Source organism: Caulobacter sp. P1_D6 (assembly GCF_056406095.1).
Genome location: NZ_JBFUAW010000054.1, coordinates 1 through 43410, shown reverse-complemented (window position 1 = coordinate 43410; position 43410 = coordinate 1). Strand labels below are relative to the sequence as shown.

General features: G+C 69.5%; 46 protein-coding genes. 11 read left to right on the top strand and 35 right to left on the bottom strand.

What is annotated here, in order from left to right:
* Window positions 1-113 precede the first annotated feature (113 nt).
* Window positions 114-293, bottom strand: coding sequence for a YegP family protein (locus AC1DYP_RS23025; protein WP_477033160.1), 180 nt, complete (start codon window positions 291-293; stop codon window positions 114-116).
* Between the two features lie 140 nt (window positions 294-433).
* Here AC1DYP_RS23025 and AC1DYP_RS23020 point away from each other — a divergent pair, with 140 nt between their 5' ends.
* Window positions 434-1000 (top strand): DUF1003 domain-containing protein, encoded by a 567-nt coding sequence (locus AC1DYP_RS23020; RefSeq protein WP_477033159.1) that lies wholly within the window; start codon window positions 434-436, stop codon window positions 998-1000.
* 50 nt (window positions 1001-1050) lie between these two features.
* Here the strand turns inward: AC1DYP_RS23020 and AC1DYP_RS23015 are convergent, their stop codons facing one another.
* Complete coding sequence (locus tag AC1DYP_RS23015) at window positions 1051-1719, bottom strand: outer membrane protein (RefSeq protein ID WP_477048295.1); 669 nt, start codon at window positions 1717-1719, stop codon at window positions 1051-1053.
* A gap of 75 nt (window positions 1720-1794) precedes the next feature.
* Window positions 1795-2808 carry a GlxA family transcriptional regulator gene (locus AC1DYP_RS23010; protein ID WP_477048294.1) on the bottom strand — a complete coding sequence of 338 codons (1014 nt, stop codon included), beginning with the start codon at window positions 2806-2808 and terminating at the stop codon, window positions 1795-1797.
* A 103-nt stretch (window positions 2809-2911) separates the two neighbouring features.
* Here AC1DYP_RS23010 and AC1DYP_RS23005 point away from each other — a divergent pair, with 103 nt between their 5' ends.
* Window positions 2912-3610: a DJ-1/PfpI family protein gene (locus AC1DYP_RS23005; protein WP_477048293.1), complete on the top strand. Its 699-nt coding sequence runs from the start codon at window positions 2912-2914 to the stop codon at window positions 3608-3610.
* 237 nt (window positions 3611-3847) lie between these two features.
* Window positions 3848-4300: a DUF2147 domain-containing protein gene (locus AC1DYP_RS23000; protein ID WP_477048292.1), complete on the top strand. Its 453-nt coding sequence runs from the start codon at window positions 3848-3850 to the stop codon at window positions 4298-4300.
* A gap of 205 nt (window positions 4301-4505) precedes the next feature.
* On the opposite strand, the gene AC1DYP_RS22995 is transcribed toward AC1DYP_RS23000, so the two are convergent.
* A complete protein-coding gene (locus tag AC1DYP_RS22995) occupies window positions 4506-5240 on the bottom strand; it encodes a glutathione S-transferase (RefSeq protein WP_477048291.1) in 735 nt (244 codons plus the stop codon).
* A 230-nt stretch (window positions 5241-5470) separates the two neighbouring features.
* Window positions 5471-6244 (bottom strand): 4,5-DOPA-extradiol-dioxygenase, encoded by a 774-nt coding sequence (gene ygiD, locus AC1DYP_RS22990; RefSeq protein ID WP_477048290.1) that lies wholly within the window; start codon window positions 6242-6244, stop codon window positions 5471-5473.
* Between the two features lie 317 nt (window positions 6245-6561).
* Here ygiD and AC1DYP_RS22985 point away from each other — a divergent pair, with 317 nt between their 5' ends.
* Entirely contained in the window at window positions 6562-7728 is a 1167-nt protein-coding gene (locus tag AC1DYP_RS22985; RefSeq protein WP_477048289.1) for an acyltransferase family protein, read from the top strand.
* Between the two features lie 209 nt (window positions 7729-7937).
* On the opposite strand, the gene AC1DYP_RS22980 is transcribed toward AC1DYP_RS22985, so the two are convergent.
* The 11 genes from AC1DYP_RS22980 to AC1DYP_RS22930 form a co-directional block, all read right to left on the bottom strand.
* Entirely contained in the window at window positions 7938-8402 is a 465-nt protein-coding gene (locus AC1DYP_RS22980) for a hypothetical protein (protein WP_477048288.1), read from the bottom strand.
* A 20-nt stretch (window positions 8403-8422) separates the two neighbouring features.
* Window positions 8423-9016, bottom strand: a complete 594-nt coding sequence (locus tag AC1DYP_RS22975; RefSeq protein WP_477048287.1) for a response regulator — start codon at window positions 9014-9016, stop codon at window positions 8423-8425.
* A gap of 133 nt (window positions 9017-9149) precedes the next feature.
* Window positions 9150-9827, bottom strand: a complete 678-nt coding sequence (locus AC1DYP_RS22970) for a DUF4328 domain-containing protein (RefSeq protein ID WP_477048286.1) — start codon at window positions 9825-9827, stop codon at window positions 9150-9152.
* 100 nt (window positions 9828-9927) lie between these two features.
* On the bottom strand, window positions 9928-10728 hold the full coding sequence (nadC, locus tag AC1DYP_RS22965; RefSeq protein ID WP_477048298.1) for a carboxylating nicotinate-nucleotide diphosphorylase: 801 nt from the start codon (window positions 10726-10728) through the stop codon (window positions 9928-9930).
* A gap of 53 nt (window positions 10729-10781) precedes the next feature.
* Window positions 10782-11378, bottom strand: coding sequence for a Uma2 family endonuclease (locus AC1DYP_RS22960; RefSeq protein WP_477048285.1), 597 nt, complete (start codon window positions 11376-11378; stop codon window positions 10782-10784).
* A gap of 29 nt (window positions 11379-11407) precedes the next feature.
* Entirely contained in the window at window positions 11408-12940 is a 1533-nt protein-coding gene (locus AC1DYP_RS22955) for an L-aspartate oxidase (protein ID WP_477048284.1), read from the bottom strand.
* Between the two features lie 75 nt (window positions 12941-13015).
* Complete coding sequence (nadA, locus tag AC1DYP_RS22950) at window positions 13016-14101, bottom strand: quinolinate synthase NadA (protein WP_477048283.1); 1086 nt, start codon at window positions 14099-14101, stop codon at window positions 13016-13018.
* Window positions 14102-14335: 234 nt separating this feature from the next.
* Entirely contained in the window at window positions 14336-14662 is a 327-nt protein-coding gene (locus AC1DYP_RS22945; RefSeq protein WP_477033143.1) for a hypothetical protein, read from the bottom strand.
* A 73-nt stretch (window positions 14663-14735) separates the two neighbouring features.
* Window positions 14736-15683 (bottom strand): alpha/beta fold hydrolase, encoded by a 948-nt coding sequence (locus tag AC1DYP_RS22940; RefSeq protein WP_477048282.1) that lies wholly within the window; start codon window positions 15681-15683, stop codon window positions 14736-14738.
* A 25-nt stretch (window positions 15684-15708) separates the two neighbouring features.
* Window positions 15709-16176, bottom strand: a complete 468-nt coding sequence (locus AC1DYP_RS22935) for a DUF6130 family protein (RefSeq protein WP_477048281.1) — start codon at window positions 16174-16176, stop codon at window positions 15709-15711.
* 68 nt (window positions 16177-16244) lie between these two features.
* Complete coding sequence (locus AC1DYP_RS22930; RefSeq protein ID WP_477048280.1) at window positions 16245-16916, bottom strand: VOC family protein; 672 nt, start codon at window positions 16914-16916, stop codon at window positions 16245-16247.
* A gap of 155 nt (window positions 16917-17071) precedes the next feature.
* Between AC1DYP_RS22930 and AC1DYP_RS22925 the strand changes: the two genes are divergently transcribed.
* The gene (locus AC1DYP_RS22925; RefSeq protein WP_477048279.1) at window positions 17072-17551 is read left to right on the top strand and encodes a MarR family winged helix-turn-helix transcriptional regulator; all 480 of its coding nucleotides are present in this window, start codon (window positions 17072-17074) and stop codon (window positions 17549-17551) included.
* A gap of 98 nt (window positions 17552-17649) precedes the next feature.
* On the opposite strand, the gene AC1DYP_RS22920 is transcribed toward AC1DYP_RS22925, so the two are convergent.
* Complete coding sequence (locus AC1DYP_RS22920) at window positions 17650-19977, bottom strand: hybrid sensor histidine kinase/response regulator (RefSeq protein WP_477048278.1); 2328 nt, start codon at window positions 19975-19977, stop codon at window positions 17650-17652.
* A gap of 180 nt (window positions 19978-20157) precedes the next feature.
* Here AC1DYP_RS22920 and AC1DYP_RS22915 point away from each other — a divergent pair, with 180 nt between their 5' ends.
* Together AC1DYP_RS22915 and AC1DYP_RS22910 are read left to right on the top strand one after the other, a co-directional pair.
* Window positions 20158-20637: a Dps family protein gene (locus AC1DYP_RS22915; protein WP_477048277.1), complete on the top strand. Its 480-nt coding sequence runs from the start codon at window positions 20158-20160 to the stop codon at window positions 20635-20637.
* A gap of 16 nt (window positions 20638-20653) precedes the next feature.
* Window positions 20654-21871 (top strand): cell wall hydrolase, encoded by a 1218-nt coding sequence (locus tag AC1DYP_RS22910; protein ID WP_477048276.1) that lies wholly within the window; start codon window positions 20654-20656, stop codon window positions 21869-21871.
* 165 nt (window positions 21872-22036) lie between these two features.
* Here the strand turns inward: AC1DYP_RS22910 and trxB are convergent, their stop codons facing one another.
* Window positions 22037-23044, bottom strand: a complete 1008-nt coding sequence (trxB, locus tag AC1DYP_RS22905) for a thioredoxin-disulfide reductase (protein ID WP_477048275.1) — start codon at window positions 23042-23044, stop codon at window positions 22037-22039.
* Window positions 23045-23120: 76 nt separating this feature from the next.
* Here trxB and AC1DYP_RS22900 point away from each other — a divergent pair, with 76 nt between their 5' ends.
* Together AC1DYP_RS22900 and pseI are read left to right on the top strand one after the other, a co-directional pair.
* Window positions 23121-23318, top strand: a complete 198-nt coding sequence (locus AC1DYP_RS22900) for a hypothetical protein (protein ID WP_477048274.1) — start codon at window positions 23121-23123, stop codon at window positions 23316-23318.
* 271 nt (window positions 23319-23589) lie between these two features.
* Window positions 23590-24642 (top strand): pseudaminic acid synthase, encoded by a 1053-nt coding sequence (pseI, locus tag AC1DYP_RS22895; RefSeq protein WP_477048273.1) that lies wholly within the window; start codon window positions 23590-23592, stop codon window positions 24640-24642.
* Window positions 24643-24785: 143 nt separating this feature from the next.
* Here the strand turns inward: pseI and AC1DYP_RS22890 are convergent, their stop codons facing one another.
* From AC1DYP_RS22890 to AC1DYP_RS22830, 13 genes are all read right to left on the bottom strand, one after another.
* Complete coding sequence (locus AC1DYP_RS22890) at window positions 24786-25817, bottom strand: hypothetical protein (protein WP_477048272.1); 1032 nt, start codon at window positions 25815-25817, stop codon at window positions 24786-24788.
* A 253-nt stretch (window positions 25818-26070) separates the two neighbouring features.
* Window positions 26071-27063 (bottom strand): LacI family DNA-binding transcriptional regulator, encoded by a 993-nt coding sequence (locus AC1DYP_RS22885; RefSeq protein WP_477048271.1) that lies wholly within the window; start codon window positions 27061-27063, stop codon window positions 26071-26073.
* 92 nt (window positions 27064-27155) lie between these two features.
* Complete coding sequence (locus AC1DYP_RS22880; protein ID WP_477048270.1) at window positions 27156-29525, bottom strand: TonB-dependent receptor; 2370 nt, start codon at window positions 29523-29525, stop codon at window positions 27156-27158.
* A gap of 274 nt (window positions 29526-29799) precedes the next feature.
* Window positions 29800-30315: a hemerythrin domain-containing protein gene (locus tag AC1DYP_RS22875; RefSeq protein ID WP_477048269.1), complete on the bottom strand. Its 516-nt coding sequence runs from the start codon at window positions 30313-30315 to the stop codon at window positions 29800-29802.
* A 129-nt stretch (window positions 30316-30444) separates the two neighbouring features.
* Window positions 30445-31572, bottom strand: coding sequence for an extracellular catalytic domain type 1 short-chain-length polyhydroxyalkanoate depolymerase (locus AC1DYP_RS22870; protein ID WP_477048297.1), 1128 nt, complete (start codon window positions 31570-31572; stop codon window positions 30445-30447).
* Window positions 31573-31702: 130 nt separating this feature from the next.
* Window positions 31703-32557 (bottom strand): SDR family NAD(P)-dependent oxidoreductase, encoded by an 855-nt coding sequence (locus tag AC1DYP_RS22865; protein WP_477048268.1) that lies wholly within the window; start codon window positions 32555-32557, stop codon window positions 31703-31705.
* A 47-nt stretch (window positions 32558-32604) separates the two neighbouring features.
* A complete protein-coding gene (pseG, locus tag AC1DYP_RS22860; RefSeq protein WP_477048267.1) occupies window positions 32605-33675 on the bottom strand; it encodes a UDP-2,4-diacetamido-2,4,6-trideoxy-beta-L-altropyranose hydrolase in 1071 nt (356 codons plus the stop codon).
* Complete coding sequence (locus tag AC1DYP_RS22855; protein WP_477048266.1) at window positions 33672-34388, bottom strand: cytidylyltransferase domain-containing protein; 717 nt, start codon at window positions 34386-34388, stop codon at window positions 33672-33674. Before AC1DYP_RS22855 ends, pseG begins: the two co-directional genes overlap by 4 nt.
* A gap of 24 nt (window positions 34389-34412) precedes the next feature.
* Window positions 34413-35174 carry a hypothetical protein gene (locus tag AC1DYP_RS22850; RefSeq protein WP_477048265.1) on the bottom strand — a complete coding sequence of 254 codons (762 nt, stop codon included), beginning with the start codon at window positions 35172-35174 and terminating at the stop codon, window positions 34413-34415.
* A 224-nt stretch (window positions 35175-35398) separates the two neighbouring features.
* Window positions 35399-35629, bottom strand: coding sequence for a hypothetical protein (locus AC1DYP_RS22845; RefSeq protein ID WP_477033124.1), 231 nt, complete (start codon window positions 35627-35629; stop codon window positions 35399-35401).
* Between the two features lie 53 nt (window positions 35630-35682).
* Complete coding sequence (locus tag AC1DYP_RS22840) at window positions 35683-36663, bottom strand: mitochondrial fission ELM1 family protein (protein WP_477048296.1); 981 nt, start codon at window positions 36661-36663, stop codon at window positions 35683-35685.
* Window positions 36664-37090: 427 nt separating this feature from the next.
* On the bottom strand, window positions 37091-37564 hold the full coding sequence (gene greA / locus AC1DYP_RS22835) for a transcription elongation factor GreA (RefSeq protein ID WP_477033123.1): 474 nt from the start codon (window positions 37562-37564) through the stop codon (window positions 37091-37093).
* Between the two features lie 200 nt (window positions 37565-37764).
* Window positions 37765-38445, bottom strand: a complete 681-nt coding sequence (locus tag AC1DYP_RS22830) for a glutathione S-transferase family protein (protein ID WP_477033122.1) — start codon at window positions 38443-38445, stop codon at window positions 37765-37767.
* Between the two features lie 185 nt (window positions 38446-38630).
* Here AC1DYP_RS22830 and AC1DYP_RS22825 point away from each other — a divergent pair, with 185 nt between their 5' ends.
* Window positions 38631-38966, top strand: a complete 336-nt coding sequence (locus AC1DYP_RS22825) for a DUF3060 domain-containing protein (RefSeq protein ID WP_477048264.1) — start codon at window positions 38631-38633, stop codon at window positions 38964-38966.
* Window positions 38967-39011: 45 nt separating this feature from the next.
* Here AC1DYP_RS22825 and poxB read toward each other — a convergent pair whose 3' ends face one another.
* The 3 genes from poxB to AC1DYP_RS22810 all read right to left on the bottom strand — a co-directional run bounded on the left by poxB (window position 39012) and on the right by AC1DYP_RS22810 (window position 41557).
* Entirely contained in the window at window positions 39012-40733 is a 1722-nt protein-coding gene (poxB, locus tag AC1DYP_RS22820; protein WP_477048263.1) for a ubiquinone-dependent pyruvate dehydrogenase, read from the bottom strand.
* A gap of 72 nt (window positions 40734-40805) precedes the next feature.
* Window positions 40806-41108, bottom strand: a complete 303-nt coding sequence (locus tag AC1DYP_RS22815; protein ID WP_477048262.1) for a DUF1294 domain-containing protein — start codon at window positions 41106-41108, stop codon at window positions 40806-40808.
* Entirely contained in the window at window positions 41105-41557 is a 453-nt protein-coding gene (locus AC1DYP_RS22810; protein WP_477048261.1) for a hypothetical protein, read from the bottom strand. Before AC1DYP_RS22810 ends, AC1DYP_RS22815 begins: the two co-directional genes overlap by 4 nt.
* Window positions 41558-41843: 286 nt before the next feature.
* Here AC1DYP_RS22810 and AC1DYP_RS22805 point away from each other — a divergent pair, with 286 nt between their 5' ends.
* Window positions 41844-42950, top strand: coding sequence for an endonuclease/exonuclease/phosphatase family protein (locus AC1DYP_RS22805; RefSeq protein ID WP_477048260.1), 1107 nt, complete (start codon window positions 41844-41846; stop codon window positions 42948-42950).
* Window positions 42951-43026: 76 nt separating this feature from the next.
* On the opposite strand, the gene AC1DYP_RS22800 is transcribed toward AC1DYP_RS22805, so the two are convergent.
* Window positions 43027-43410 (bottom strand): hypothetical protein (locus AC1DYP_RS22800; protein ID WP_477048259.1); only part of this gene is annotated, 384 nt, incomplete at its 5' end.

The following is a 43410-nucleotide window of genomic DNA, read 5'->3' as shown; positions in this document are numbered from 1 at the left end:
TCCTCCGGCCCTCCGGGCCACCTCCCCCAGAGGGGGAGGATCTGGTCCGTGCCGATGCTCCCCCTTTGGGGGAGCTGTCGCGAAGCGACTGAGGGGGCCGCGCTGGCGCGGACCTAGTCCGTCTGGTCGTCGGTCTCGGCGTCGGGACCGTTCTTCTTGATCGACTCGATGGCGTTCTTGGCCGCCGATTTCGAGGCGTAGCCCTCGGTCCAGAAGATGGTCTCGCCGTTGTAGGTGAAGTAGGCGACGAACTCGCCGCCCTTGTTCTTCTTGATCAGAAACTTGTGGGCCATGGGGATCGCTCCTTGTGCTCTTACTGTGTCGTCAAGCCGACGCGGGCACCGTCGACCCGGGCGGGACGGGCGTCAATCGCGCGCCGCTTGCGTCCGGCCCTCAGGCGCATCTTTTACAATTCCTTCTTTCGGAGCCGCCCATGACCCCGGACCAACGCCTCGACCAGTTGTCGCGCGACCTGCTGGCCACGCCCTATGGCGGGCTGACGGAGGTGCAGAAGAGCGTCATCGACCTGATCGCCGCCGAGGCCCCCACGGGCCTGAACAAGGCGCTGCTGGCCGACGACCGCACCTACTGGGACCGGCTGGCCGACAAGGTGGCGGCGGTCGGCGGCTCGTGGGCGTTCATCGGCGGCTTTTCGCTGTGCCTGGCGCTGTGGATCGGGCTGAACGTGGGGCTGAAGCCCCTGCACCTGTCGTTCGACCCCTATCCGTTCATCTTCCTCAACCTGATCCTGTCGACCGTGGCCGCGATCCAGGCGCCGGTGATCATGATGAGCCAGAACCGCCAGGCCACGAAGGACCGGCTGAACGCCGAGCACGACTATGTCGTCAACCTGCGGGCCGAGCTGGAGATCATGCGGCTGCACGACAAGCTGGACGCCCTGCGCGAGCAGGAGGTCGTCGAGATCCTGCGCTGCAACACCGAGGCGTTGGAGATCCTGAAGGCCCAGGTGGCGCGGATGGCGGAAGAGCGCGGCGCGTAACGAAAAAGGGCGCGCCGGCTGACCGGCGCGCCCCTCGTCTTGTCGAAGCCTTAGAACGCGAAGCGCGCGCCGACCAGGGCGCCGGGGCCGGTCATGCTGAGCTTCTCTTCCCGCTCGCCCGACGGGCTGGTGGTCTTGATCTTGATCGAGCCGGTGTACTGGTAGCGGCCCTCGACGAACAGCGAGATGCGCGGCGCGACGGCGAAGCTGGCGCCGGCGATGCCTTGCAGGGTCAGGGCGTCGCCCTTGTCGTCGATCAGGTCGTCGCTGAACTTCACCTGGGCCACGCCGATGCCGGCGCCCAGATAGGGCTTCACCGGACCGGCGACCGGGAAGTCGTAATAGCCGTTGATGTCGACGCTGAGGGTCTCGACCTTGCCGTCGGTGACGCCGATCTTCGCGCCGTTCAGGGTGACGACGGTGTCGCTGTCCTGGCTGCGGTAGCCCAGGGCGATCTCGGCGCGCCAGTTGCCGCCGACCGTCGAGCCCCAGGCGATCGCGCCTTGAGCGCCGGCGTCGACGTCGCTGTCGGCCTTGTAGCCGCCGGCGAAGCCGTAGTCGTAGTCGGTCTTGCCGATGAAGCCGCCGGAAACCGAGATGTACTGGCTGACGCCAGGCGCGGCGGCGGCGGCCGGAGCGGGCGCCGGGCCGGCGGTTTGCGCGACGGCGGCGCCGGCCATGGCCAGGGCGGCCACGGCGGTGGTGATGAGCAGACGCATAGGTATTTCCCCCGAAATAGGTACTCGTCCGTGATCGGACTGCGCCCGGGTAGAGGGGTTCACCGGTGTCGTAAATCAGAGGTTGTTCAAGCTTGACCGTTTGTGACGACCTATGGCGCCGATGCAACAATCGGTTGCGGGGGGCGGTTGCGAGGCGCGGGCGGCGCGTCTCAGGGCTTGCGGCGGCTGGCCGAAGGCGCGGACGAAAGCCCGGCGCATGCGCTCCTGGTCGCCGAAGCCGGTCTCCAGGGCGACGTCCTCGACCTGCAGGGGCTGGCTGTCGAGCAGGGCGCGCGCCGCCTCCACCCGCAGGCGCTCGACCGCCTTGGCCGGGGTGGCGCCGGTCTCGGCGGCGAACAGCCGGGCGAAGTTGCGCGGGCTCATCGCCGCCTGCTGCGCCAGCTGGTCGACGGTCAGGGGCAGGGCCAGGTTCTCGCGGGCCCAGGCCAGCAGGCCGTCGAAGCGTCCGCCCTTCATCTCCAGCAGGGCCGAGAACTGCGACTGGCCGCCGGGGCGGCGGTGATAGACCACCAGTTGCTGGGCGGTGCGGCGGGCGACCTCCTCGCCCAGGTCCGCGCCGATCATCGCCAGGGCCATGTCGATGCCGGCGGTGATGCCGGCCGAGCTCCACAGCGATCCGTCCTGGACGAAGATCCGGTCGGGCTCCAGCCGAACGGCCGGATAGCGGCGCTGGAAATCCTGCGAGCGCTGCCAGTGCGTCGTCGCCCGGCGACCGTCCAGCAGGCCGGCGGCGGCCAGGACATAGGTCCCCGAACAGACGCTGGCCGTGCGGCGCGCGGTGCGGAAGGTTTGGCGGGCGAAGGCCAGGGTCGCCTCGCAGATCGCCGGGGTGCGCGTGCCCTCGCCCCCCGAGACGATCAGGGTGTCCAGCGGCGGGGTCTCGTCGAAGCCCTTGGCGGTCATGGCCACGCCCGAGGAGCTGGGCACGGCCCCTGGCTCGCGGGCCAGCAGATGCAGGCGATAAGCTCCAGGCACGATGCGTCCGGCGATCTCGAACGCCGCGATCGGCCCGGCCGCGTCCAGCAGCTGGAACTGGGGGAAGATCAGGAAGCCGATGTCGCGGGTCATGGCTCTGCCTCTCAAGGCGGCTTTGGCGGATATCGAGGGAACTATGTCATTTCTGTCAGACGCTAGGCGGGCGATGGTGCGGCGTCAACAGGAGGGCCTCCCCATGCCGAAACCCGCGCCGTTCCACATCGTGTTCGCGTTGTTCCCCGGTGTCACCCACCTGGACTTCACCGGCCCGCACCAGATCCTCTGCCGCCTGCCCGGCGCCCAGGTGGTGGCCGCCAGCGAGGCGGGCGGCGAGATCGAGGCCGACGGCCTGGTCTTCGCCCACCTGCCGCGGCTGGCCGACGTCGAGCATTGCGACCTGTTGTGCGTGCCCGGCGGCTTCGGCACGACCCAGGCGATGGCGGACGAGGCCTTCCTGGCCCAGGTCCGCCGGCTGGCGGCGGGGGCGCGTTACGTGACCTCGGTCTGCACCGGCTCGCTGCTGCTGGGCGCGGCCGGGCTGCTGGTCGGCAAGCGGGCGGCCTGCCACTGGGCCTGGCGCGACCAGCTGGCCCTGTTCGGCGCGACGCCCGACCCGGCCCGGGTGGTGCGCGACGGAGACGTGTTCACCGGCGGCGGGGTGACAGCCGGCATCGACTTCGCCCTGACCGTGGTGGCCGAGATCGCGGGCGAGGAGACGGCACAGGCCATCCAGCTGGCGGTGGAATACGCGCCGCACCCGCCGTTCGACTCCGGCCGCCCCGAGACCGCCCCGGCCGCGGTGCTGGAGCGCATCCAGAAGCTCTACGGCCACGGCATGGACGAGCGCTGGGCCGCGGCCCGGACGGCGGCGGAGGCGTTGAGGGTCGACGCATGAGGCTGCTGCGATCGCCGTTCTGGGCGCCGCCCTCCCGGACCTCGCGTCCGGGATCCGCCCCTCCGCCGCAGGCCTGGCGGGAGCGGCTCGCCGGCGAACCGTCCATATCTCAAGGTCAAGCTGGGCAGCGGGTTTCGGGCGCGAGGCCCGGGGCGACGGCTGGGGATGCGAAAACCGCCCAGACTTGATCCGAACACGAACCTGCCTCAAAACGCTTGTGTGTCGGAGACATCACGCATGCGTCGGATGAAGTCGTTTCTCGTCGTGCTGACCGCGGCCGCTGGCCTGGCGGCCGGTCTGGCCGTCGTTTCACCGGCGTCGGCGGAGGACGCGTTCACCTACGGCGTCTGGCGCAATCCCAAGAACACCGTCCATGTCGAGATCAAGCCCTGCGGCGGCGGTCGCGCCTGCGGCAACGTGGTCTGGGCCAATGACGACGCCAAGGCCGACGCCAAGAAGGGCGGCACGCCCAACCTGATCGGCCTGCAGTTGCTGCGCGATTTCCAGCTGCAGAAGAACGGCAGCTGGAAGGGCAAGGTCTTCGTGCCCGACCTGAACATGACCCTCAGCGGCACCGCCGATTTCCCCGACGCCAGCACCATGAAGGCCAAGGGCTGCCTGCTGCTGTTCTGCAAGTCGCAGACCTGGCGCCGCGTGGACGTGGTGGCGGCGAGCACGCCGTCGAGCTGAGGCTCGGCGCTTAGTACACCGCTTCACTCGACGCCCGTCATCCTCGGACTTGTTCCGAGGACCCCTCTGTCCGCCAGGTTGTCGGTGGGATCGGTCCGCGGCCTCACCGCTTCACGGATCAACCTTCTTCGCGGTTGAGGCAGGGGTCCTCGGAACAAGTCCGAGGATGACGGCGGTGGGGGTTTGGAGCGAGCGGATAGACCCGCTACCCCGGATCCAGTTCCGGATACGCCCGGAAGATCCCCTCGGTGCTGAACGCGATCCGCCGCTCCGACCCCAGATAGGCCGCCATGTTCGGCCGTTCCGCCACCGCGTCGCGCACGGCGATCACGCGCTCCAGCTTCGGCTCCAGCCGCTTCATCGCGTGGGGGAAGGCGTAGCGCAGGCCCTCGACCGCCTGGAACAGCGACAGGTCGGCGTAGGTCAGGTCCTCGCCGGTCAGCCACTGCTTCCCCTTGGCGCCCTTCGGCGCCCGCTCCAGCACCGTCTCGAACCAGCCGAGGTACTTCTTGATCCGCTGGGTGCGGAACTCCTTGGCCCGCCGCGCGGCCTCCTCCTTCTGGTCCTCGTAATAGAGGCCCATGCCCACCGGGTGGTGGACGTCGTGGGCTTCGGCGACCAGGTCGGCGATGGTCATCTGCAGCTGGTTGACCCACAGCCGCCCGCCCTCGGCGCGCGGCGCCAGGCCGTGGCGCAGGCCCAGGTGCAGCAGGATGTTGGCCGTCTGGCCGATCACCAGGTCGCCGTCGACCAGATAGGGCGGGGCGAACGGCGAGCGCTCGTGCTCGGCCATGTCGGCCATCAGGGCCTCCTCGCCGCCGCCGCTTTCCTCGTCGCCGCGCGCCACGTCGACATAGGCCGCCCCGGCCTCCTCCAGCGCCAGGCGCACGAACTCGCCGCGTCCCTGGATCGTGGGCCAGTAATGCAGTTGGTAGGTCATGCGGGGAGAACTGGTTCAGGGCGGAAAGGATGCGAGGTCGGGGCGCGATCGTTCCGCCATTCCCTTTCAACCGTCATCCCGGGCCTTGTGCCCGGGACCCCTGGTTCAGCCGACGGTGCAGCGCCTTGGCGCGCCGGCGCGCCACACCTCCGCACCTGCGGCGGACAGAGGGGTTCCGGGCACAAGGCCCGGAATGACGGCGAGATTTGAGTGATGGTGAAAGAGGATCGCTACCCCACCCGCACGCTCGTCATCGAGATCGCCGCGAAGACGTCGTCGGTGAAGAACGACACCGGCTCGCCAGCCTCCTGCGCGCCCAGCACGTAGAGCAGGGGCAGGTAGTGCTCGGCGCTGTTGATCGCGGCGTCGGCGTCGGGGCCCAGGGCGCGCCAGTCGATCAGCGGGTCGTGGTCACCGGCGGCGATCAGGGCCTTGGCCGTCTCGTTGAAGCGCGGCGCCCAGTCGGGAACCTCGCCGGTGCGGAAGTTCACGGCGCGCAGGTTGTGGACGATGTCGCCGCTGCCGACGATCAGCACGCCCTCGTCACGCAAGGCGGCCAGGCGCTTGCCGGCCTCGTAGTGCCAGCGGTCGGGGCGGCCGCGGTCCAGCGAGAGCTGCACCACCGGCACGTCGGCGTCCGGATACATCGGCCGCAGCACGCCCCAGGCCCCGTGGTCCAGGCCCCGGGTCGGGTGCTGGACGACCGGATCGGGCGACAGGATTTCCGCCACCCGCTCGGCCAGGGCCGGATCGCCCGGCGCGTCGTAGCGCACGTCGAACAGCGCCTGGGGGAAGCCGCCGAAGTCGTGGATGGTCTCGGGGCGCTCGGCCGCGCTGACCGCGCTGGCCCCGCGCGTCTCCCAGTGGGCGCTGATCATCAGCACCGCCTTGGGGCGCGGCAGGTCCCGCCCCAGGTCCGCCCAGGCGCGGCTCCAGGCGTTGTCCTCGATGGCGTTCATCGGCGAGCCGTGGCCGAGGAACAGGACGGGTTGGCGGGCGGTCATGAGCAGTGGTCCGATTAGATACTGTAGAAGTTACAGATAGGATTGCTCGTCGGCTTTTCAACGGGCGCGGCGCGCAGTTCCTCCCCCTGTGGGGGAGGTGTCGGCGAAGCCGACGGAGGGGGCGTGGTCGAACGACAGCTGTCCTACAACTCCCCCCACCGATCGCTGCGCGATCGCCTCCCTCACGGGGGAGGGCCTATAGGCCGGTGCGAAACCGCGCCCCTTCGGCCACAGTCTCAGGCTGTGTCGCCGTGACGCGCGCTCCGGAGTCACACGTGCTTTCCCGGGGGGCTCGGCTTTGTTAAGGCGAGAGCGTTGTGAACGTACCCGTCCTTCCCCCCATGACGCCTGACGAGGCGACGCCCGCGCCCGTCGCCGCCGTGGCCGAGCGCCCGGCCCGGATCGCCACGCGCGGCGGCGCGCTGGACCTGCTGCGGCTGCTCGCCTCGCTGCTGATCGTCATCTACCATTTCGGGGCCGAGGGCCCGATGCGCATCGAGCGCTTCGGCCAGGTGTTCTCGCGCGGTTTCCTGGCCACAGATTTCTTCCTGATGCTGTCGGGCTACGTGCTGGGCCGGGCCTACGGGGCCTCGACCCTGACGGGGCGGATCAGCCACGGCCGCTTCTGGGTGCGCCGGGTCGGACGGGTCTGGCCGGGCCACCTGATCGTGCTGGCCATGATGGCCGCCCTGGTGCTGGTGCTGAACGCGGCGGGCACCGACGCCCACAAGCCTTCGCGCTTTGCCTGGGACCAGCTGCCGGTCCAGGCCCTGCTGGTCCACGCCTGGGGCTTCAACAGCGACGGCTGGAACCTGCCCAGCTGGTCGCTGTCGGCCCTGGTGGTCTGCTACGCGCTGTTCCCCTGGCTGTGGCGGGCGGCCGACAAGGTGCGCTGGCCGTGGATCCTGCCGCTGGCCGGGGCCCTGGCCTTCGCGGCCTGCGAGGTGGTGGCGCGGCTGGTGTTCGACCACGCCCTGTCGGACCTGCAGTTCCGGTTCGGCGTCGTGCGGGCCCTGCCGCTGTTCATCCTGGGCGTCTGCCTGGCGCGAGCGGTCGAGATGAACTGGCCGTCCGAGCGGGCGGCCAAGGTGCTGCTGATCGGCGGCTTCGTGCTGCTGGTCGCCATGCAGCCGCTGGACCGCTACGCCCTGCCCGACGAGCTGATCTTCGACATCCCGTGCCTGGCCGCCATCGCCGCCGTCGTGCTGGGCGCGGGCCGCCTGCCGGTCCGCCGTCCCAGGGCCTGGATCGAGGAGGGCGCCAAGCTGTCGTTCGCCCTGTTCATCACCCACATCTTCGTGGGGGTGATCTATTGGAGCGCGGTGCACAAGCTGATCGAGACCGTGCCGATCGGCATCGGCTGGCAGTGGCTGATGTGGCTGGCCTCTTTCCCGATCGCCATGGGCGCGGCCTGGCTGTTCCACACCTATGTCGACCAGCCCCTGCAGGACCGCCTGGCGCCGTGGCTGCGGGGCAAGCGGTAGGGTTCGGTTCTGAGCGTTCGCAGCAGTCGACGGCCCTGCGCCCGTTCAACCGTCATTCCCGCCCTTGTGGCGGGAACCCCTGGTTCAGCTGACACCTGAGGCGCCTTGGCGCGCCGGCGCGCCACTCGTCCGCCCTTGCGGCGGAGAGAGGGGTTCCCGCCACAAGGGCGGGAATGACGGCTAATTTGAGAGGCGAGGGGCCAGGCCTCTCAGTCTTCCTTCGCCGCATTCTGCGCTCGGAGCTCGTTGCGGTGCTTCTCCAGCACGCTGGCCAGGCCCTGCAGGATGGGTTGCTGGAGCGTGGGATTGTCCGGCGCGCGGTGCAGCAGCTTGATCGAGGCGATGTAGACCTTGATCCCGGCCAGCACCGAGGGGGTCAGGGCGTGGGCTTCGTCCAGCAGGTCGCACAGCGAGCGGGCGGCGATCTGGACGGCCTGGTTGCGCTCGGCGCCGCTGAGGCTGACGATGTCGCTGGCCCGGGCGTATAGGCCCTCAAGCAGGGCCGCCTCGTCGAGGCCGGAGGCCAGCAGCGTGTCGAGCGCGGTGATGTAGTCGTCGATCCCGGTCAGCGAAGGCTCGCGCAGGATCTCCATCGTGACGTCGGCGCGCTTGAGGGCCTCGGCCACGTACATGCCGCCCTTCTGGGTCATCAACTGACCCAGGCGGGGTTTCATGCGGCTCTTCTTGACCTCAATCATGCGATCGACTTCATAGGTTTGATCAAAGCGTCCAGCTCGTCCTGGGACATGTTGTGGCCTCCGGACTCGCCCAGTTCAATGGACTGATCGTCGCGGCGCCGACCGTCCGGGAACTCCACGGGCGGGCCTTGGTTGCGCCAGCGACGGTCGGGCCCGACGTAGGTCTCGCATTCGATGAACATCCGATCGCCCTTGGCGACCCACAGAATGCGCTCGAGCATGATGGTCGGCGAGATCGGCTTGGTGACGATGAAATTGGCGCCGCAGTCCCGGGCCTTCTCGACCTGGGTGCGGCGGGTGTGGGAGGTGACGATGATCACCGGCGTCATGCGGTTGGCCTCGTCGGCCTCGCGACGCAGCCAGCGGGTCAGGTCGTAGCCGTCCAGCTCGGGCAGGTTGCCGTTGGTCAGGACCAGGTCGAAGGCGTGGTGCTTCAGCTCTTCCTGGGCTTCCCTGCCGTCGGCCTTGCGCACGATGTTGCGCAGGCCGAAGCTGGTCAGCACCCCGATCAGGATGTCGAGCGACTGCTGATTGTCGTCGACGACCAACGCCTTGGCCTTGTCGAGATTGATGTACTGACTTGGCTGCAAGACCCCGACGTGCTCCGGCCGCCCGGCGACGCGCAGGGACCGACACCGTATGGCGGAAGACGGTTAAGAAACCGCTGTTCCGGAGAGGCGGATTGTCGCGCGGCCCGGCCCGGCCCCGCCCCGTCCGGTTAGGTCAGTCGAAGGCCGTCGTGTTCAGGGCGTTGGACTGCTGGGCGCTGAGGCGGCGGACGATCTGGATCAGCACCAGGCAGAGCACGACCCACAGCAGGTCGCTGACCAGGTCCAGGCCCGCCACGAACATCGAGGCGGCGGCGTCGTGGGCGCGCATCTGCAGGCGGAAGCTGGTGTTGTCGATCGTCGAGGTGGCGATCCACAGGCCCCACCACCAGCGCAGCACCGACGGAGTGTCCTGGGTGCGCCATGACTGGGGCGAAAGGCTGACGCACCAGGCGTCGTTCATGGCCTGGAACGGCTTGTAGAGGTTGGCGAAGGGCGCGAAGTACCAGCCGATCGACCCGGGCGGCGACACGCGCAGGCCGCTGGCCAGGGTGTGGCTGTTCATGGTGACGCGATAGATCCACTTCAGCGTCAGGAAGCCGCTGACCAGCATGGTCGCCAGCAGGACGAGGCCGGACAGGCCGCTGATCAGGTCCGCCGTCTCCAGGCCGGGCAGGGTTTCCGACATCGAGACCGGCGCGTCGGGCGGAACGCGCGACAGGCCGTGAAGCTGGATGACATTGGCGACCATGTTGAGGGCCGTCGAGGCCAGGCGGATGTACAGCCACAGCACGACCGTCTGGCCCAGCGCGCGCGGATCGCGCGCGACATACGTCTTCTTCGTCTTGGCCATGATCGCCCCCAAAAGCCCCGCTTCGCGTCTAGCGACGTTCGGGCGACCCGGCAACTCGGCTCGGGCCAGGGGTGTCGCGCCAAGGGGGCGCCAGGGGGCTTCAGGCGGCGTCCAGGCCGATGTCCATGACCAGGGCCGAGTGGGTCAGGGCGCCGACGCTGATCACGTCGACTCCGGTCTCGGCGATGGCCCGCACGGTGGTCAGGTTGACGCCGCCCGAGGCCTCCAGCACCGCGCGGCCCTTGGCCAGGGCCACGGCAGTCTTCAGGTCGTCCAGGCTGAAATTGTCGAGCATGACGACGTCGGGGCCGTGCTTCAGCGCGTCCTCCAGCTGGTCCAGCCCGTCGACCTCCACTTCGACCTTGACCAGGTGGCCGGCGAAGGCGCGGGCCCGGCGGACGGCCTCGCCGACCCCGCCGCAGGCGGCGACGTGGTTGTCCTTGATCAGGATGGCGTCGTCCAGGCCGAAGCGGTGGTTGATCCCGCCGCCGCAGCGCACGGCGTACTTCTCCAGGGCCCGCAGGCCCGGCGTGGTCTTGCGGGTGTCGACGATCGTGGCCTTCGTCCCCTCGACGAGGCGGACATAGGCCCGGGTCAGGGTGGCGATGCCCGACAGCTTGCCCAGCAGGTTCAGGCCGGTGCGCTCGGCGGCCAGCACGGCGCGGGCGTTGCCTTCCGCGCGGGCCAGGATCGCCCCGGCCGCGGCGTCGGCGCCGTCGGGGGTGACGACCTGGAAGCCGGCCGTCGGATCGAGCGCGGCCAGGGCCAGGCGGGCGCAGGACAGGCCCGCGATCCGGCCGTCCTGCCGCGCGGCCCACACCACCGACAGGCGCGCATCGGCGTCGATGCAGGCCTGGGCGGTGATGTCGCCGGCCCGGCCGAGGTCCTCGGCCAGGGCCATGTCGATGATCGGGCGGACGAGGAGGTCGTCGAGGGGCGTGATGGGCGGCGTAATCAAAACAACTCCGTCAGCGGGATGCTGATTTGCGGGGCGAACAGCGGCGAGGCGGTCGCGCCGTCGCCTTCGAGGACGGTTGTCGAGGCCCAGGTCCCGTCGGAGCGAGGCTCGCGCAGGACGCTCACCTTTCGGCTTTCAGGCTCGACCACCCAGTATTCCGGGACACCGGCTCGTGCATAGAGACGGCTCTTTACGGTCAAGTCGTTGCCACGCGTCGAGATCGAAACCTCGACCACCAGAACGGCCTGCTCCGCCTGGGCATACTTGCGGGTGTCGCCGGTCCGCATGACGAAAACGTCGGGTTGCGGCGCGCTACGTCGGCCGATCTGCAGCGTGGCGTTGGTGATCACCCTCAGCGCCGGTCGCGGTGCGAGCGCGCGCAACGCTGTCTCGATCGCGACCACCACATCGGTGTTAGCGCCGCCATGATCCGTCGAAGCCGGCGCCATGTGGACAATCTTCCCCTCGATCAGCTCGACGTGGCCTTGGACGCCGGAGAAGATACCCGCCTCGTCCATGCGTTCGAACTGGTCGAAGTCGAACAGGAATTCGCTGTCGCCGCGCTCTTCGAAACCTGAGTTCGTCGCCGTCATGGCAAAGCCTCCGTTCCCGTTATGTGCCGTTATTCCGCCGCGTAGCGCAAGCCGGCATCGGAGGCGTCCAGGGTGACGAAGGTCCGCTCCGGCAGGGCCGTGGCGGGGAAGTCGGCGCGGAAGTGGCCGCCTCGGCTTTCCTGGCGGGCCAGGGCGGCGCGGGCGATCAGCTGGGCTGCGACCAGGGTGGGCGCCGCGCCATGGGCGGTCTCCAGGGCGTCGAGCACGGCGACCAGGCGCGCCAGGCCGTCGGCGTCGCGGATCACCCCGGCGTCGCGGCTCATCGCCTGGCGCAGGAGCTGCAGCGCGCTGTCGGGCAGGTCGGGCGCGGGATCGGCCGCCAGCGGCTCGCCGCCCAAGGTCAGGTTCCGCGCGGCCCGACCGGCGCGGGCTCCGAACACGGCCGCTTCCAGCAGGCTGTTGGAGGCCAGGCGATTGGCGCCGTGCACGCCGGTGCTGGCGCATTCGCCGGCGGCCAGCAGGCCCGGGAGGCTGGTGCGGCCGTCCAGGTCCGTGGCCACGCCGCCCATGTGGTAGTGCACCGCCGGGGTCACCGGGATCGGCTGGACGCGGGGATCGACGCCGGCGCTCATGCAGGCGGCGAACACGGCCGGGAATTCGTGCGGGAAGTGGGCGCCCACCGCCGTCGTGGCGTCCAGGAACGCGCCGCGACCGGCCGCGCGCTCGGCGTGGATGGCGCGGGCCACCACGTCGCGCGGGGCCAGCTCGCGGGCCGGATGGTAGTCGGCCATGAAGGCCCGGCCGGTCTTGTCCCGCAGGATCGCGCCTTCGCCGCGCAGGGCCTCGGTGGCCAGGGGGGCGGGGTCGCGGCCGATGTCGATGGCCGTGGGGTGGAACTGCACGAACTCGGGATCGGCGATCTCGGCGCCGGCCAGGGCGGCCAGGCCCAGGCCCTCGCCGCGCACCTGGGCGGGCGTGGTGGTGACGGCGTAGAGGCCGCCGACCCCGCCGGTCGCCAGGATCACGGCGGGGGCGATGACCTCGACCAGGGCGCCGTCGATCTCGGCGATCAGCCCGACGACGTGCCCCGTAGCGTCCTGGAGCAGCCGACGGGCACGGGCGTTCTCGCGGATCTCGATGGTCGGGGCGGCGCGGACGGCGGCGATGACGGCGGCCATGATCGCCGCCCCCGCGCCGTCGCCGCCGACCCGGGCGACCCGGGCATTGGCGTGGGCGGCCTCGAGGCTCAGCACGAACCCGCCCTCCTTTCCGTCAACGGGGGCCTGGCGGTCGAAGGGCGCGCCCAGGGCCGCCAGGGTGCGCACGGCGGCGGGGCCCTCGGTGGTCAGCAGCTCGACCGCCGCCGGATCGCACAGCCCGGCGCCGGCCGCGATGGTGTCGGCGGCGTGCAGGGCCGGGGCGTCTTCCTCCGACAGGGCCGCGGCCATGCCGCCCTGGGCCCAGGCGCTGGAGCAGCCGGTCGCCAGCGGCGTGGGCGACAGCACCAGGGCCTTGCGCGGCGCGGCGGCGAGGGCGGCGGTCAGGCCCGCCAGGCCCGCCCCGAGGATCACGGGGCCGTCGAAGGTGATGCGGTCGGTCATGGCACACTCCACTCCCTTCCGATTACGCGGGAAGGGCCGGGAACTTGGGGACGCGAACGAGGCGGAAACGAGGTCCTAGATCAGCTCCACGTCCACGTGGTGCTGGGCCTTGACCAGGTCGTAGCGGGCCGGAACCAGCGGCGGCGGCAGGTCGATCATCCGTTGCACGGCCAGCTTGGCGCGGATCTGGACACTGGGATCGACCGTCACCTCGTACTGGTCGTACAGCAGGGCGTCGTGGATGTTCCGCAGGCTGATCCGCTTCATGTGCGGGCACATGTTGCAGGGGCCGATGAACTGGGTGCCGGGCGATTCCGCCTGGACGTTGGAGGCCATCGAGCACTCGGTGATCAGCACCACCTGCTTGGGCTTCCTCAGCGCCACGTAGTCGTTCATCGCCGCCGTGGAGCCGGCGAAGTCGGCCGCTTCCAGGATCTCGGCCGGGCACTCGGGGTGGGCCAGGATCTCGGCTTCGGGCCAGGCGAAGCGCATGTCGGCGATGTCCTGGGCGGTGAAGCGCTCGTGCACCTCGCAGCGGCCGGCCCAGGCGATGATCTTGACGCTGGTCTGGCGCGCCACGTTGCGGGCCAGGAACTCGTCGGGGATCAGGATCACCTTGTCGACGCCCCACTCGCGCGCGGCCCATTCCACCACCTGCACGGCGTTGGCGCTGGTGCAGCAGATGTCGGTCTCGGCCTTCACGTCGGCGGTGGTGTTGACGTAGGTGACGACCGGGATGCCCGGGTGGCGCTGCTTGATCAGCCGCACGTCGGCGCCGGTGATCGAGGAGGCCAGGCTGCAGCCGGCCCGCAGGTCGGGGATCAGCACGCGCTTCTCGGGGGCCAGCACCTTGCTGGTCTCGGCCATGAAGTGCACGCCGGCCTGGACGATCACGGCCGCGTCGCACTTGGCCGCCTCGCGGGCCAGGGCCAGGCTGTCGCCGACGAAGTCGCCCACGCCGTGGAAGATCTCGGGCGTCATGTAGTTGTGGGCCAGGATGACGGCGTTCTTCTCGCGCTTCAGCCGATTGATCTCGGCGATCAGCGGCGCGTGCAGCTGCCATTCCAGCGGAGTCACGTGGTGCTTGACCTTGTCCCACATGCCGGCGGTCGCCGCTTCGACGTCGGGCGTAAAGGCGAGAGGCGCGAAACCGTCAGCCATGTGAACCTCACTTATGCTCAAACTGAGCATTTCAAGGGCCTCAAAAAACGCCGGAAACGGAGGATAAATCGTTAAGTCCCGCTCCGACGTCGCCCCTTATGCTGAAATTGAGCAAAAGGGATGAAAGACATATAGACCTTCCGAAGCCGATTGCAAAGCGTGAGCATGAAATTCCGTGTTCGGCGCAGTCGGGCGCGGTTGGCGGGGGCGGCCGTGCCCGCCGCCTCCTAAGGGTCAGCCGCCGGCGGCGTCCACGACGATGGCCACCGTCTTGCCTCGGGACAGCGGGTCCCAGCCCGCCGCGATGGCCGATGCGATGGCGTTCGCCACGAGTTTCGGATCGACCTGCGTGGCCTTCAGTTGCGGCGCGCCGTACCGGGGATGGGGGCCCGGCGGGAACTCCACCACCGCTTCGCGTTGCCCTTCGACGTGCCGCACGGCGATCGCCATGCCCTGCAGCACCGGGGCGTCGCTGGACCAGCCGGGCTGGCGATGAATCCGCCAGACATACGGCTCTCCGCCGACCTCGATCTCAAGTTCAGGGGCTTGCTTGCGTGCCATTCCAGGGTGTTAGCCCTTCAAGCGCGTCCAGGCCACCCCCCGTCCCCTCACAGCGTCCCCTCGCAGCGTCCCTTCATCGCGCCGCCGCGCGGATTTCCGCGACGGCCTGCTGCGGGACCTGGAGATGCGGGTAATGGCCGACGCCCGGCAGCACCGTGAACCCGGCGCGGGCCTTGTCGGCGAACTCCGCGCCCATGGCCTTGTCGATGTAGAAGTCTTCGGCGCCCCAGACGACCTTCACCGGCGTCCTGAGCTTGGCCAGGTTGGCTTCGAAGTAGGTCTGATCCCGCGTGAAGCCGGCGTAGTAGTGGGCGAAGGCGTCGGCCGAGGTCATGCCGCCATGGCTCCAGCCGCGGGCCATGTCCGCCTTGAACGCCGCGGACGCCTCGAACTGGACCGCCTTGGGCAAGCCGCGCCGGAACGCGTTTTCCAAGATCTCGTCGCGATTGAGGTTCAGCTGGACCCGGGTGGGTTCGGCCGACGGCGGGGACTTCAGGGCCTGCAGGCTCGGATACATGTAGGCGGGACGGTCGAAGGGCGCGAAGTCGCCCACGATGATCGTCCGGGCGATGCCCGGGTCGTCCAGCGCCGCCAGCAGGGCCGGCAAGGCGCCGATGTCGGTGGCGTAGATGACCAGCTTGGAGCGATCGATGCCGGCCTTGTCGATGTAGGCCTTCAGGACGCGGGCGTAGTCCCTGGGCGTGTAGGCGAAGCGGTCGATGGCCGGCCGCGACGACAGCCCGAAGCCCGGCCAGTCGAAGGCGTGGACCTCGAAGTCGTCGCCGAGGGCCAGAGAAACCTCGTCCCAGGCGTGGAGGGTTTCGGGAAACCCGTGCAGCAGCAGGACGGTCCGCCTGGCGTCCGGATTGCGGACCACCATCCGCCGCAGGGTCAGGTCGGCGTCGACCGGAAGGTTGCCGATCTCGGCTCGCGGGCGCGTGGGCTCGGCGTGGGCCGGCGKCGCCGCCGAGCCGAGCATGAGCGCGGCCGCGAACCCCATCGCCTTCATTGCGGTGGTCATGACACGTCTCCTCTGTGCGCCGGGGCTAGTGGTTGTGGCCGCCGGCCGTGCCCGGGGTCCCCGGGACGACGAACGACACGGTCTGGCCGCTGAGGACCCGGTGGTCGGGCAGCGCCAGTTCGAGCAGGATCTTGTGCGGGCCCGGGGGCAGGCCGACGACCACGACCGTCTGGTCGTCGCTGGCGTCGGCCCAGTGCCAGGGCAGGTCGTCGACCGTGACGTGCAGGTGGCCGGCGCGCGGCGAGACGTCCAGGGCGCCCGCGCCGAAGATCGGCAGGATGCGGAAGTTCTCGGTGCGGTACGGGATCAGCACAGAGCCGGCCGCCAGGCGCGCCGGGATCGGCGGTTCGACGATCAGCCTGGGCGGGGGCTCGTTGGCGATCGGCAGGAACACCGAGGCGGCGGGCTGGGCCGACGCGGTCTGGACCGTGGCGGAGGCGAGGAGGGCGGCGCCGACGAGGGTCGCGGCCAGGGTCTTGGCGAACAGGGTCATGGGGATTTCTCTTGTGAGGGGCGGTGGGCGAGGGGAAGCGCGCCGGGCGCGGCGCGCGCCGTGAGGGCCTAGAGGGGCAGGGGCGCGCCCGATTGCTCGGCGGCGATGTAGGCGGCGTACCAGTCGGGCCAGTTGACGTCGTAGGCGCCGCCGGTGCGGGCCTCATGCTCGCCGTGGGCCTTGGCGGCGCGGCGCAGGGCGCCGACCAGGTCGGCCACCGAGCCGAAGCTGGTCACGCCGGAGTCGATGCGGCCCGGGAACCGCGCGGTCACTTCCTGCAGGAGCCAGCTGTTGCCGTCCGGGTCGCTGAAGGTGGCGAACGAGGCGTAGCTGCGGCGATCGGGGTCGGGACCGTCCTGGCGGGCGTCCGGGTCGAAGCGATAGCCGCCGTTGCGATCGTGGAAGACCTGGCTGACGTCGACGCCCTTGGCGGCCAGGCCGGCGCGGGCCGCGACGATGTCGGAGACCGCCAGGAAGGTCAGTTGAGCCGAACCCGGCGCCGAGGGCGAGACGCCCGTGCCGAACATGACCGAGGCGGCCGAGCCCGGGGGCGTGAAGTGGACGATGCGGGCGTCGCCTTCGCGGTGGTCGACGTCCAGGCGCCAGCCCAGCTTTTGGTAGAAATCGGCGGCGCGGTGAACGTCGGAAACGGGCAGCAGCAGGACTTCGAGCTTGGTGTCGAAAGCGGCCTGGACCGGAGCGTCGGCTTCGGGGCGGTCGAGGATCTGGGCGATGGTCATCGGGGTGTTTCCTCTGGTTGGCATTTTAATTCGGTATCGATTCATTCGGTACCGATGCAAATGCGCCCGTGCAATCGACGTGTCAATCCCTTTCGATTTAATCGGTATCGATTTATATAGGTGGCGAACGATCACGAAGCCGAGAGACGACGCCCATGACCGCTTCCGCCCAGACCGCCACGCCCCCGGCCGGCAAGACGCCCGGCCTCGACGACTTCCTGTGCTTCGCCGTCTATTCGGCCAACCTGGCCTTCGGCCGCGCCTACAAGCCGCTGATCGAGTCGCTGGGGCTGACGTCCTACACCCAGTTCATCGCCATCGTGGCGCTGTCCGAGGAGGACAACCAAAGCGTCGGCGCGCTGGGTGAAAAGCTGTTCCTGGAGTCCAACACGCTGACGCCGATCCTCAAGAAGCTCGAGATCCTCGGCTATGTCAGCCGTCGTCGCGATCCGGCCGACGAGCGCCAGGTCATCGTCAGCCTCACGCCGGAAGGCCGGCGCGTGCGGGAGGCGGCCCGCGCGCCGCAGGCCAGCTTGCGGGTCGACAGCGGCCTGGGCGACGACTTCCCGGTCGTGCAGAGATTGATGGTCAAGCTGCGCGACAACCTGCTCCGCGCCCTGCGGGGCCGGGCCTAGAGCATTTTCGAACGAAGTGGATACCGGTTCGCGTGAAGAAAATGCGTTAAAACAAAAACCTAGAGCCCCGGCCTGATGCAATCAGGTCGGGAAACGCTCTAGACCTTCGCCTTGCCGCCCTTCTTCGCCTCGGCCAGGGCGGTCTTGGCCGGCGCGTGGCGGTCCCAGGCGTCCGCCATGGCCTGGGCCAGGGCGTCCAGGGCGTAGGGCTTGCGCAGCAGCGGCCAGGGGGTCTCGTGGGCGCGGACCAGTTCCTGGCCGGTATAGCCGGAGCTGAGCAAGATCGGCAGTTCCGGCCGCTCGCTGGCCAGGACGATGGCCAGGTCGACCCCGCTCTTGCCGCCCGGCATGATCACGTCGGTGATCACCAGGCCCAGGGTCGGATCGGCGCGGGCGATGGCCAGGGCCTCGTCGGCGTTGGACGCGCGGCTGACCATGTGGCCCAGCTCGTCGATCATCGCCGCGATCAGCTCGCCCACGTCGGCGTCGTCCTCGACCAGCAGCACGTGCGAGCTGGCGCGGGTGGCCGGCGGCCGGACGGCCAGCACCTCGACCGGCGAGAAGGCCTCGCGCACCGGCAGCAGCATGGCCACGGTCGTGCCCTGGCCCGGCTCGGACGTGATGGTCACCTCGCCGCCGCTCTGGCGCACGAAGCCGTAGACCTGGCTCAGGCCCAGGCCCGTGCCCTTGCCGATCGGCTTGGTGGTGTAGAAGGGCTCGAAGGCCCGCTGCAGGGTCTCGGCGTCCATGCCCTCGCCGGTGTCGACCACGGCCACGCGCAGATAGCGGCCGGCCGGTAGTTCGCCCTGGGGCTCGGCCAGGTCGACGCCCTGCGAGGCGACGGTGATCTCGCCGCCGGCCGGGGTGGCGTCGCGGGCGTTGACGACCAGGTTCAGCAGGGCGGCCTCGAACTGGCCGGAGTCGGTCAGGGTGGTGCGGCCCCCGGCCTTGAGGTCCAGGGTCAGGTCGACGCCTTCGCCGACCGCGCGGCGCAGCAGGCTCTCGCTCTCGGCGATCATCGCGTCGATCCGGCAGATCTCCGGGTTCAGCGGCTGGCGGCGGGCGAAGGCCAGCAGGTGCTGGGTCAGCTTCTCGCCGCGCCGGGCCGCCGACTGGGCCGCGCTCAGCATGCGGCCGCGGCGCGCGTCGTCGTCGGGATTGCGCTCCAGCACGTCCAGCGCGCCGATGATCACGGTCAGCAGGTTGTTGAAGTCGTGGGCGACCCCGCCGGTCAGCTGGCCGATGGCCTCCAGCTTCTGCGACTGGGTCAGGGCGGCCTGGGCGGCGTCGCGCTCCGACAGCGCCTCCTGCACCCGGTCGGCCAGCAGTTCGTTCAGGCCGGTCAGCTTGACCTCGGCCTCCTTGGCGTCGGTGACGTCGAAGGCGATGCCGATGAAGCCGATGAACTCGCCGCCGGGCCCCAGGCGTGGCTGCGAGAACGATTTCAACCAGCGCATCTCGCCGTCCGCCCGGCGATAGCGGCCCTCCAGGCTGAAGGCCTTGCGCGACGCCTCGCCGCCGATCTGGGCCTTGAGGATCTTGTTCAGGTCGTCGGCGTGCAGGCGCGAACGCCAGTCCAGCACCAGCGCCTCGTCATAGGTCACGCCCGCGAAGTCGACATAGGCGGCGTTGACGAAGATCCGCACGCCGTCCTCGCCGCTGATCCACATCAGGGCGGGGGCGCTGTCGGCCAGGGCGCGGAACCGGGCCTCGCTCTCGCGCAGGCTCTCCTCGGCGCGGCGGCGCTTGGTGACCTCGTAATTGACGCCCAGGATGCGCAGGGCGCGGCCGTTCTCGTCGCGGATCACCTCGCCCTGGCCATGGATCCACCGCTCGCCGTCCGGATGGTCGGCCAGGCGGTATTCGACTTCGTAGCGCGGACCGCTCTTCACCGCCTCGCGGATCCTGGCCCGGATCATGTGGCGGTCGTCGGGGTGGACCACGTCGGTCAGCGCATTCATGTCGAGCGGGCCCTCGACGGCGATGCCGAGGTTCTTGCGGGCTGTGGGCGACAGGTTCAGGACGTCGTTCTCGAGATCCCACTCCCAGGGACCGACCCCGGCCGAGTCCTGGGTGATCTGGAGGCGGGCCTCGGCCTCGATCTGCAGGCGACGGGCGTCGGCCAGGCCGACCACGCTGACGCGCAGGCCGGCGGCCACGGCGGCGGTGATCAGCGAGGACACCGCGAACAACACCAGGGTGGCGATCTCGTCCTCGCCGAGCCCGCCGCCCCGCGGACCGCCCCACAGCCACAGGGCGAAAGCGCCGCCCGCCGCGACCGGGACCAGCCCCCAACGCCAGCCGGCGTAAAGGGTGACCAGGATGATGGCGGGGAAGAAGGTCAGGGTCGCGCCGACGCCGCTGGACAGGCCCAGCAGGGCGATCCTCAGCCCCATCGCCGCCAGGATCGCCGCCACGGTCACCACGGCCGCGCGCCAGGGCGGCGGCGGGAACCTGGGTACGAGCCACGCGCTAATCGCGTCCGGCGACGCACGCCCACGATCCATCGCGGGTGGTTCTTTTGTCGTCATGGGCTCCAACGCGCACATACGTCTTGCCAAGAGCATGGACACGCTTACCTAGGACACGCAACACGGGAGATTACGATGGCTGCGAACCTGAACACCGGCTTCACCGCGAAACAACGCACCGATATCGTGGCGGGTCTGAACAAGGTTCTGGCCGACAGCTACGCCCTGTACCTGAAGACCCACGGCTATCACTGGAACGTGCGCGGCCCGAACTTCCAGGCGCTGCACGTGCTGCTGGAAGGCCAGTACACCGAGGAGTGGACGGCGCTTGACGCGATCGCCGAGCGGATTCGCGCGCTGGGCGAACTGGCCCCAATGGGCTACGGGGCCTTCGGCAACCTCTCCAGCATCAAGGACGGCGACGCCGAGAAGGAGTGGGAAGGCATGTTCAAGGAACTGCTGGCCGACAACGAAACCGTGATCGCCACCCTGCGCGACGCGTTCGGCGCGGCCGACGAAGCCGGCGACGAGGCCACCGCCGACCTCTACACCCAGCGCCTGGCGGCCCACGAGAAACACGCCTGGATGATCCGCTCCACGCTCGGCGGAAAGTGATCTTTCGGGAGCACGCGTGCTCGGTCTAGGCCAGAACAGCGCCGTCATCAGGGCCGCCGGGGCGCTTGTCGCCCTCGGCGGCCTTGTCGCGTGCTCGACCTATCACATGCCGGCCGGCGCGGGGCGGGCGGCGGGCGTGGCCCGCATCGCCGGCAGCCTGTCCGACAGCGGCCTTGCCCGCTACACCGCCGACATGGACCCGGCCATGCTGGCCCTGGCCCGCCGGCACGATCCCAAGCCGCACAAGGACTACTGGGGCCGGGTGCCCGGCTGGGAGAAGCTGAACCTGCACCTGATCCCGCGCCTGGGCGACCGCGAGCCGGACTTCGACGAAGCCCGGGTGATCAACGGCTTCAAGGCCGCCTCGCCGCTGGCGCTGGAGCCCTCCCGCCCGTTCATGCTGACGGGGCCCAAGTCGGAACGCGACAAGGCCCTGCACTGCATGACCCAGGCGGTCTATTTCGAGGCCGGCTACGAGCCGATCGAGGGCCAGCGCGCCGTGGCCCAGACCGTGATCAACCGGGTGCGCCACCCGGGCTATCCCAAGTCGGTCTGCGGCGTGATCTACGAGGGCGCGGCCCGGGGCACGGGCTGCCAGTTCAGCTTCACCTGCGACGGTTCTCTGGAGCGGGCGATCAACCCCGTGATCTGGACCAACGCCGAGATCGTCGCCAAGCGGGCCCTGGCCGGCTTCGTTATGAAGGACGTCGGCGCCGCCACCCACTACCACGCCAACTACGTCTATCCGTACTGGGCGCCGACCCTGGTCAAGCTGCGGACCCTGGGCGTGCACGTCTTCTATCGCTGGACCGGGCCGTCGGGCACGCAGGCGGCGTTCCGGGGGCACTATTCGGGCAACGAGGCCCTGTCGGCCGACATCCTGATGGGCGCGGATCCGCGCACGCTGGAAGCCGCCCCGCCGGGCTCGATGGCCGCCATGGCCGAGACGGGCGGGGTCCTGCCCGTCGCGACCGGCGAGCCCGCCAAGATCGTCAGCCCCGAAGGCGTGGTCGAGATCCTGCCGCCGATGACCGGCGATCCCGCCGCGGCCATGCGCGGCGGCCGCCGCCTGCCGACGCCGGAGGAGATCGACAAGATCAACAAGGCCCTGGGCGCGCTGGAGACGCCGGTGGTCGACACCTCGGTCAAGACCGTCGAAGCCGCCCCGCCGCCAGCGCCCCCGCCACCGCCGCCCAGGCCCCGGCCGCCGAGCTTGCTGAATCCGCTGAACTGACCGTCATCCTCGGACTTGTTCCGAGGACCCCTGCTTCAACTGCGAAGACGGTTGATCCAGGAACCGGTGAGGTCGCCGACCAATCTGGAACGACAGCGCGGCGGATAGAGGGATCCTCGGAACAAGTCCGAGGATGACGGGCGGGGAGGTAGATCGGCGCGCTCGTCACCAGACCCCGATCTTCTCGGCCTCGTGGTGGCTGATCGGGTGGTGGGCCTTCTTGTGGTCTTCCTCGGCCAGGAAGCGCACGGCCTCCAGGGCGGCCATGCAGCCCATGCCGGCCGCGGTCACCGCCTGGCGGTAGATGTCGTCGGTGACGTCGCCGGCGGCGTAGACGCCCGGAACGGCCGTCGAGGTCGTGCCCGGCTTGACCGACAGATAGCCGCCGGCGTGGGTTTCCAGCTGGTCCTTGAACAGCTCCGACGACGGGGCGTGGCCGATGGCGATGAACACGCCGTCGCAGGCCACGCTCGTGGTCTCGCCGGTCTTGACGTTCTTCAGCCGCACGCCGGTGACGCCCATCGGATTGGACTCGCCGATGACTTCATCGATGGCGCTGTCCCAGATCACGTCGATCTTCGGGTGCGCGAACAGGCGCTCCTGCAGGATCATCTCGGCCCGCAGCTCGTCCTTGCGGTGGACCAGGGTCACCTTGCTGGCGAAGCTGGTCAGGAACAGGGCTTCTTCCACGGCGGTGTTGCCGCCGCCGACCACGACCACTTCCTTGTTGCGGTAGAAGAAGCCGTCGCAGGTGGCGCAGGCGCTGACGCCGAAGCCCTGATATTTGCTCTCGCTCTCCAGGCCCAGCCACTTGGCCTGGGCGCCGGTGGCGATGATCAGGGTCTCGGCGAACCACTCCTGGCCGCTGTCGGTCTTGATGTGGAACGGACGCTTCGAAAGGTCGGCGCTCAGCACGATGTCGGCGACGAACTCGGTGCCGACGTGCTCGGCCTGGGCCTTCATCTGGTCCATCAGCCAGGGGCCCTGGATGACGTCGGCGAAGCCGGGATAGTTCTCGACGTCGGTCGTGATGGTCAGCTGGCCGCCCGGCTGGATGCCGGCGATCAGCACGGGCTTCAGCAGCGCGCGGGCGGCGTAGATGGCGGCGGTGTAACCGGCGGGACCCGATCCAATGATCAGGCAGCGGGTGTGGCGGGGTTCGGGAGTCGACATAGCCGCAGATATAGGGCCGATTCCGGTTTGGCGCGATGGCGCCTGGACGGTTTTGCGGACGGTTTTGGAGGGGGAGATGCGAGCTGGAACGCCGGTGGGATTGTTCCTGGGCGGCATGATCGGCGTGCTGCTGGGCGTGCCCCCTGGCGCGACGGGCGGCGGCGGGATCGGACGGCGGCGACGGCGGGGGCGACTTCAGCTGGTTGGGCGTTGGCGACGGCGGTTCGTCGGACGCCGACTGCGGCGACAGCGCCTCGGACGGCGGAAGCTGTGACGGCGGCGGTGGTGATGGCGGAGGAGGAGGGGGTGATTGACGCCTTGGCCTCATTGCAGATCCGCTCATCCCGGCGAATGCCGGGACCCAGATCCCAAGGCTGAGAAGCTGATTGGAAGGGCTCAACGCCTTTGGCCTCAGCCACACCGCCATTCCATCTGGGTCCCGGCATTCGCCGGGATGAGCGGATTATGGGGAGAGGAGGGACGATCAACGCCTCGTCCACGATTTCAGGGTTAATGTACGTAGACCGTACGAAGAGCCCCCGCCCATGACCGCCCCCTTCATCGAGATCGCCGGCCGCAAGATCGGGGCCGACCACGCGCCCTACGTGATCTGCGAGCTGTCCGGGAACCACAACGGCAGCCTCGACCGCGCGCTGGAGATGGTCGACGCCGCCGCCGACACCGGCTGCGACGCCATCAAGCTGCAGACCTACACCGCCGACACCATCACGCTGGACGTCGACCGGCCGGAGTTCAAGATCCATGGCGGCCTGTGGGACGGGCGCAGCCTGCACGAGCTCTACCAGGAGGCCCAGACCCCCTACGAATGGCACGGCGCGATCTTCGAGCGGGCGGCCAAGCGCGGGGTGACGATCTTCTCCAGCCCGTTCGACGAGACCGCCGTCGACCTGCTGGCCGGCCTGGACGCCCCCGCCTACAAGATTGCCTCGTTCGAGGCCGTCGACCTGCCGCTGATCCGCTACGCCGCCCGCCAGGGCAAGCCGCTGATCATCTCGACCGGCATGGCCAACCTGGCCGAGATGCAGACCGCCCTCGACACCGCCCTGCAGGCCGGCGCGGGGGGCGTGCTGCTGCTGCACTGCGTGTCCAGCTACCCGGCCAGTTTCGAGGACGCCAATCTTCGCACCATCGGCGACATGGCCGCGCGGTTCGGCTGCCCGATCGGTCTCTCGGATCACACCCCCGGCACGGCGGCCTCTGTGGCGGCGGTCACCCTGGGCGCCTGCGCGATCGAGAAGCACTTCACCCTGGCCCGCAGCGACGGCGGCCCGGACGCCGCCTTCAGCCTGGAGCCGGCCGAGTTCCGCGCCCTGGTCGACGACACCAAGAACGCCTGGAAGGCCCTGGGCGGCGTCAACTACGACCTGCTGGGCAGCGAGCGCGGCAACCGCCAGTTCCGCCGCTCGCTGTACGTCACCGCCGACGTCGCGGCCGGCGAGCCCCTGACCAAGGCCAATGTCCGCTCGGTCCGCCCGGGCAACGGTTTGCCGCCGGCCGACTACGAAGCCGTGCTGGGCAAGCCGGCGGCCCGGGCGCTGAAGCGCGGCGAACCGCTGGCCTGGGACATGGTGGGATAGGGTGATCGACCTTCGGGCGCGATCTCTCAATCTCGCCGTCGTGACGGGAGCATCCACCGACACTGGCGGGCCACCTAAAAAGCAGACAGGGCGAGCGTCAGCTAGGGCTAGTGAATCGATCAGCTAGCGCGGGCCCGCTATAGCTAGTCGCGGCGCGATCCAAATTTCCCGACAGCCTCTTCTAGGCTTAACCGCATGATTTCTCGATTGTTTTTCTCTACTTCGTCACAGTGCCCCGGTCCAAAATCAACTTTCCCCTGCGTTGCAAGCGACGAAAGATAGTAAATGTACCCCTCTCGACATTGATCTTCGGTAACAAGGTTTCCGGTAACCAGTTGACATCCCCCCTCAGAAACGAACTCAGGCTTCGGATTTGCCTTAGAGGCGAACCACTTCGTCGATTTCCAAGTCCACTCCCTCTTCATGCAGTAGCTCGCACTATCGTACGCATACCAAAGCGCGTTGCGCGTCACCCAGCGCAATCTCGTAAACTCCTCTTCGCCTACTGAACGGCTGAATGGTGCCAACAATACATCCATCTCGGACTTCCAAGTGGATTCAACTGTCGCCGCAGTCTTGAACGCCTGATCGATTTCGACCCGCTCCGTAAGCTTACCTGAGTACTGGTCCAAGGCTGCGCGGACCTGATCTAAGGCAAGGTGACGCTCTGTCACGATTTTAGCGATGGCCTTAAAGCTATCTTGTCGTTGCTGGTAGACACGGTCGTCGTCGAGACGAGCCAGCCGTGCTCCTTCTGTCGCCTCGGTCTCCGTCCGATGCTGTTCGTCTCGCTTGCGCAGTTCGTCAGCCAATCGCTGGTCGGCATACCGAATAGCGTCATCTCTAGCTCGCTGCGCGGCCCCGGCGTCCTGCTGCCGCTGGACATCCTCCAGCTTGTATCGACGTTGCCGTTCGGCCTCCGCCGCAGCGAGCGCGGCAGCCTGCCGTCTCTCGGCAGTCTTCTCTTTGTCCTCGCGGACAGCGTCTTCGCCCCGCTCCCGCGCCACCCGAGCGTCATCCATCTGCTTCAGGGTCACGCCAAACCAGAAGACCATTACCGGCGTAAGCACTGCAACTGCCAGCTTTGCCGCTTCCAAAGAGTTCCAGGCAAGCTTGGGTTCGCTTACCGACTCCGCACCTGTCGGATCTGTTCCGTCAACCGCTCCGTTCGCCATGAAGCCCCCGCATCACCAACCGTTCAGGGTTGTGAAGTAATAGACCCGCTCGCGTAGGGTTAGCTTAACTGGGCGGACCGACAATGCCTATGGCTCGGCGAGAATCTGCTTGGTGAGGCTCCTCGGCGACGCTCGCCGTGCGGAGATATGGCGCGCCGGCGCGCCAAGGCAGCTCACCGTCAGCTGAACCAGGGGTTCCCGCCACAAGGGCGGGAATGAGGGTGGAAATAGGGGATGGAAACTGTCTGCCCCCTCAGCCCAGCACCCTCACCGACTCCCGCGTCACCAGCTCGACGTTGAACACCACCCGGCGGCGCGGCTCGCCCCGGTGGGCCATGCGGCGCACCAGGGTCTCGACCGCGGCGGCTGCCATGTCCTCGACCGGCATGTCGATGGTGGTCAGGGCCGGGGTGTGCAGCTGGGCCCAGGGGATGTCGTCGAAGCCGACCACCGACACGTCGTCGGGGATCGACAGGCCCATGGCGCGGACGTGGCGCATGACCCCGATGGCGATCAGGTCGGCGCCGGCGATCACCGCCGTGGCGCAGCGCCGCTCCAGCGCCTCCATGACGGGCGGCTCCAGGTCCAGCGAGAAGGCGTTGTGGACGTGCCAGGCCAGGGCGCCGCGCTCGCGCACCACGGCGATGGCGGCTTCGGCGCGCTGCCGGGCGCTGGACGCCGCGTGCGGGCCGGAGATCACGCCGATGTCGACATGCCCCGCCGCGATCAGGTGCTCGGCGGCCAGCCGTCCGCCCTCGGCGTAGTCGGCCTGGATCACGTCATAGCCCGGCAGGTTGCGGTCGAGCACCACGGTCGGCACGCCCTCGATCAGCCGCTCCACCGGCGCGGCGTCGGCGATCGGGAACCAGACCAGCCCGTCCACCCCGTGGTCGATCATCAGGCCGACGGCCCGCTCCTCGGCCTCGACCGAGCCGCCGGTGTCGGTCAGGAAGACGCTGTAGCCGTGCGCCCGGGCGGCCTGGATCACGCCCTGGGCCAGGCTGGGGAAGAAGGGGTTGGTCAGGTCGGGCAGGATCAGGCCGATGGCGCCGGTCCGGCCGGTCTTCATGGCCTTGGCGCTCTGGTTGGGCCGATAGCCCAGCTCGGCGGCGATCTTCAGCACGTGCTCGCGCGTCGCCTCGCCCACCGACCCGGCGCCGTTGATGGCGTAGGAGGCGCTGGCCAGCGACACGCCGGCGGCCTGGGCCACCTGCTTGAGGGTCACGCGGCGGGGGGCGTCTTGCAACGGATCGCTCTTGGCCATTGTGGATTCCGGGTGGTGCGGCCCACGCGACGTGAAACCTTTCACGTGGGCCGTCAAGGCTGGACGTCCGTCCGTCAGAAGCGGGCCCGCACCGACAGGGTCCAGGTGCGCGGCGCGCCGACGAAGTAGCGGTCCAGGGTGCGGGCGTTCGGCGTGGCGGCCGTGTAGCCGAACTCCGGCTGGGTGGCGGTCGAGCCGCTGACCGAGCCGATATACGCCTCGTCGAACAGGTTATCGACGTTGAGCTGGAACCGCAGGTCGGGAACCCCGGCGCGCTTCAGGTCATAGGTCGCCGTCAGCCCGACCAGGGTGTAGCCGTCGATCGTCTCGACGCCGATCTCCTGGAAGGTGGTCGGGGCCACGATATGGCCGCCGACCCGGTCGCCGACATAGCGGACATTGGCGTCGATCTTCACGCCGTCCAGCGGCTCCCAGCCGACCTGGGCGTAGAGGCTGTCCTTGGGGATGTCGCGCACGCCCGCCCCGCCGATCACCCCCACCGAGGCCAGGGCCTTGCGCGCGGCGCTGCCGATCGCCGGGTCGTCGTGCTTGGCGTCCTGGTGCGAGTATGAGCCGTAGAGGTCGACGCGGCCGAAGTCGTAGTAGCCGGTCAGCTCGACCCCGCGCGTGGTGATCCCGGCGATGTTGACGGCCTTGGTCGCGACATTCCCTCTGACGACTTCGTCGGGATCGAGGATTGCAGTGGGGTCGCGCGGCACGATGCCGACGTTGTTCTTCAGGTCCACGTCATAGGCTTGGATCGAGAAGGCCAGGTTCGGCTTCACATAGCGCAAGCCCAGGTCCAGGTTCTCGGTCTCGACCGGGTCCAGGTCATTGGGGTTGATCACCGCCGTCGAGCCCAGGAAGGCGTCCTCGGGAATGCCGGCGAAGTTCTTGGCGTAGCCGCCGAACAGCTCCCAGGCCGGGGCCAATTGGTAGGTCGCGCCGATCTTCGGATTGACGTCCGAGTGCTGCGAGAACCTGACGTTGGCCTTGTATTCCAGCGGCGACTTGGCGTCGTAGCGGACGTCGTACCAGGTCAGGCCCAGGTCGACCTTCAGCTTGTCATCCAAGGCGCGGAACTCGTCCTGGGCGTACAGCATCGTCGTCTCGACCGAGGCCGTGCGCTGGTACTCCACATAGTTCAGCCTGGAGCGGTCGTAGGCGATGCTCTGGGCCGAATTGATGATCGGGTAGAAGTTGCGGTTCTCGCTGGAATCGCCGCCTTCCCACCAGCCGCCGATCCGCAGGTCGTGGCCCGAGCCGAAGACGTTCAAGGCCTTCAGTTCGCCCGTCGCGCCGTAGCGCTCGCGGTCGCGCGGGGTGACGCGCATGTCGGCCGGACCGCCCACGACGTTGCTGTTGCGCAGGGTGGTCAGGGCCGGGCGGATCGCGCCGCCGTTGGCGTTGTAGCCGGTCACCGCGCGCGGGTCGCCGCCGGCCAGGATGCGCTGGCGGTCCTGGTAGCGGAAGGATTCCCCGTTCAGCGTCTGGTAGTACGGATTGACGTCCAGGCTGACCGTGTCGGTCAGCTTGAAATGGCCGTTCAGATAGGTCAGCCAGTCCTTGCGCCAGCCGCCCAGGGCGCCCCCGAAGTCGATGTCCTTGGCCGGGATCCCGGTGATGGCGTCGAGCGCCCGGTCGCTGCGCGGGGCGGCCTCGAACTCGCCCTTGGTGACGATGTTGAAGTCGTTGTCGGTCTGGTCGTTGTACGAGACCCGCGCCTTCACGAACGAGCCGTTGTCGAAGTCCTTCACGACCTTCAGCTCGTAGTGGTCGCGCTCCGAACCCCGGCTCTCGCGCCCCGCCCAGATGTCGTTCTCCTGGTGCGAATAGGTCAGGTAGCCCGACAGGCCCGGCGCGATCTCGCCGCTGTCGACGCGGCCGTAGATGCGGCGGAAGTCGAACGAGCCGAGCCCAGCCTCGATCGTCGCGCCGAAGGCCTTGCGCGGGGCGTCGGTGACGAAGTCGATGAAGCCGCCCAGGGCGAAGCGCGACGGCGCGCCGATGTCGCCGGCGCTCTGCGAGACGGTGATCTTGCTGACATTGCTGCTTTCGACGAAGCGCTGCGGCGGCGAGCCGCCGTTGAAGCGGCTGTCGCCGGTCGGGATCCCGTCCAGGGTCAGGCCGATCTGCTCGTCGGTCAGGCCGCGCATGTAGATCTCGAACGAGAAGCTGCCGCCGCGCGCGTCGCCGGTCGAGACCTGGACGCCCGGAACCTTGACCAGGGCCTGGGTGACGTCCGCGCCCATCGGACGCTCCTGGATGTCCTCGGCGCCCAGGGTGAAGGTCGCGCGGGCCAGGCCCGAGCCGAAGCGCTCGGCGGTGACCACCACCTCGTCGAGGGTCTGGTCGGCCGGCGCGGCGCTGGTCTGAGCCAGGGCCGGTTGGGCGGCCAGCACAGCGTAAAGCGCGCTCGAAACCAGCCAGATGGACGTCTTCATGGTCATGCCCCCGTGTGGGCGATCCGCTCGAGCGGTCGCCGAATTCGATCAAGTGAAACGTTTCATATTCGTGATCGATGACGTTTTCGTCACGCCCGGGTGCGAGGTTGGGTGACGATTTATTCTGGGGATTTCGCGGGTTTTTCGCGGGCGCTCCGGTGACGCCACCTGGCTACGATCAGGTCCAATGTCTGAGCCGGCGGCCTGCCGCCGGGACCTTTGAAGCCATGCTCGGCCGTTGGCCTGGGCGGGGTAGGCCGCCCAGGCTCGCCGGTTAGGCCAGGGTCGTCGCGGTGAGGGTGGGTGTTTCCGGCGTCGGCAAGCCGGTCTTCTTGTAGGCGGCGATCAGCTGCGCCTTCTCGGCGGCCATCTGCTCGCCGAGGGCGTCCATGTCGAGGCCGGCCTTGCGGGCCTGGCTGAACATGCCCTCGACGCGCTGCTCCTCTTCCTTGACGTGGTGCTCGATCATCTCCGACAGCACCTTGACCTTGGCGTCGTAGAATTCGTCGTCCGGGCCGCCCGCCTCGATCTCGGCGATCAGCACCTTGGCGCCGTCGTGCTCGACATAGGCTTCCTTCAGCAGGTCCTCCTCCACCTTGCCCTCGCAGGCCGGGTAGAAGATGTCCTCCTCGATCTTGGTGTGGACGGTCAGCTCCAGGCAGATCTGCTCGGCCAGGGCCTTCTTCTTGCCGTCGCCGGTGGCGGCTTCGAACTTGGCGAACAGGTCCTCGACCTTGCGGTGATCGGCCTTGAGCAGGGCCACGGCGTCGAGCTTGGGGGTGTCGGCCATCGTCTTTATCTCCATGAAAACAGTCAGGGAGACTGTCGGACACAGCAACGGGGCCTACCGATCGTTTGTTCCGGGCTTTCAATCACTTGCGACACGTTCGCGTCTGCTTGTGTCGCCTGTTCGACACCTTCACCGCATCAGGCCAGCTGAGCGCAGGGCCTTCGCGATGACGTCGCGCACCTGGGACGGCACGTGGCCGGAGATCGCGTCCATCACCTGGGCGGCGACGCCGGTCGGCGGGGCGCCCGAAGGGGAGGGGCGCGCCGCGTCGGCGGGCGGCGCGACGGGGTCCGGCGTCGGTCTCCTGGCTGTCGCCTCTTTCGTGGACAACCCCCAGAAGTCGGCGATTTCCAGGGTCGAGGACAGGCCAGCCTCCAGCATGTAAGGCGCGGGCGTTCCCACGTCGTCGTCGCCCTTGGTCGACAGCGGCGTTCCATGGCCTAGGCCGTGGACGATGTTCAGTTCGACGACCGAGCCGCCCCCATGGTCTTGAGTGTCGTTCCGCCAGACCGAACGCGTCCGGTTTCCCCGCCGGGCGACCTCGACGGGCGCCTTGGCCAGCCCCGTGGCGGTGGTCCACTGCTGGGCCAGGTCCTGGGCGTTGGCGGCGTTGACCGTGTAGTCCGCGTCGCCCTGCCAGATCGCCAGTCGCAGCGGCGCGGCGTCGCCGCGCTTCACCAGGTTTCCGAGCGCGGCCGCGTCGCGACCGTCGCCTCGTCCCATCACCCGCAGAGCGTCGGGCACGCCGCGCGCCACGCCGTAGGCCAGGCCGGCGATGATCGCCCCGCCGGCGAACAGTTCGGGATAGGTCGCCAGCATCACGGCTGTCATCGCGCCGCCCGCCGACAGTCCGGTGACGAACACCCGTCGGGGATCGCAATCGTGGTCCCGGACCATGGCGGCGATCATGGCCGCGATGGAGGCGGCCTCGCCCCGTCCGCGCGTGGTGTCGCCCGGTTCGAACCAGTTGAAGCAGCGGTTGGGATTGTTGGCCGCGACCTGTTCGGGCGCCAGGACGGCGAAGCCCAGGCGGTCCGCCAGGGCGATCCAGCCGCCGGCGATCGCGTGGCCCTCGGCGGTCTGGGTGCAGCCGTGCAGCACCACGACCAAGGGCGCGCCGGCCGCCAACGCGTCTGGCGTGTGGGACAGCATGCGCAGCGCGCCGGAGTTTTCCCCGAAAGCGATGGTCTCGACGAGGGACCCGTTCACTGGCGTCGAGAAAGGGGTCTTCGTCGTCCGGCGCAGGCGCGCCAACATCGCGGTCGTTTCACCAAGGCCCGGCATCGTCACTCTCGCTGCAGCCACTATCGGGCCGAGGCAATAATGCTGCACTGCAGCATAAGGTCTCATCACGTTTGATTACAGCCGCCGGATAGGGGGCGAGAGGCTAGCTCGGCAGAAGGCCCAGCCGCTTGCCGACGATCCGGTCCAGGGTCCGCTTGGGCAGAACTTCGGTCATGAACACCTGGAACGGGTCGGGCGAGACCGTGTAGCGGACCTTGGGTCTGGCGACGGTCAAGGCGGTGTGGACCGCCTCGCCGATCCGCTCGGGCGGCAGGCCCGACTTGCCGATCGACAGCATGTAGGCGCGCAGCCGCTCCAGGGCCGGGGCGTAGACGGTATTGGCGTAGGCGGCGGTGTCGGTCTCGTCGGCCTTGTCCCAGATGGGCGTGGCGACCGCGCCGGGGGCGACCACGATCACGTCGACGCCGAACGGCAGCAGCTCGCGGCGCAGGGATTCCGACATCCCCTCCAGCCCGAACTTGGTGGTGCAGTAGGGGGCCATGAACGGGTTGGCGTTGCGGCCGCCGACCGAGCCGATGTTGACGATCCGGCCCGGCTTGCCGCCGGCCGGCTTGCGCGCGCCCACCAGCGGCGCGAAGGCCTGGGTGGCGATCACCACGCCGGTCAGGTTGACCTCCAGCTGCTTGCGCCACTCGTCGATCGGCAGGTGCAGCAGCGGGCCGGCCACGGCGACGCCCGCGTTGTTGACCAGGCCCGCCAGGGGCCGTCCGTCCAGCGCGGCCTCGACGGTTCGCGCGGCGGCGCGCACGGCGGCCTCGTCGGTGACGTCGAACAGCAGGGGGGTGACCTTGTCGCCGAACGCCGCGACCAGCCGCTCGGCGTCGGCCGCCTTCCGCACGCTGCCGAACACGTGGAAGCCTTGCTGGCTCAGCACCTTGGCCACGGCCCAGCCGATGCCCGTGGAGGCGCCGGTGACGACGACGGATGGATGGCTCATGCGCTGGCTCCCCTTGGTCATGGCCAAGATGGGAGAGGTAAACGCCGTTATCCAGCCTGTTTGCGCGCGATCACCTCCAGGAAGTGCGCGGCGACCCGCGCCGCGCCGCGTCCGTCGCAGACCGCGGCCGAGGCGGCCGAGAGGCGGTCGCGCAGCAGCGGGTCGGCCAGCAGGCGGGTCAGGGCGGCCGTAAAGGCTGCGTCGAAGTCCGGATCGGCGACGTCCAGGGCCAGGACGGCGTCGGCGCCGGCCAGGGTGGCGCTGGCCTCGCGCTGGTTGGCGGCCAGCACCAGCAGCAGGGTGGGCAGGGCCAGGACGCAGCGCTCCCAGCTGGTCGAGCCGCCGGCCCCGACGGCCAGGTCGGCCTCCAGGGTGAGCCGCGGCATGTCCTGGCTGTCGACGTGCAGGGCCAGGCGGGGCTCGGTCCTGGCCAGCGCGCTCAGACGCGGCAGGCTGGGGGCGCCGGAGCCGAGGACGACCTCCAGGACCGCGTCGCCCACCCCATTTTCCTTCTTGAGGAGCGGCAGCATCAGGTCCACCACCCGGCCGGTGACGCCGCGCACGTCGGTCAGGCCCAGCGAGACCAGGATGCGCCGCACGGCCGGGGCGTCGGCCCGGCGCGCCAGGGCCTCCTTGCGCAGGGCGGCGAAGGCGGGACGGACCGGGGCGTGGTTGGGACCCAGCAGCAGCTCGGCGTGCGGCGGGACCAGGCCGTCATAGTCGCTCGCCGCGCGGGCCGGACCGGAGTCCAGCACCAGGTCGGCGGCCAGCGGGCGGTCGGCCAGGTCGTCGATGACCAGGGTCGGACGGCCGGCGGCGATGGCGCGATGGTCGGCGGCGGACAGGCCGTAGTGGTCGATGACCACGGCGTCGGCGTTTCGCGCGACGCTCGCCGCGCGGTCCACCAGCTCGGCCTGGGTGATGTCGTAGGTCTCGATGTACGAGACGCCGCCGCCGAAGGCGTCGAACACGGCCTTGCCCGCCGGGGTGACGAGGAACTGGCACGACGCGCCCGCTTCCTCCAGCGCCCGCGCCAGGGTCAGGCCGCGCATCACATGGCCGCCGCCCACGGCGGGGCCGGCGTCGGCGAGGAAGAGGATGTGGGGATAGGAGGTCACAGCCGCCTCACCCCGCCGAACGTCGCCAGGTCCGGGCGCCGCGCCAGCAGCGCGCGCACGTCGTCCGAGGTGAAAGCGCGGTTCACCGGATAGAGGGCGTCATAGACCGCCGCCACGAAGGCGTAGTCGGCCGGGCTCTCGACGGCCCAGCGCACCTCGCCCTGGTCGGGCTGGGCCAGCAGGGCCAGGGACGACCAGCGGACGGGCGCCGGCGGGGTCTCCGGCGCGTCGCCCGTCCTCAGCCGCGGCGCCGCGTTCTCGGCGGCCAGCCGGCGAAGGCCCTCGGCGGTGATCACCTCCACGCCCTGGCCGGCCGGATAGGCCGCGCCGGGCGAGCGGTTGGTGGTGTGGTCGGCCTGTTCGGACAGGTGCAGCTCGATGGTCGCGTCGATCAGCTCGGGATCGATCAGCGGGCTGTCGTCGCCCACCCGCACCACGTGGTCGGCCGGATGGGCCTCCAGGGCGCCGGCCAGCCGGGCCAGCTCGTCCTGGGGCGGGCCGCGATGGACGGGGATCGCCTCGCGCCGGACCACGGCCTCCAGGGCGTCGTCGGCGGGGTCGGTGGTGGTCGAGACCACGATCCTGTCCACCCGCCGGGCCCGCGCCATCCGCTCGATCTGACGCACCACCAGCGGGGCCCGGACCAGCGGCATGCCCGGCCGGCCCGGCAGGCGTTCGGAACCCATGCGGGCCTGAAGGACGGCGATGATCACCGGCGCATCATGCCAAGCCCGGCCCTAGCTGGCCAGCAGGCGCGCGGACATCGGCGCGGGTTGGCCCAGGATCGTCTCCAGCCAATGCTGGGCGTTGGTGCAGCGCTCGTCGGCGCTGAAATTGCCCATCTTGTCCTTGTCGCCAACGGCGGCCAGCCACTGGATGTCGCCGCCGTTCTTCTGGAAGGCCTCCAGGATCGGCTTGATCTCGGCTTCGGTGACCTCCTGGCGCACGACCGGCGCCTTGGTCGCGGCGGCGGCGGCGCGCAGCTGCATGCCCCCCAGCTTGTCGATCTCGGTCCGGCTTTCGGCGCCCAGATTGGCCGCGCTGTCCTGGCTGAGGCCGCCCTGCTCCATGAATTCGTAGCAGGCGCGGGCGTTGCTGACGCTCAGCTTGCGCATGATCTCCTGCTGGCGGCGGCCGATGGCGATCAGGTCGGCGTCCGAGGCCTTCGAGGCGTTGGCCATCACCCGCGCGCGCAGGTTGGCGGCCCACTCGAACGACATCTGGCGAACGGCCGCCAGGTCCATCTGGCCCGATTTCACGCCGAGGATCACCTTGGTCTCGAGCTCGGCGTATTCGGCGGGATAGGCATCCATCAGCAGGGCCATGGTCTCGCCCGCCTGTCGGACCCCGGCGCGGAACTCCGCGCGCTCGGCGGCGGTGATCGTGGCTTCGGCGGCCGGCTTCTCCTTGGCCGTGGCCAGCGCCGCGCCGGGCGCGGTCATGGCCAGCGCCAAGGCCAGGCCAAGGCCCGACCCGAAGGCGAAACGTGATTTCTTCATGGTGTCCCCCGACAAATCGCTGCGGGCAGACTTAGAGAGTTTCGCCGCCGAGATGAACTGCAAAGCTTCGCTGAGGTTGTTGTTTCGGGCGGGGCGGGTGTTCGGCGAAGATCGGGGAGGCTGGCGTCAGCGACGGTCGAACTTGGAGAAGGCCCAATAGACCCCGTACGCCAGAACGCCGCCCATCAGGGCGATCAGCGACATGTAGATGAGCGGGTCCATGCTCAGTCCTCCACCCTGCTTAAAACATAATGGGCCAGGGCTTGCAGCGCAATGAAGGCGCCGACCGCGATCGGGCCGCTGAAGCCGGGGGCGCGGCCGGACAGCATCGGCTGCAGCCAGATCGTGACCAATATGGCGATGGAGAGCGCGTTGGCCGTTGTCGCGAAGGCCTTTCGCGCTTCGTTGCGAGCAGCCTTTCCGGTGTGCGGCGCGGGGGCGGCTGGATCCGTCATGCCGCGAACATAACAAGAACAACTATTGCGCGCAAGTGACGTTCAGGCTCGCCCTAGGCGTTCGTCGCCCCCGTCGCGCTTCGCGCGTCCATCCGCGCCACGATCTCGGCCGCCGCGCGGCCGGTCTCGTCGACGGGCTCGTAGGTCCAGCCGTGGAAGGCCCCGCCGTAGGGACGGGCCGCGCCCATGCTCTCCAGCTCCTGGTGGAACAGGCGGAACTTCAGGCTCGCGCCGTCCATCTTCAGGATGAACACCGGCTTGCCCGTCGAGGCGGCCTCGGTGGCCATGTTGGTGGAGTCCTCGGTGACCAGGATGTAGTCGGCGGCCGCCAGGAAGGCGAAATAGGGGTTGGCCCCTTCGCCGTCCCAGATCATGCCCGGCAGATGCCGCAGGCGGGCCGTCAGCAGGGCCTTGGCCGGGTCGGGCGTGCGCCGCGAGAAGGTCATCAGCAGGCTGCCGCCCTCCTGCTCCAGCGGCAGCTGGATCTGGTGGGCCATCTCGGCCGCGCGCAGGGCCGGCAGGTCGAAGGCCTTGGACTTGCCGCCCAGCAGCACCGCCACGCGGGGATGGGGCAGGCCGTCGATGCGGTCCTTGAATTTTTCGTATTCCGTTTCGAGCCGCTGGCTCGTCACCCGGTGCGGCGAGCCGGTGATCGGCAGCACGTTGTCGCCGGTCAGCCGGTCGTGGCGGGGCGGGATGACCAGGTCGAACATGTTGGCCGGCACGCGCGGATCCTGGATCTGCACGACATAGGTCTTGCCGCCCGACCAGCGCTTGGCGCGGATCGACAGGGGCAGGGTGGCGCGGCCGGCGGCGATCCACAGGTCGGGCCAGGGGGCCTGGATGCCGCTTTCGGGGGTCAGCCAGCGGCGGGGCAGCCAGTTGGCCCACCAGGGCAGGCGGCCGATCCGGCCGCTCCAGCCCACGCGCTTGACGACGATCGTCGCCGGGACCTGGCGGGCCACGGCCTCGGCCAGGCCCACGGCCTGGGCCTCGATGCCGGCCCGGCCGTCCGAGATCGCCCAGATGGTGATGGGTTCGCGGGCGGGGACTTCGGGGACTTCAGGGGCGGGCGGGGCGACGGGCTCGGGAACGGGCGGCGCGACGGCCTTGCGACGCGGCGCGGGCTTGGTCTTCGGCTCGGGCGACGCGGTCTCGACGGGCGTCGGGGCCTCGACGGCGCCGGGACGCGACTTCGGCCGCGCGGCCGTCCGCGGCTCGGGCGAGGTCTCGGCGGGGACCGGCGTTTCAACCTGGGGCGTCTTGGCGGCCTTCGCGGCGGCCGGCGTCGTCGCCCCCGCCCTGGCCGGAGCCTTGCGCGGCTTGGCGGCCTTCGGCTCCGTCGCTTCGGTGTTTTTCTTTTCAACCACGTCGGTGATCCCGGCCATAGCAAAGCGACGCGCCGGCCAAGCTAAGCTGTCCGGCGCCTCGTACGCAAATGTCCCTGGAATGGGGCTTAAGCTAGACCCACTCGACCTTGAGGATCTCGTAGGCCTTCACGCCGCCTGGCGTATTGACCTCGACCACCTCGCCGACTTCCTTGCCGATCATGGCGCGCGACAGCGGCGAGCTCAGCGAGATGCGGCCCGACTTCACGTCGGCCTCGTGTTCGCCGACGATCTGGTAGCGGGCTTCTTCCTCGGTGTCCTCGTCGACGACGCTGACCGTCGCGCCGAACTTCACCTGGGTGCCCGACAGTTTCGAGACGTCGATGATCTGGGCGCGCGCGATCTTGTCCTCGATCTCGGCGATCCGGCCTTCGATCCAGCCCTGGCGTTCCTTGGCGGCGTGATACTCGGCGTTCTCCGACAGGTCGCCATGCTGGCGCGCCTCGGAAATCGCGGCGATCACCGCCGGCCGTTCGATCGTCTTCAAACGCTTCAGTTCTTCGTCGAGGGTCTGGTAACCCCCGGCGGTCATCGGCACTTTTTCCATTGCGGATTTTAGCTCGGTTCGCCCAGAGGGAGGAAGACTCCCGGACGTTGGCGCGCACGACCGGGGGCTGAGAGGATAGGCGCCGCGTTAGCGATAAGCAAGTACCCGCCCTTAAAGCGAAGCTTGACCCCGTTGGCGGTCAGGATCAAGCGCGCTTGCGCGACGCTTGTTCCGAATGCGCTCCAATGCCCTCCGCGGAGCTACCCCGCGTAGTCGTACGGTCCGCCGCGTTCCAGCGCCTTGCGATAGGCCGGGCGGGCGTGGATGCGGTCCAGGAAGGCCTTCACATGCGGGCGGGACGCCGCCCCGGCCCGCGCGGCGCCGGCTTCCAGCGGGAAGCTCATCATGATGTCGGCGGCGGTGAAGTCCGGGCCGGCGAACCAGGGACTCTTGGCCAGCTCGGCGTCCCAGTAGTCGACGTGCATCTTCAGCTGCGGGTCGACGAAGCCGCTCTGGGCCTTGGCGGCGATGCTCTTGACCAGACCCTTCAGCAGGCCCGGCGCGCGGGCCGGCAGGGCGGTGAACACCAGCTTCAGCAGCAGCGGCGTCATCGCCGAGCCCTCGGCGTAGTGCAGCCAGTAGGTCCAGCGCAGGCGCTCCGGCGTCCCCGCCGCCGGGATCAGCCGGCCCTGGCCGTAGGTCTCGATCACGTACTCGATGATCGCCCCGGTCTCGGCGATGGTCTTGTCGCCGTCGGTGATCCCATCGTCCGTAAGAATTGGCGACTTGCCCAGCGGGTGGATGGCGCGCAGCTCGGGCGGGGCCAGCATGGTCTTGGCGTCGCGCTCGTAGCGCTTGACCTCGTAGGGAACGCCCAGCTCCTCCAGCAGCCACAGCACCCGCTGGCTGCGCGAGTTGTTCAGGTGATGGACGACGATCATGGCGGGCTCCGACGCGGTGTGGGGCCATAGGCGGCGAGCGCCCCCGCGTCAGTCAAGCGGGCTTTGCGCGAACCGGGGCGGGAACCTTCAGAGGTTTCGGCGTCTTGCGATACAGGCGGTCACGCCCCCGTTGTGCTCGGCCGCTAGCCTGCCCCTTCAAACCCCGAACGTCTCGAGGATCGATCATGATGACGCTTATCGCCGCGCTGGCGGCCGCCGCCCAGGTCGGAACGGCCAGTGCCGGGAAGGACGCGATCCGCATCAGCGGCGTGGAGCAGCAGCGCTCGATCCCGTGCGACGGGCGCGACGTCTTCGTCGCCGGCGTCGACCACGTCCTGACCTTCACCGGCGCCTGCGCCAGCCTGACCGTGACGGGCGCCGACAGCACGATCGCCATCGGCCTGCGGCCCGGCGCGCCGGTCAAGGTCGAGGGCACGGGCAACAAGGTGCGCTGGCGCTCGGACGGCGAACCCCGGGTCAAGATCTCCGGCGTCGACAACAGCGTCGCCCGCCAGCCCTAGCGGCGCGGAGCCGGGCGCGCGAAAAACAGCCATCCGGCCCGGCCTTCACCGCAGCAGGTTCACCTTCGCCAGGTCGATCAGTTCGCCGGCCCGGCCGTCCAGCACCGCCTTCAGCGCGAAGACGCCGAAGTTGTGGGCTTCCCGGGCGGCGATCTTCGGCGGCATGACCAGTTCCTGGCGGGCGCTGACCACGTCGACCAGGGCCGGGCCCGGATGGGCGAAGGCCTTGGCGATCGAGGCTTCCAGGTCCTGCGGGTGCTCCACGCGGAAGCCCTCCACGCCCATGGCCTGGGCCATGGCGGCGAAGTTGGGATTGACCAGGTCGACGGCGGTGTCGAGGAAGCCGCCGGCCTTCATCTCCATCTCCACGAAGCCCAGCGTGCCGTTGTTGAGCACGATCACCTTCACCGGCAGGCCCAGCTGGGAAAGGCTGATGAAGTCGCCCATCATCATCGAGAAGCCGCCGTCGCCGGACATCGACACCACCTGCCGACCCGGAAAGGCCGCCTGGGCGCCGATCGCCTGGAGCATCGCATTGGCCATCGAGCCGTGGTTGAACGATCCCAGCAGCCGACGCCGGCCGTTCAGTTTCAGGTAGCGGGCGGCCCAGACGGTGGGCGTGCCGACGTCGCAGGTGAAGATCGCGTCCTGGGCCGCCAGGTCGCTGACCACGCGCGACACCTGCTGCGGGTGGATCTGCGTGGCGCCGTCCGGGATCGCGGCCAGGGCGTCCAGCCCCTCGCGGGCCTTGGCGTAGTGCTCGAGCGCCTTGTCCAGGAAGCGACGGTCGGTCTTGACGGTCAGCCGGGGCAGCAGGGCGTCCAGCGTCTCGCCCACGTCGCCCAACAGGCCCAGGTCGATGCGGCGGCGGTTGCCCAGGGCCTCCGGGCTGACATCGACCTGCACCACCCTGGCCTTGTCGGGATAGAACTGGCGATAGGGAAAGCCCGAACCCAGGATCACCAGGGTGTCGCACGCCTTCATCGCCGCATAGCCCGACGAAAAGCCGATGAAGCCGGTCATGCCCACGTCGTAGGGGTTGTCGTGCTCGATCGACTCCTTGCCGCGCAGGGCGTGGACGATCGGGGCCTTCAGCGCTTGCGCCAGGGCCAGGACCTGCTCGCGGGCCCCCGCGCAGCCGATGCCGCACAGCAGGGTGATGCGCTGGGAGTCGTTGAGGATCTCGGCCAGGGCGGCGACGTCGCGGTCCGGGGGAACGAGCCGGGGCGGAGAGGGCGCGATCCAGGTCGGCGGCGCGGCGTCCAGCGGCCGCAGCGCCACGTCGCCGGAGATCACCACGACGGCCACGCCCTTGCGGGCGATCGCCACGCGCAGGGCCCGCTCCAGCACCTGCGGCAGGTTCTCGGGCTGGGAGACCAGCTCGACATAGTGGCTGCAGTCCTTGAACAGGCTCTCCGGATGGGTGGCCTGGAAATAGTCGATGCCGATCTCGGTGCTGGGGATGTGGGCGGCGATCGCCAGCACCGGCGCGCCGCTGCGCTGGGCGTCGAACAGGCCGTTGATCAAATGCAGGTTGCCCGGGCCGCAGCTGCCGGCGCAGACGGCGATCTGGCCCGTCAGTTGGGCCTCGGCTCCAGCGGCGAAGGCCGCCGCCTCCTCGTGGCGCACGTGCACCCAGTCGATCTTTCCTCGCGCCCGCAGCGCGTCGGTGAAGCCGTTGAGCGAGTCGCCGGCCACGCCGTAGATGCGCTTGACCCCCGCGGCTTCCAGGGTTTCGGCGATGAAGTGGGCGGCGGTCTTGGTCATCGCGAGTCCCGCGTGCTGGCAAGGTGGGAAACCTTGAACACCCTTGGACGCGATGGGTTCGGAGTCTTGCCTTTATCGGTCGCCGTGGCGCGCCCACCACAGCGCCAGCCCCGCCACCACGGCCGCCGCCTGCACGAACATGATCAGCGTCAGCCAGGCCGAGAACGGCTGCTTGCGGGTCTTGTGGCGGAACACCGGGCGGGCCAGGAGGGCGCCGGGGCTGCCGCCCAGGGCGGCCAGGGTCAGCAGGGCGCGCTCGGGCACGCGCGAGCGGCCCCTGTTGACCTTGTCGGCGGCGGCGGCCTTGTCGAACCCGAAGATCACGAAGGTCGCCAGGTTCAGGACGGCCAGATAGAGGGTCGCGAACAGGGTCACGCCGAGGCCTCGACGGGAGCCTCCAGCGGCGCCAGGTCCGGCTCGACCCAGCCCCGGCGCGCCGCGACGCTGAACAGCCGCTCGCGCGACCAGAAGCCCAGCGGCCAGGCCTTGTCGCCCATCGGCGTGGCCAGCAGGCGGGCGCAGGCCTCGCTGTCGGAGGTCCCGGCCGGCAGGGTCGCGACGAAGGCGCGGACGGCGGCCAGGTAAGCCTGGGTGATGGTCTCGTGATAGCCGTTGTGGTCGTCGTTCACCCCGCCGACCGCGACGTTGTAGGTCTGGATGATGCGCGGCATGTCGCGCTCCAGGCCTTCGTTCCGGGTGCGGACCAGGCGCAGGGTGGCGCTCAGATGCGCGGCGTGGGTCCACTGCGCCTTGGGCAGGCTGTGGTCCAGCAGGCGGCGGGCCAGGTCGGCGACCTCGGCGTCGGTGTAGGGGGCGGCGGTCATGCCGCAGGGCTTAGCGGGTGAAATGGCCGGGCTCAATCGGCGCCGGAGGGCGACGTCGGCTTTCGATCCCGATTGGCCGCCCATGGAAAAACGGGTCCGCCTCCCGTCGGAAAAATAAAACCTTCGCATCTGCTTCACTTCGCCGCCGCCGACTCAGTGGAGACAAGCCTCGCCGGCAATAGAGCTCAGTACACATCCGGCTGCGTCTGAACTACGCGCTGTCTCGAAGACGACAACGGTCTGGATCGTCATTCGAAGCGGCCCGCATGTCTGGGAGCGGCGAATGATGACTTTGGCGACTCTGGCCCTGGTTCCCGCCCTGGCGGTCCTGGCCCCCGACGAGATCGATCTCGGCGCCTCGTCCGGCGTTGGCGTGGCCGCCCCGCCCGGCGGCGCCCGCAGCACCGAGATCAGCGTGCTCACCTACAATGTCCGGGGCCTGCCGTGGCCGTTGGCCAACGGTCGCGCCAAGGCCCTGAAGGCGATCGGGGCCGAACTGGCGACGATGCGGCGCGACGGCCGCCAGCCCGACGTGGTGCTGATCCAGGAAGGTTTTCGCGGCGAGGTCGACGACCTGGTCAAGGCCAGCGGCTACCGCTACTGGGCGCGCGGGCCCAGCCGCTCCCAACGGGCCTCGGGGGCGGGGCCGGAGAACGGACGGCGCTACGCCACGGTGCGCTATCCGTCGTTCGGCGAGGGCTGGGGCAAGTTCACCGGCGCCGGCCTGCACGTGCTGAGCGACGCGCCGATCACGGACGTCGAGGACACGCCCTACCGCTACTGCGCCGGCCTGGACTGCCTGGCCAACAAGGGGGTGATGCTGGCCCGCCTGGCGCTGCCCGGCGCGCCCGGCGAGATCGACATCGTCAACACCCACCTCAATTCGCGCCGCGCCGCCAAGGTGCCGATCGCCCGGTCGCTGCGGGCCCACAACCTGCAGACCGAAGAGCTGACGGCCTTCATCAAGGCCCATCGCGACGTCGATCGGCCGCTGCTGGTCGGCGGCGACTTCAATGTCCGCAACGCCCCCGACCGCTACGACTATCGGTCCGCCGAGCGGCCGTATCAGGTGGTCAGCGAATTCTGCAGCCGCGCCGCCGATCCCTGCGAGGGCCAGGCCCTGGGTCATCCGGCGGCCCGGCCCTGGCTGGGCTCCCAGGACCTGCAGGCCTTCGCCAGCGCCGGGCCGGTGACCGTGCGGCCGATCCGGATCGAGACCCTGTTCGGCGCCTCCAGGTCGGGGTCGCGGCTGTCGGACCACGACGGCTATCTGGTGCGCTACCGGCTCACCTGGAATCCCGCCGTCGTGGCCCCCGCCGCCCCGCGGCCGCCCGTCGAACTGCGGCCCCAGCTGCGCAACGGCCTCGGCGTCAAGGTGACCTGGCGGCGGTAGGCGGCCCGCCGTTCGCTTGGCGAAGAACGTCCGGCAAACTCGCTTTCCCTCCCCCTTGTGGGGAGGGAGGGCTTCTTCACAGCCGCCCGCGTCCTCCGCCCTTGAGCTTGTCGAGCGCGCGGCGGCTGTGTTCGGCCTGCGCCGCTATGGGAGCGTCCGGGGCGGCGGTCGGCCTGGAGGCCATCACCATCGCGCTCAGGTTCGCCACGCCCTGGGCGGCGTGCAGGCCGGCGGCGGCCGTTTCGGCCAGCTGCGGCTTGCCGCGCGGCGTCGGGACGATCAGGGCGACCTTGCGGGCCATGGCGGCCAGCTCGCCGATCGCCTTGGCCTTGTCGCGGGCCTGGCGGATCAGGACGGGATTGGTGGAGGCCTCGATGCTCGCCCAGGCCGCTTCGAGGGCGGCCATCAGCTTGAGCTGGAAGGTCAGGCACCGGGTGGGGATGTCGATGGTGGCTTGGGT

Bases quoted from the DNA above. Each gene is read 5' to 3' on its own strand.
- AC1DYP_RS23010 (WP_477048294.1), bottom strand. From the start codon at position 2,808: ATGACCCGCGACATCGGCTTCCTGATCTTCCCCCAGTTCCAGCTGCTG.
- AC1DYP_RS22870 (WP_477048297.1), bottom strand. From the start codon at position 31,572: ATGTTGGCGCGCCTGCGCCGGACGACGAAGACCCCTTTCTCGACGCCA.
- ygiD (WP_477048290.1), bottom strand. From the start codon at position 6,244: ATGACCGCCCGCCAACCCGTCCTGTTCCTCGGCCACGGCTCGCCGATG.
- AC1DYP_RS22915 (WP_477048277.1), top strand. From the start codon at position 20,158: ATGGCTGCGAACCTGAACACCGGCTTCACCGCGAAACAACGCACCGAT.
- AC1DYP_RS23025 (WP_477033160.1), bottom strand. From the start codon at position 293: ATGGCCCACAAGTTTCTGATCAAGAAGAACAAGGGCGGCGAGTTCGTC.
- AC1DYP_RS22805 (WP_477048260.1), top strand. From the start codon at position 41,844: ATGACTTTGGCGACTCTGGCCCTGGTTCCCGCCCTGGCGGTCCTGGCC.
- AC1DYP_RS22850 (WP_477048265.1), bottom strand. From the start codon at position 35,174: ATGAAGAAATCACGTTTCGCCTTCGGGTCGGGCCTTGGCCTGGCCTTG.
- AC1DYP_RS22825 (WP_477048264.1), top strand. From the start codon at position 38,631: ATGATGACGCTTATCGCCGCGCTGGCGGCCGCCGCCCAGGTCGGAACG.
- nadA (WP_477048283.1), bottom strand. From the start codon at position 14,101: ATGGCTGACGGTTTCGCGCCTCTCGCCTTTACGCCCGACGTCGAAGCG.
- AC1DYP_RS22830 (WP_477033122.1), bottom strand. From the start codon at position 38,445: ATGATCGTCGTCCATCACCTGAACAACTCGCGCAGCCAGCGGGTGCTG.
- AC1DYP_RS22880 (WP_477048270.1), bottom strand. From the start codon at position 29,525: ATGAAGACGTCCATCTGGCTGGTTTCGAGCGCGCTTTACGCTGTGCTG.
- AC1DYP_RS23015 (WP_477048295.1), bottom strand. From the start codon at position 1,719: ATGCGTCTGCTCATCACCACCGCCGTGGCCGCCCTGGCCATGGCCGGC.
- AC1DYP_RS22930 (WP_477048280.1), bottom strand. From the start codon at position 16,916: ATGACCATCGCCCAGATCCTCGACCGCCCCGAAGCCGACGCTCCGGTC.
- AC1DYP_RS22925 (WP_477048279.1), top strand. From the start codon at position 17,072: ATGACCGCTTCCGCCCAGACCGCCACGCCCCCGGCCGGCAAGACGCCC.
- AC1DYP_RS22865 (WP_477048268.1), bottom strand. From the start codon at position 32,557: ATGAGCCATCCATCCGTCGTCGTCACCGGCGCCTCCACGGGCATCGGC.
- greA (WP_477033123.1), bottom strand. From the start codon at position 37,564: ATGGAAAAAGTGCCGATGACCGCCGGGGGTTACCAGACCCTCGACGAA.
- poxB (WP_477048263.1), bottom strand. From the start codon at position 40,733: ATGACCAAGACCGCCGCCCACTTCATCGCCGAAACCCTGGAAGCCGCG.
- nadC (WP_477048298.1), bottom strand. From the start codon at position 10,728: ATGGCCCTGGCCGAGGACCTCGGCCGGGCCGGCGACATCACCGCCCAG.
- AC1DYP_RS23005 (WP_477048293.1), top strand. From the start codon at position 2,912: ATGCCGAAACCCGCGCCGTTCCACATCGTGTTCGCGTTGTTCCCCGGT.
- AC1DYP_RS22995 (WP_477048291.1), bottom strand. From the start codon at position 5,240: ATGACCTACCAACTGCATTACTGGCCCACGATCCAGGGACGCGGCGAG.
- AC1DYP_RS22890 (WP_477048272.1), bottom strand. From the start codon at position 25,817: ATGGCGAACGGAGCGGTTGACGGAACAGATCCGACAGGTGCGGAGTCG.
- AC1DYP_RS22945 (WP_477033143.1), bottom strand. From the start codon at position 14,662: ATGGCACGCAAGCAAGCCCCTGAACTTGAGATCGAGGTCGGCGGAGAG.
- AC1DYP_RS22960 (WP_477048285.1), bottom strand. From the start codon at position 11,378: ATGACGGCGACGAACTCAGGTTTCGAAGAGCGCGGCGACAGCGAATTC.
- AC1DYP_RS22875 (WP_477048269.1), bottom strand. From the start codon at position 30,315: ATGGCCGACACCCCCAAGCTCGACGCCGTGGCCCTGCTCAAGGCCGAT.
- trxB (WP_477048275.1), bottom strand. From the start codon at position 23,044: ATGTCGACTCCCGAACCCCGCCACACCCGCTGCCTGATCATTGGATCG.
- AC1DYP_RS23020 (WP_477033159.1), top strand. From the start codon at position 434: ATGACCCCGGACCAACGCCTCGACCAGTTGTCGCGCGACCTGCTGGCC.
- AC1DYP_RS22845 (WP_477033124.1), bottom strand. From the start codon at position 35,629: ATGACGGATCCAGCCGCCCCCGCGCCGCACACCGGAAAGGCTGCTCGC.
- pseI (WP_477048273.1), top strand. From the start codon at position 23,590: ATGACCGCCCCCTTCATCGAGATCGCCGGCCGCAAGATCGGGGCCGAC.
- AC1DYP_RS22900 (WP_477048274.1), top strand. From the start codon at position 23,121: ATGCGAGCTGGAACGCCGGTGGGATTGTTCCTGGGCGGCATGATCGGC.
- AC1DYP_RS22970 (WP_477048286.1), bottom strand. From the start codon at position 9,827: ATGGCCAAGACGAAGAAGACGTATGTCGCGCGCGATCCGCGCGCGCTG.
- AC1DYP_RS22955 (WP_477048284.1), bottom strand. From the start codon at position 12,940: ATGACCGACCGCATCACCTTCGACGGCCCCGTGATCCTCGGGGCGGGC.
- AC1DYP_RS22810 (WP_477048261.1), bottom strand. From the start codon at position 41,557: ATGACCGCCGCCCCCTACACCGACGCCGAGGTCGCCGACCTGGCCCGC.
- AC1DYP_RS22980 (WP_477048288.1), bottom strand. From the start codon at position 8,402: ATGAAACCCCGCCTGGGTCAGTTGATGACCCAGAAGGGCGGCATGTAC.
- AC1DYP_RS23000 (WP_477048292.1), top strand. From the start codon at position 3,848: ATGCGTCGGATGAAGTCGTTTCTCGTCGTGCTGACCGCGGCCGCTGGC.
- AC1DYP_RS22935 (WP_477048281.1), bottom strand. From the start codon at position 16,176: ATGACCCTGTTCGCCAAGACCCTGGCCGCGACCCTCGTCGGCGCCGCC.